53 protein-coding genes, 1 tRNA gene, 1 other RNA gene and 1 pseudogene (1 of these 56 running past the window's edge) are annotated in these 55,721 nt (G+C 71.0%); 26 read left to right on the top strand and 30 right to left on the bottom strand.

The window, feature by feature from the left end; all coding sequences use genetic code 11:
* The 6 genes in view from E4P42_RS03370 to E4P42_RS03345 are tightly spaced (at most 59 nt apart) and all read right to left on the bottom strand, a layout consistent with a single transcriptional unit that may run on beyond the window.
* Positions 1-2,945, bottom strand: partial view of a bifunctional [glutamine synthetase] adenylyltransferase/[glutamine synthetase]-adenylyl-L-tyrosine phosphorylase gene (locus E4P42_RS03370; RefSeq protein ID WP_135123015.1) — the 5' portion only. It extends 16 nt beyond the left edge of the window; the window shows 2,945 of its 2,961 coding nt (coding positions 1-2,945); its start codon is at positions 2,943-2,945; the stop codon falls past the left edge of the window.
* Positions 2,946-2,970: 25 nt separating this feature from the next.
* On the bottom strand, positions 2,971-4,311 hold the full coding sequence (gene glnA / locus E4P42_RS03365) for a type I glutamate--ammonia ligase (RefSeq protein ID WP_135123013.1): 1,341 nt from the start codon (positions 4,309-4,311) through the stop codon (positions 2,971-2,973).
* A 52-nt stretch (positions 4,312-4,363) separates the two neighbouring features.
* Positions 4,364-5,884 carry an alpha/beta hydrolase gene (locus E4P42_RS03360; protein WP_135123011.1) on the bottom strand — a complete coding sequence of 507 codons (1,521 nt, stop codon included), beginning with the start codon at positions 5,882-5,884 and terminating at the stop codon, positions 4,364-4,366.
* Positions 5,885-5,943: 59 nt separating this feature from the next.
* Entirely contained in the window at positions 5,944-6,390 is a 447-nt protein-coding gene (locus E4P42_RS03355; protein WP_245233869.1) for a GNAT family N-acetyltransferase, read from the bottom strand.
* Complete coding sequence (locus E4P42_RS03350; RefSeq protein ID WP_209305682.1) at positions 6,381-7,898, bottom strand: alpha/beta hydrolase; 1,518 nt, start codon at positions 7,896-7,898, stop codon at positions 6,381-6,383. The genes E4P42_RS03355 and E4P42_RS03350 overlap by 10 nt, the downstream gene beginning before the upstream one ends.
* 47 nt (positions 7,899-7,945) lie before the next feature.
* Complete coding sequence (locus E4P42_RS03345; RefSeq protein WP_135123005.1) at positions 7,946-9,337, bottom strand: wax ester/triacylglycerol synthase family O-acyltransferase; 1,392 nt, start codon at positions 9,335-9,337, stop codon at positions 7,946-7,948.
* Between the two features lie 159 nt (positions 9,338-9,496).
* On the opposite strand from E4P42_RS03345, the gene panB reads away from it, so the two are divergent.
* Positions 9,497-10,345 carry a 3-methyl-2-oxobutanoate hydroxymethyltransferase gene (gene panB / locus E4P42_RS03340; protein ID WP_135123003.1) on the top strand — a complete coding sequence of 283 codons (849 nt, stop codon included), beginning with the start codon at positions 9,497-9,499 and terminating at the stop codon, positions 10,343-10,345.
* On the opposite strand, the gene E4P42_RS03335 is transcribed toward panB, so the two are convergent.
* The gene (locus tag E4P42_RS03335) at positions 10,342-11,121 is read right to left on the bottom strand and encodes an enoyl-CoA hydratase/isomerase family protein (RefSeq protein ID WP_135123001.1); all 780 of its coding nucleotides are present in this window, start codon (positions 11,119-11,121) and stop codon (positions 10,342-10,344) included. The two genes, panB and E4P42_RS03335, sit on opposite strands and share 4 nt — an antisense overlap.
* Positions 11,122-11,220: 99 nt before the next feature.
* Here E4P42_RS03335 and E4P42_RS03330 point away from each other — a divergent pair, with 99 nt between their 5' ends.
* Positions 11,221-12,699, top strand: a complete 1,479-nt coding sequence (locus tag E4P42_RS03330; protein ID WP_135123425.1) for a CYTH and CHAD domain-containing protein — start codon at positions 11,221-11,223, stop codon at positions 12,697-12,699.
* A gap of 4 nt (positions 12,700-12,703) precedes the next feature.
* Here E4P42_RS03330 and rnpB read toward each other — a convergent pair.
* An RNA gene (rnpB, locus tag E4P42_RS03325) (RNase P RNA component class A) lies at positions 12,704-13,093 on the bottom strand.
* Between the two features lie 59 nt (positions 13,094-13,152).
* Between rnpB and E4P42_RS03320 the strand changes: the two genes are divergently transcribed.
* Together E4P42_RS03320 and E4P42_RS03315 are read left to right on the top strand one after the other, a co-directional pair.
* Positions 13,153-13,608, top strand: coding sequence for a helix-turn-helix domain-containing protein (locus E4P42_RS03320; protein WP_135122999.1), 456 nt, complete (start codon positions 13,153-13,155; stop codon positions 13,606-13,608).
* 10 nt (positions 13,609-13,618) lie between these two features.
* Positions 13,619-14,047: a VOC family protein gene (locus E4P42_RS03315; RefSeq protein ID WP_135122997.1), complete on the top strand. Its 429-nt coding sequence runs from the start codon at positions 13,619-13,621 to the stop codon at positions 14,045-14,047.
* Here E4P42_RS03315 and E4P42_RS03310 read toward each other — a convergent pair.
* Positions 14,044-15,336 carry an HNH endonuclease gene (locus E4P42_RS03310; protein ID WP_135122995.1) on the bottom strand — a complete coding sequence of 431 codons (1,293 nt, stop codon included), beginning with the start codon at positions 15,334-15,336 and terminating at the stop codon, positions 14,044-14,046. The genes E4P42_RS03315 and E4P42_RS03310 overlap by 4 nt on opposite strands.
* Before the next feature lie 87 nt (positions 15,337-15,423).
* On the opposite strand from E4P42_RS03310, the gene E4P42_RS03305 reads away from it, so the two are divergent.
* From E4P42_RS03305 to E4P42_RS03295, 3 genes are read left to right on the top strand one after another with little or no spacing between them, the layout of a single operon-like run.
* A complete protein-coding gene (locus tag E4P42_RS03305; RefSeq protein WP_135122993.1) occupies positions 15,424-15,990 on the top strand; it encodes a dihydrofolate reductase family protein in 567 nt (188 codons plus the stop codon).
* Positions 15,990-16,634, top strand: a complete 645-nt coding sequence (locus E4P42_RS03300; RefSeq protein ID WP_135122991.1) for a dihydrofolate reductase family protein — start codon at positions 15,990-15,992, stop codon at positions 16,632-16,634. Before E4P42_RS03305 ends, E4P42_RS03300 begins: the two co-directional genes overlap by 1 nt.
* A gap of 43 nt (positions 16,635-16,677) precedes the next feature.
* Positions 16,678-17,361, top strand: coding sequence for a 2OG-Fe(II) oxygenase (locus E4P42_RS03295; RefSeq protein WP_135122989.1), 684 nt, complete (start codon positions 16,678-16,680; stop codon positions 17,359-17,361).
* An 11-nt stretch (positions 17,362-17,372) separates the two neighbouring features.
* Here the strand turns inward: E4P42_RS03295 and E4P42_RS03290 are convergent, their stop codons facing one another.
* Complete coding sequence (locus tag E4P42_RS03290) at positions 17,373-17,999, bottom strand: bifunctional 2-polyprenyl-6-hydroxyphenol methylase/3-demethylubiquinol 3-O-methyltransferase UbiG (RefSeq protein WP_135122987.1); 627 nt, start codon at positions 17,997-17,999, stop codon at positions 17,373-17,375.
* Positions 17,992-18,936, bottom strand: coding sequence for an NAD(P)/FAD-dependent oxidoreductase (locus E4P42_RS03285; RefSeq protein WP_135122985.1), 945 nt, complete (start codon positions 18,934-18,936; stop codon positions 17,992-17,994). Before E4P42_RS03285 ends, E4P42_RS03290 begins: the two co-directional genes overlap by 8 nt.
* 46 nt (positions 18,937-18,982) lie before the next feature.
* Here E4P42_RS03285 and E4P42_RS03280 point away from each other — a divergent pair, with 46 nt between their 5' ends.
* Positions 18,983-19,564 carry a helix-turn-helix domain-containing protein gene (locus E4P42_RS03280; RefSeq protein ID WP_135122983.1) on the top strand — a complete coding sequence of 194 codons (582 nt, stop codon included), beginning with the start codon at positions 18,983-18,985 and terminating at the stop codon, positions 19,562-19,564.
* Here E4P42_RS03280 and E4P42_RS03275 read toward each other — a convergent pair whose 3' ends face one another.
* Genes E4P42_RS03275 through cobC form a run of 4 tightly spaced genes read right to left on the bottom strand, consistent with a single transcriptional unit; the run spans position 19,565 to position 23,556 of the window.
* Entirely contained in the window at positions 19,565-20,674 is a 1,110-nt protein-coding gene (locus tag E4P42_RS03275) for a bifunctional RNase H/acid phosphatase (protein WP_135122981.1), read from the bottom strand.
* Entirely contained in the window at positions 20,671-21,408 is a 738-nt protein-coding gene (locus tag E4P42_RS03270; protein ID WP_135122979.1) for a zinc ribbon domain-containing protein, read from the bottom strand. The genes E4P42_RS03275 and E4P42_RS03270 overlap by 4 nt, the downstream gene beginning before the upstream one ends.
* Positions 21,398-22,537: a Nif3-like dinuclear metal center hexameric protein gene (locus tag E4P42_RS03265; RefSeq protein ID WP_135122976.1), complete on the bottom strand. Its 1,140-nt coding sequence runs from the start codon at positions 22,535-22,537 to the stop codon at positions 21,398-21,400. Before E4P42_RS03265 ends, E4P42_RS03270 begins: the two co-directional genes overlap by 11 nt.
* Positions 22,534-23,556 (bottom strand): Rv2231c family pyridoxal phosphate-dependent protein CobC, encoded by a 1,023-nt coding sequence (cobC, locus tag E4P42_RS03260; RefSeq protein WP_135122974.1) that lies wholly within the window; start codon positions 23,554-23,556, stop codon positions 22,534-22,536. The genes E4P42_RS03265 and cobC overlap by 4 nt, the downstream gene beginning before the upstream one ends.
* Before the next feature lie 82 nt (positions 23,557-23,638).
* Between cobC and E4P42_RS03255 the strand changes: the two genes are divergently transcribed.
* Genes E4P42_RS03255 through thiD form a run of 5 tightly spaced genes read left to right on the top strand, consistent with a single transcriptional unit; the run spans position 23,639 to position 26,941 of the window.
* Positions 23,639-24,316 (top strand): HAD-IA family hydrolase, encoded by a 678-nt coding sequence (locus E4P42_RS03255; RefSeq protein ID WP_135122972.1) that lies wholly within the window; start codon positions 23,639-23,641, stop codon positions 24,314-24,316.
* Positions 24,309-24,815, top strand: coding sequence for a low molecular weight protein-tyrosine-phosphatase (locus E4P42_RS03250; protein WP_256371142.1), 507 nt, complete (start codon positions 24,309-24,311; stop codon positions 24,813-24,815). The genes E4P42_RS03255 and E4P42_RS03250 overlap by 8 nt, the downstream gene beginning before the upstream one ends.
* Positions 24,815-25,633, top strand: coding sequence for an SURF1 family protein (locus tag E4P42_RS03245; protein ID WP_135122968.1), 819 nt, complete (start codon positions 24,815-24,817; stop codon positions 25,631-25,633). Before E4P42_RS03250 ends, E4P42_RS03245 begins: the two co-directional genes overlap by 1 nt.
* 43 nt (positions 25,634-25,676) lie before the next feature.
* Positions 25,677-26,072, top strand: coding sequence for a VOC family protein (locus E4P42_RS03240; protein ID WP_135122966.1), 396 nt, complete (start codon positions 25,677-25,679; stop codon positions 26,070-26,072).
* Positions 26,073-26,095: 23 nt separating this feature from the next.
* Positions 26,096-26,941: a bifunctional hydroxymethylpyrimidine kinase/phosphomethylpyrimidine kinase gene (gene thiD / locus E4P42_RS03235; protein WP_135122964.1), complete on the top strand. Its 846-nt coding sequence runs from the start codon at positions 26,096-26,098 to the stop codon at positions 26,939-26,941.
* A 17-nt stretch (positions 26,942-26,958) separates the two neighbouring features.
* On the opposite strand, the gene E4P42_RS03230 is transcribed toward thiD, so the two are convergent.
* The 5 genes from E4P42_RS03230 to E4P42_RS03210 all read right to left on the bottom strand — a co-directional run bounded on the left by E4P42_RS03230 (position 26,959) and on the right by E4P42_RS03210 (position 29,535).
* Complete coding sequence (locus E4P42_RS03230) at positions 26,959-27,810, bottom strand: LLM class flavin-dependent oxidoreductase (protein ID WP_135123423.1); 852 nt, start codon at positions 27,808-27,810, stop codon at positions 26,959-26,961.
* A 118-nt stretch (positions 27,811-27,928) separates the two neighbouring features.
* Positions 27,929-28,000 (bottom strand) — tRNA-Val (locus E4P42_RS03225).
* Between the two features lie 45 nt (positions 28,001-28,045).
* A complete protein-coding gene (locus E4P42_RS03220; protein WP_135122962.1) occupies positions 28,046-28,510 on the bottom strand; it encodes a peroxiredoxin in 465 nt (154 codons plus the stop codon).
* A gap of 2 nt (positions 28,511-28,512) precedes the next feature.
* Positions 28,513-28,941: a DUF3052 domain-containing protein gene (locus E4P42_RS03215; RefSeq protein WP_135122960.1), complete on the bottom strand. Its 429-nt coding sequence runs from the start codon at positions 28,939-28,941 to the stop codon at positions 28,513-28,515.
* A gap of 93 nt (positions 28,942-29,034) precedes the next feature.
* Positions 29,035-29,535, bottom strand: coding sequence for a hypothetical protein (locus E4P42_RS03210; protein ID WP_135123421.1), 501 nt, complete (start codon positions 29,533-29,535; stop codon positions 29,035-29,037).
* Between the two features lie 262 nt (positions 29,536-29,797).
* Here E4P42_RS03210 and aceE point away from each other — a divergent pair, with 262 nt between their 5' ends.
* From aceE to E4P42_RS03170, 8 genes are all read left to right on the top strand, one after another.
* Positions 29,798-32,587: a pyruvate dehydrogenase (acetyl-transferring), homodimeric type gene (gene aceE / locus E4P42_RS03205; RefSeq protein WP_135122958.1), complete on the top strand. Its 2,790-nt coding sequence runs from the start codon at positions 29,798-29,800 to the stop codon at positions 32,585-32,587.
* Between the two features lie 81 nt (positions 32,588-32,668).
* Positions 32,669-33,955, top strand: coding sequence for a CdaR family transcriptional regulator (locus E4P42_RS03200; protein ID WP_135122956.1), 1,287 nt, complete (start codon positions 32,669-32,671; stop codon positions 33,953-33,955).
* A 128-nt stretch (positions 33,956-34,083) separates the two neighbouring features.
* On the top strand, positions 34,084-35,004 hold the full coding sequence (locus E4P42_RS03195; RefSeq protein WP_256371141.1) for an ACP S-malonyltransferase: 921 nt from the start codon (positions 34,084-34,086) through the stop codon (positions 35,002-35,004).
* A gap of 68 nt (positions 35,005-35,072) precedes the next feature.
* Positions 35,073-35,372 carry a meromycolate extension acyl carrier protein AcpM gene (acpM, locus tag E4P42_RS03190; RefSeq protein ID WP_135122954.1) on the top strand — a complete coding sequence of 100 codons (300 nt, stop codon included), beginning with the start codon at positions 35,073-35,075 and terminating at the stop codon, positions 35,370-35,372.
* Positions 35,369-36,619, top strand: a complete 1,251-nt coding sequence (gene kasA / locus E4P42_RS03185) for a 3-oxoacyl-ACP synthase KasA (RefSeq protein WP_135122952.1) — start codon at positions 35,369-35,371, stop codon at positions 36,617-36,619. Before acpM ends, kasA begins: the two co-directional genes overlap by 4 nt.
* A 39-nt stretch (positions 36,620-36,658) precedes the next feature.
* Entirely contained in the window at positions 36,659-37,921 is a 1,263-nt protein-coding gene (kasB, locus tag E4P42_RS03180) for a 3-oxoacyl-ACP synthase KasB (RefSeq protein ID WP_135122950.1), read from the top strand.
* A 55-nt stretch (positions 37,922-37,976) separates the two neighbouring features.
* Positions 37,977-39,398 (top strand): acyl-CoA carboxylase subunit beta, encoded by a 1,422-nt coding sequence (locus E4P42_RS03175; protein ID WP_135122948.1) that lies wholly within the window; start codon positions 37,977-37,979, stop codon positions 39,396-39,398.
* Between the two features lie 148 nt (positions 39,399-39,546).
* On the top strand, positions 39,547-39,939 hold the full coding sequence (locus tag E4P42_RS03170; RefSeq protein ID WP_135122946.1) for a heme-binding protein: 393 nt from the start codon (positions 39,547-39,549) through the stop codon (positions 39,937-39,939).
* A 15-nt stretch (positions 39,940-39,954) separates the two neighbouring features.
* Here the strand turns inward: E4P42_RS03170 and E4P42_RS03165 are convergent, their stop codons facing one another.
* Genes E4P42_RS03165 through E4P42_RS03150 form a run of 4 tightly spaced genes read right to left on the bottom strand, consistent with a single transcriptional unit; the run spans position 39,955 to position 44,787 of the window.
* Positions 39,955-40,830, bottom strand: coding sequence for a universal stress protein (locus E4P42_RS03165; protein WP_135122944.1), 876 nt, complete (start codon positions 40,828-40,830; stop codon positions 39,955-39,957).
* Positions 40,827-42,650, bottom strand: a complete 1,824-nt coding sequence (locus E4P42_RS03160; protein WP_135122942.1) for an amino acid permease — start codon at positions 42,648-42,650, stop codon at positions 40,827-40,829. Before E4P42_RS03160 ends, E4P42_RS03165 begins: the two co-directional genes overlap by 4 nt.
* A 29-nt stretch (positions 42,651-42,679) precedes the next feature.
* Entirely contained in the window at positions 42,680-44,215 is a 1,536-nt protein-coding gene (locus E4P42_RS03155) for a glycerol-3-phosphate dehydrogenase/oxidase (RefSeq protein ID WP_135122940.1), read from the bottom strand.
* Positions 44,212-44,787 carry a TetR/AcrR family transcriptional regulator gene (locus tag E4P42_RS03150; RefSeq protein ID WP_135122938.1) on the bottom strand — a complete coding sequence of 192 codons (576 nt, stop codon included), beginning with the start codon at positions 44,785-44,787 and terminating at the stop codon, positions 44,212-44,214. The genes E4P42_RS03155 and E4P42_RS03150 overlap by 4 nt, the downstream gene beginning before the upstream one ends.
* 59 nt (positions 44,788-44,846) lie before the next feature.
* Here E4P42_RS03150 and E4P42_RS03145 point away from each other — a divergent pair, with 59 nt between their 5' ends.
* Together E4P42_RS03145 and E4P42_RS03140 are read left to right on the top strand one after the other, a co-directional pair.
* Positions 44,847-46,427 carry an FAD-binding oxidoreductase gene (locus E4P42_RS03145; protein ID WP_135123417.1) on the top strand — a complete coding sequence of 527 codons (1,581 nt, stop codon included), beginning with the start codon at positions 44,847-44,849 and terminating at the stop codon, positions 46,425-46,427.
* The gene (locus tag E4P42_RS03140) at positions 46,424-47,338 is read left to right on the top strand and encodes a diacylglycerol kinase (protein WP_135122936.1); all 915 of its coding nucleotides are present in this window, start codon (positions 46,424-46,426) and stop codon (positions 47,336-47,338) included. The genes E4P42_RS03145 and E4P42_RS03140 overlap by 4 nt, the downstream gene beginning before the upstream one ends.
* Here the strand turns inward: E4P42_RS03140 and E4P42_RS03135 are convergent.
* The 4 genes from E4P42_RS03135 to E4P42_RS03120 all read right to left on the bottom strand — a co-directional run bounded on the left by E4P42_RS03135 (position 47,310) and on the right by E4P42_RS03120 (position 51,514).
* On the bottom strand, positions 47,310-47,822 hold the full coding sequence (locus tag E4P42_RS03135) for a DUF3145 domain-containing protein (RefSeq protein ID WP_135122934.1): 513 nt from the start codon (positions 47,820-47,822) through the stop codon (positions 47,310-47,312). The genes E4P42_RS03140 and E4P42_RS03135 overlap by 29 nt on opposite strands.
* Positions 47,823-47,931: 109 nt before the next feature.
* On the bottom strand, positions 47,932-48,750 hold the full coding sequence (locus E4P42_RS03130; RefSeq protein WP_135122932.1) for a serine hydrolase: 819 nt from the start codon (positions 48,748-48,750) through the stop codon (positions 47,932-47,934).
* An 11-nt stretch (positions 48,751-48,761) separates the two neighbouring features.
* Positions 48,762-49,829, bottom strand: coding sequence for a class I SAM-dependent methyltransferase (locus tag E4P42_RS03125; RefSeq protein WP_135122930.1), 1,068 nt, complete (start codon positions 49,827-49,829; stop codon positions 48,762-48,764).
* Between the two features lie 68 nt (positions 49,830-49,897).
* Complete coding sequence (locus E4P42_RS03120) at positions 49,898-51,514, bottom strand: LuxR C-terminal-related transcriptional regulator (RefSeq protein WP_135122928.1); 1,617 nt, start codon at positions 51,512-51,514, stop codon at positions 49,898-49,900.
* Between the two features lie 105 nt (positions 51,515-51,619).
* Between E4P42_RS03120 and E4P42_RS03115 the strand changes: the two genes are divergently transcribed.
* The 3 genes from E4P42_RS03115 (at position 51,620) to E4P42_RS03105 (ending at position 54,487) form a co-directional block, all read left to right on the top strand.
* Positions 51,620-52,711, top strand: coding sequence for an S-(hydroxymethyl)mycothiol dehydrogenase (locus tag E4P42_RS03115; RefSeq protein ID WP_135122926.1), 1,092 nt, complete (start codon positions 51,620-51,622; stop codon positions 52,709-52,711).
* Positions 52,708-53,328 (top strand): MBL fold metallo-hydrolase, encoded by a 621-nt coding sequence (locus E4P42_RS03110; RefSeq protein ID WP_135122924.1) that lies wholly within the window; start codon positions 52,708-52,710, stop codon positions 53,326-53,328. The genes E4P42_RS03115 and E4P42_RS03110 overlap by 4 nt, the downstream gene beginning before the upstream one ends.
* 70 nt (positions 53,329-53,398) lie before the next feature.
* Complete coding sequence (locus E4P42_RS03105) at positions 53,399-54,487, top strand: SAM-dependent methyltransferase (protein ID WP_135122922.1); 1,089 nt, start codon at positions 53,399-53,401, stop codon at positions 54,485-54,487.
* Position 54,488: 1 nt separating this feature from the next.
* On the opposite strand, the gene E4P42_RS03100 is transcribed toward E4P42_RS03105, so the two are convergent.
* On the bottom strand, positions 54,489-55,451 hold the full coding sequence (locus E4P42_RS03100; protein WP_135122920.1) for a GlxA family transcriptional regulator: 963 nt from the start codon (positions 55,449-55,451) through the stop codon (positions 54,489-54,491).
* Positions 55,452-55,525: 74 nt separating this feature from the next.
* Positions 55,526-55,721, bottom strand: a pseudogene (locus E4P42_RS03095) (molecular chaperone); the annotation flags it as partial.

Genomic DNA, 55,721 nt, shown 5'->3' with positions numbered 1-55,721 from the left:
TTGCGCACAACGGTCTTCGCCCGCCGCGTCACCCGCAGGTAGTTGTCGAGGAACTCGCCGCCGTCGTCGCTGCTCCACCCCGCGGCGACGGCGACCGCGTTGAGCTGGCGGCCCGGGCCGGGCAGCTGGTCGGTGGGCTTGCCGCGCACCAGCACCAGCGCGTTGCGGGCGCGCGTGGCGGTGAGCCAGGCCTGGCGCAGCAGGTCGACGTCGCCCTCGGCGATCAGCTCGGCGGCGCCGATCGCGTTGAGTGCCTCCAGCGTCGAGGTGGTGTGCAGCGCGGGCACCCTGTGCGCGTAGCGCAGCTGCATCAGCTGGACGGTCCACTCGATGTCGGCCAGCCCGCCGCGGCCGAGCTTGGTGTGGGTGTTCGGATCGGCGCCGCGCGGCAACCGCTCGGCGTCCACCCTGGCCTTGATCCGGCGGATCTCCTGCACCGCGGCGGCGGAAACCCCGCCCGCCGGGTAGCGCGTGCGGTCGGCCATGAGCAGGAACCGTTCGCCGAGTTCCAGGTCGCCGGCCACCCGGTGTGCGCGCAGCAGCGCCTGCACCTCCCACGGCTGGGCCCACTGCGCGTAGTACGCCTCATAGGACGCCAGCGTGCGCACCAGCGGGCCGCTGCGGCCCTCCGGGCGCAGCCCGGTGTCGACCTCCAGCGGCGGGTCGGCGCTCGGCGTGCCGAGCAGTGCCCGGACCCGTTCGGCGATGCCGACCGCCCAGCGCACCGCGGCGGATTCGTCGGCGCCGTTGCAGGCTTCGCACACGAACATGACATCGGCGTCGGACCCGTAGCCGAGTTCGCGCCCGCCGAGACGGCCCATGCCGATCACCGCGATCCGCGCCGGCTGGCCGCCGTCGGGGGTGTTGGCCCGCATCACCGCGTCCAGCGCGGCCTGCAGCACCGCCACCCACACCGACGTCAGCCCCGCACAGACGTCGGGCACCTCGAGCATGCCGAGCAGATCCGCCGACGCGATGCGGGCCAGTTCACGGCGGCGCAGCGTGCGGGCGGCGGCGATGGCGCGGACCGGGTCGGCGTAGCGGCCCGACGAGGCGACGAGGGCGCGACAGATCGTCTCGGGGTCGGTGTCGAGCAGTTTGGGGCCCTGCGGTCCGTCGGCGTAGAGCTGGATCACCTCGGGTGCGCGCATCAGTAGGTCGGGCACGAACGCCGACGTGCCCAGCACCCGCATCAGCCGTTTGGCGACGGCGCCCTCGTCGCGCAGCGTGCCCAGGTACCACCGCTGGTCCCCCAGCGCCTCGCTGATACGGCGGTAGGCCAGCAGGCCGGCGTCGGGGTCGGGGGTGTCGGACAGCCAGTCCAGCAGCGTCGGCAGCAGCACCTGCTGCACCCGGCCGCGGCGGCCGCCCTGACCGGTCAGCGCGGCCAGATGCGTGAGCGCGCTCTGCGGCCCCTCGTAGCCCAGCGCGGCGAGCTGCCGTTCGGCGGCCTCGGTGCTCATCCCGGCGATACCGACGGTCGGCTGGCCGACCGATTCCAGCAGCGGCTGGTAGAAGAGCTTGGCGTGCAGCCGCGACACCCGCATGTTCTGCCGTTTGAGTTCCTCGCGCAGCACGCCCAGCGCGTCGTGCTGACCGTCGGGCCGCACGTGTGCGGCGCGCGCCAGCCAGCGCATCGCCTCGTCGTCGTCGGCCTCGGGCAGCATGTGGGTGCGTTTGAGCCGCTGCAGCTGCAGCCGGTGCTCAAGCAGCCGCAGGAACTCGTACGACGCGGTCATGTTGGCGGCGTCATCGCGGCCGACGTAGCCGCCGGCCCCGAGCGCGGCCAGCGCCTCGACGGTCGAGGCGACATGCAGTGAGGTGTCGTTGCGGCCGTGCACGAGTTGCAGTAACTGGACGGCGAATTCGACGTCGCGCAGGCCGCCGGTGCCGAGTTTGAGCTCACGGGCCCGCACCCCGGCGGGGACCAGTTCGACGACGCGGCGCCGCATCGCCTGCACCTCGGTCACGAAATCCTCACGCTCGCAAGCCTTCCAGACCATCGGCATGAGCGCGTCGAGGTATTCGCCACCCAGTTCGGCATCACCGGCCGCCGGCCGCGCCTTCATCAGCGCCTGAAACTCCCAGGTCTTGGCCCAGCGCTGGTAGTAGGCGACGTGGGAGTCCAGCGTGCGGACCAGCTGACCGTGTTTGCCCTCGGGCCGCAGCGCGGCGTCCACCTCGAAGAACGCGTCGGCGGCGAACCGCATCATCTCGCCGGCCACCCGGGTGGCGGTGGCATCGGCGGGTTCTGCGACGAAGATGACGTCGACATCGCTGACGTAGTTGAGCTCGCGGGCCCCGCACTTGCCCATCGCGATGACGGCGATCCTGGGCCGGTCGCCGTCGCCGCACACCGAGCGCATCGCGACGCGCAGCGCCCCCTCCAGCGCGGCGTCGGCCAGGTCGGACAGGTGCTGACCGACCGTGGGGAACGGCAGCACCGGCTCGTTCTCCACCGTCGGGGCGACGTCGAGCGCGGCCAGCACCAGCATCCGGTCCCGGTAGCGGGTGCGCATCGGCGCCATGACTCCGCGGGCGTCCGCGGCGGATTCGGCGAGGGCGACGAACTCGTCGCGCAGCGCCCCGGCGCTCGGCAATTCGACCCGGCCGGCCAGCAACCGCCACGTCTCGGGATGGGCGACCATGTGGTCGCCCAGCGCGACAGATGAACCGAGGACGGCGAACAGCCGCCCTCGCAACGCGGTGTCGGTCAGCAGCGAACGGTCGAGGTCGCCCCAGCCGTCGCCGAGCGCCTCGGCCAGCCGCACCATGGTGTGCAGGGCGGTGTCGGCGTCGGGCGCCCGGGACAGCGACCACAGCAGTTCGACGTGGCGGTCGGTGGTCCAGCCCAGCCGGTCGAGGTGGGCGGGCGCCTGCTGGTCGACCAGCCCGAGCCGGCCCACACTGGGCAGCTTGGGGCGCTCGGTCGCGGGTTTTGCCACGGTCCGACGGTATCGCGCGGCTCGGCTACAGCGACAGGTAGGCCTTGAGCTCGAACGGAGTGACGTTGCTGCGGTAGGTCTCCCACTCGGCGCGCTTGTTACGCAGGAAGTAGTCGAACACGTGCTCGCCGAGGGCTTCGGCGACCAGTTCGGAGTTCTCCATCTCCGCGAGTGCGGCGCCGAGGCTGCCCGGCAGCTCCTTATAGCCCATCGCCCGGCGCTCCTCGGGCGTCAGGCTCCACACGTTGTCCTCGGCCTGCGGGCCCAGCACGTAACCCTTCTCGACGCCGCGCAGGCCGGCGGCCAGCAGCACGGCGAAGGTCAGATACGGGTTGCAGGCCGAATCGGGGCTGCGCACCTCGACGCGGCGCGAGGAGGCCTTGCGTGGCGTGTACATCGGCACCCGCACCAGCGCCGAGCGGTTGGCCGCACCCCAGGACGCGGCAGTGGGTGCCTCGCCGCCGTGGACCAGTCGCTTGTAGGAGTTCACCCACTGGTTGGTGACGGCGCTGATCTCGTTGGCGTGCTCGAGGATTCCGGCGATGAACGACTTCGCGACGTCGGAGAGCTGCAGCGGGTCGTCGGGGCTGTGGAATGCGTTGGTGTCGCCCTCGAACAGGCTCATGTGCGTGTGCATGGCCGAGCCCGGGTGTTCGGCGAATGGTTTGGGCATGAACGACGCCCGGACCCCGTCGCCGAGCGCGACCTCCTTGACGACGTAGCGGAACGTCATCACGTTGTCGGCCATCGAGAGCGCGTCGGCGTAGCGCAGGTCGATCTCCTGCTGGCCGGGGGCGCCCTCGTGGTGGCTGAACTCGACCGAGATGCCCATCTGCTCCAGCGCGTCGATGGCGTGGCGGCGGAAGTTCGGCGCCGAATCGTGTACGGCCTGGTCGAAATAGCCGCCGTTGTCCGCGGGCACCGGCGGGGTGCCGTCGTCGGGTCCGGGCTTGAGCAGGAAGAACTCGATCTCGGGGTGGACGTAGCAGGAGAAGCCCAAATCGGATGCCTTGGCCAGCTGACGGCGCAGCACATGGCGCGAGTCCGCCCACGACGGGGATCCGTCGGGCATCGTGATGTCGCAGAACATGCGGGCCGAGTGGTGCTTCTTGGAGCTGTCGGCCCACGGCAGCACCTGGAAGGTGGAGGGATCGGGCCGGGCCACCATGTCGGCCTCCGAGACGCGGGCGAAGCCTTCGATCGCGGATCCGTCGAAGCCGATGCCCTCCTCGAACGCGCCCTCGAGTTCAGCGGGCGCGATCGCGACGGACTTGAGGTACCCGAGGACGTCCGTGAACCACAGCCGGACGAAGCGGATGTCGCGTTCTTCCAGCGTACGGAGCACGAATTCCTTCTGGCGATCCATGACCGCAGCGTAGGTTCCAGCTGTTAATTCTGTGTTACGTCGCTGCTAGCACCTAGCACGACAACCCGTTGGGCGGAACCACCCCGCCGGCCAGGAAGCCCACCACGGCGGTGTCCACGCACGCGTCGCCGTTGAACACCACGGTGTGCTGCTTGCCGTTGAACGTGATCAGCGAGGCGCCCATCTGCCGCGCCAGCGCGACGCCGGCCTCGTATGGCGTCGCCGGGTCGCCGGTGGTCGACACCACCACCACCTTGCCCGGTCCGGGTCCGGTGGCGGGCCGCGGCGCCGACGTCGGCGGCACCGGCCAGAACGCGCAGATGTCGCGCGGGGCGAACCCGGTGAAGGCGCCGTAGGACAGGAACGGTGCGACCTCGCGGATGCGCCGGTCGGCATCGGCCCACACCGCCGGATCGGTCGGGTACGGCGCGTCGACGCAGCGGATCGCGGTGAACGCGTCCTGCCGGTTGCCGTAGTGCCCGTTGGCGTCACGGCGCTGGTACTCGTCGGCCAGGGCCAACAGGTCGCCGGCGTCGGTGCCGCGCGCGAGCCCGAGCAGACCGCTGGTCAGGTAGGTCCAGTAGCGCGGGCTGTACAGCGCGTTGCCGGTCCCGGTGTTGGCGTCCTGATAGCTCAGCCCGCGCGGGTCGGAGGTGGGGGCCGGGCGGGCCACCAGCGGGTCGACCAACTGGTGGAAACGGGCAACGAACTGGGTGGGATCGGTGCCCAGCGGACACCCGGCCGACCGCGCGCAGTCGGTGGCGTAGGCGTCGAAGGCCCGCTGGAAACCCGCCATCTGGGAGATGTTCTCGGCGATCGGGTCCAGGCTGGGGTCGATCGCACCGTCGAGGACCATCGCCCGCACCCGGTCGGGGTACTGCTCGGCATAGGCCGCACCCAGTTCGGTGCCGTAGGAGAAGCCGAGGTAGTTGATCTGCTCCTCGCCGAGCGCGGCGCGCACCAGATCCATGTCGCGGGCGGCGTTCGCGGTGCCGACGCCGGCGAGGAAGTCCGCCCCCATCCGGTCGAGGCACTGCTGGGCCAGCTGCCGGTAGAGGCCTTCGATGTGCGCGACGCCGGCCGGGCTGTAGTCGGCCATCGGTTCCCGCCGCCAGGCGTCGAACTCGGCGTCGGTACGGCAGCGCAGCTGCGGGGTGGAGTGCCCGACGCCGCGCGGGTCGATGCCCACCAGGTCGAAGCGGCGGCCGATCTCGGTGCCGGCCAGCGCGGCGCCCATGCCCGCGACGGTGTTGACCGCCGACGCGCCCGGACCGCCCGGGTTCACCACCAGCACGCCGATCCGGTCGCCGCCGGCCGGCACCCGGATGACGGCGAGCTGGGCCTGCGCGCCGGCGGGCTGGTCGTAGTTCACCGGCACCGCGACGGTGCCGCACTGTGCGGTGGGAATCCGGCTGGTGTCGCTGAGGAATTGTTGACAGCTCCCCCACGCCGGCGGCGGGACCGCTCCGGTCGCGGGCGCTGCGCCGGCCTGGGCGGCAATGGCGCCCGAGACGGCGACCAACGCCAGCGCAGCCGCCATCGCCCGCCGCCCTACCCGCCACATGGCCAACATGGTCGCACGGGGTACGGCAGCGCGGCTGCGCTCGGGGGCAAACGGTGACCGGGCTGTGATCAGGCGTCGAGTTCGTAGGTCAGCCACGTCGACTTCTCGGCCCCGATCCCGTCGTAAAGTCGTTGAGCCACCGTGTTGTCCGGCGCGGTCTCCCACACCAGCTTCGCCGCGCCGCGCTCGGCGCACAGCGCGCGGCAGTGCGCGATCAGTGCCCGCCCGGTGCCGCCACCGCGGACGTCCGGCACGACGTAGAGATCGTTGAGCACACCGACCCGGGCCGCGTAGAGCGTCTGCCACGTCCAGTAGACGGTGGCGAATCCGACGGGGGTGTCGCCGTCGCGGGCGATCAGCTGCAGCCCCTCGCCCGGGTTGTCGAGCAGCGCGCGGATCAGCGCGCGCAGCGCGTCATCGGTCGGATCCACCCGGTAGAAGTCGCAGTAGGCCCGAAGCAGCGGCAGCAGCACGTCGACGTCGGCGGAGGTGACCGCCGAAATGCTCAGCGGCATCGGGTGTCCGGCGGCGGCACGGTCACGTCGATCAGGTACGTCGCGGCGATGTCGTCGACGCACGCGTTGCCCTGGAACACCACCGTGTGCTGGGTGCCCTCGAAGGTGACCAACGTGCCGCCGAGCTGGCGGGCCAGGTCCACACCGGCCTGATACGGCGTGGCGGGATCGTTGGTGGTGGACACGACCAGGATCGGCGGCAGGCCCTCGACCGAGATCTCGTGTGGCTCACTGGTCGGCGGCACCGGCCAGAACGCGCACGTACTCAACGGCGCGTGGCCGGTGAACTCGCCGTAGCTCATGAACGGCGCGACCTCACGCAGTTTGCGGTCCTGTTCGACGATCTTGTCGCGGTCGGTCACCGCGGGCCGGTCCACACAATTGACCGCGACGCGGGCGTCGGTCGAATTGTTGTAGTGGCCCTGGGCGTCTCGGCGCATGTAGAGGTCGGCCAGCGCCAGCATGGTGTCGCCCCGGCCGGCCTTCAGCTCGGTCAGGCCCTGGGTGAGGTAGCGCCACAGGCTCGGCGAGTACAGCGTCTGGATGGTCCCGACGATCGCGTCGCTGTAGCTCAGCCCGCGCGGGTCGTCGGTCTCGGCCGGCTCGTCCACCAGCGGGTCGACCAGGCTCTGGTAGACCTCGACGGCCTTGGCGGGATCGGTGCCCAGCGGGCAGTCGGGCTCCTTGGCGCAGTCGGCGGCGTAGTCGTTGAACGCGGTCTGGAAGGCGGCGGCCTGACGGATGTCGGCCTGCAGCGGGTCGGCGTTCGGGTCGACGGCGCCGTCGAGGATCATCGCGCGGATCTTGTCCGGGAAGTTCTCGGCGTAGGTGGCGCCGATCCGGGTGCCGTAGGAGTAGCCCAGGTAGGTCAGCTTCTCGTCACCGAGCGCTTCGCGGATCGAGTCGAGGTCCCTGGCCACGTTAACGGTGCCGACGTTGGCCAGGAACTCCTCACCGGTCTTGTCGACGCAGCGCTCGATGAACTCCTTGGTCTCGTTCTCGATGTACTCGACACCCTCGGGGGTGTAGTCCACCTGGGGGTCGGCGCGCAGCCGGTCGTTGTCCGCATCCGAGTTGCACCACACCGCGGGGGTCGAGGACGCGACCCCGCGCGGATCGAACCCGACGATGTCGAAGCGCTGCCGGACCGACTGCGGGATGGTCGAGAGCATCGACGCGGCCGCCTCGACACCCGACTCCCCCGGCCCACCCGGGTTGATGACCAGCGAGCCGATCCTGTCGCCGGTCGCCCGGAACCGGATCATCGCCAGCCGGGCCACGTCGCCGTCGGGCTCCTCGTAGTCGACCGGCACCGACAGCAAACCGCATTCCGCGCCGGCGGGGATCCGCGACTCGTCGGTCGGTCCGGCCGGCTGACACGGCGCCCACTGCACCGGCGTGCCGGGGCGGGGCACCGCGACCACCGCGCGACCGTCGACCACATTGCTGCACCCCGCGACAAGCGGCAGTGTGAACGCGGCCGCAACGATCCCGATCCCGAACCTCATGGCACCACATGCTGCCATGACCCCGCGTCGGCGCAGGCAAGCGGCGGTTACCGCGTCGCGTCGAGCAGTTCCTCGAGCGCGGGCGCGAAGTCGTCGGCCAGGTCCCACAGATCCGGCAACAGCTCGGGACACGACACGATGCCGACGTCCAATTTGCCGTTGAGCGACATCACCGTGATGTTCAGTCCCGCGCCGTGGAAGATCGGGCCGATCGGGTACATCGCCTTCACCTCGTTGCCGAGGTAGTACAGCGGCACCTGCGGGCCCGGCACATTCGACACCACGAGGTTGAGCACCGGACGCGCACCCGACAGCCGGCTGGCGGCGTACACCCGCATGGCGGTGCCGAACACCGCGGGCGCGGCGAACTGCGTCCAGTCCTGCAGCAGGGTGGCCCCGATCGCCGAACTGTGCTGCTTGGCCACCGAATTCGCGTCGGCGATGGCCTTGATCCGCTCCACCGGGTCCTCGATGTGGGTCTCCAGGCGCGAGAACATGCCCGAGACCTGGTTGCGCCCCGGCCGGTCGGAGCGGTCGTGCACCGACACCGGCACCATCGCGATCAGCGTGCCGTCGGGCAGCTGGCCGCGGTCGGCCAGGAACTTGCGCAACACGCCGGACACCAGCGCCATCACCACGTCGTTGAGTTTGACGCCGAAGTGGTTCTTCACCTTCTTGACGTCGTCGAGTTCGAGTTGGGCGAACGCGATGTTGCGGTGGCTGGAGACGTTGGCGTTGAACGGCGTCTGCGGCGCCGCGAACGGGGCGGCCATGGTCAGCCCGGAGCGGATGCGCTTGACCGTGTCGTAGACCGAGTTCAACGTGATCGGCACCGCGTTGACGAGTTTGAGCGGCCGGGTGGCGAACTTGACCGCACCGCTCACCGCGATCTCCAGCTGATTGCCGCCGCCGACGCCCTCGACCGGTTCGGGGTCGGGCGCGTCGGGTTCGGTGCTGCACAGCTGCGACATCAGGCTGGCGCCGGTGACACCGTCGACGGCGGCGTGATGCACCTTGGTCAGCACCACCAGCGTCCCGCCCTCGCGGGCGTCGGTGCCGTCGATGCCCTCGATGACCCACTTCTCCCACAGCGGGCGGGTGCGGTCCAGCGGCAGCGACGCGATGTGGCCGAGGATCTCGGCCAGCTCCCGGCGCCCGCCCGGGGCGGGCAGGCCGATGCGGTGCAGGTGCCGGTCGACGTCGAAGTCCTTGTCCTCCACCCACACCGGATGGTCCAGGTTGAACCGGCTGTCGGCGAGTTTCTCGCGAAACTGCGGCATGGACTCGATGCGCCGGGACAGCGCATCGCGCAACTTGTCGAAGGTGTAGCCGCCGGGCATCGAGGACGTGTCGAGCTCCAGGATCGAGCACACGTGCAAGAGTTGCTGCGCGGTCTCGAGGTAGAGGAAGCTGGCGTCGAGCCCGCTGAGCCGTTGCATGGGCGCCAGCGTATGTGCCAGGGCTGCCGATGTGAGCAAATCCACTCAACACGCCGTTCACTCGCGTGTGCCGGGGTGGCAGACTTGGTGGCGTCCGACGAACCCGGGGACCCCGCACGGGGCCACGAGGATCGAACCGACCACCCTCGAGGGACGACGATGTCTGAGCAGACTGTCTACGGCGCTGCGCGCGACGAGTCCGCCGCCAAGCCGCGCATCAAGGTTCGCACCACCCACCTGCAGAAGTGGAAGGCCGAAGGCCACAAGTGGGCGATGCTGACCGCCTACGACTACTCCACCGCCCGCGTATTCGACGACGCCGGTATCCCGGTGCTGCTGGTCGGCGACTCCGCCGCCAACGTCGTCTACGGCTACGACACCACGGTGCCGGTCACGATCGACGAACTCATCCCGCTGGTGCGGGGTGTGGTGCGCGGTGCGCCGCACGCACTGGTGGTGGCCGACCTGCCGTTCGGCAGCTACGAGGAGGGCCCCCGCCAGGCCCTCGCCACGGCCACCCGCTTCCTCAAGGAGACCGGTGCGCACGCGGTCAAGCTGGAGGGCGGTGAGCGGGTCGCCGAGCAGATCGCGACGCTGTCGGCGGCCGGCATCCCGGTCATGGCGCACATCGGGTTCACCCCGCAGAGCGTCAACGGTCTGGGCGGCTTCAAGGTCCAGGGCCGCGGCGACGCCGCCGACCAGACCATCGCCGATGCGATCGCCGTCTCCGAGGCCGGCGCGTTCGCGGTGGTCATGGAGATGGTGCCGGCCGAGCTGGCCACCCAGATCACCGGCAAGCTGACCATCCCCACCGTCGGCATCGGCGCGGGACCCAACTGCGACGGTCAGGTGCTGGTGTGGCAGGACATGGCCGGCATGACCAGTGGCAAGACCGCGAGGTTCGTCAAGCGCTTCGGTGACGTGGGTGCCGAATTGCGCCGTGCCGCAACGCTGTACGCCGACGAGGTGGCGGCCGGGTCGTTCCCGGCCGAGGAGCACAGCTTCTAGGCGAAGTCCGGGCGCCGCTTGGCCAGGAACGCGTCGACGCCTTCGCGGCCGTCGGGCGAGTCGGCGCGGCGGGCGATGGTCCGGCCTTCGAGTTCCATCTGGTCTTCGAGGCCGTTGCGCAGCGATTCCAGGAGCAGCGCCTTGACGGCGCCGTGCGAGGTCGCCGAGCCGCCGGCCAGCCTCTCGGCCAGCGCCCCGGCGCGGTCGGCGAGGTCGGCGTCGGGCACCACCTCGGTGATCAACCCCCACTGCACCGCCTCGGCGGCGGTCAACGTCCGGTTGGTCAGCATGAGCTCCTGGGCCCGGCGCATCCCCACCAGTCGGGGCAGGTGGTACGACGAGCTGCCGTCGGGGCTGAGCCCGACCCGGGTATAGGCCATGGTGAACGACGCCGACTCGGCGGCGAGCACCAGATCGCCGGTGATCGCCAGGCTGAACCCCGCGCCCGCCGCGGCGCCGTTGACGGCGGTGATCAGCACGGCGTCCATGCGGGCGAACGTCGAGATCGCCCGGTGCAGGTCGTCGGCGACGCCCTTGATGAAGCGGCCCCGGCTCGGCGCGGCCGCGAAGGCCTTCAAATCGCCGCCGGCACAGAAGAACCGGCCGGATCCGGTGAGCACCACGACTTTCGTCGCCGGGGTGTCGCAACGCGCGGCGACGTCGGCCAGTTCGGCGGTCATGGCGTCGTTCATGCCGTTCGCCGCGTCCGGACGGTCCAGCGTGATCCGCGCAACGGGGCCCGACTGGTCGAACGCAATGGTGTCGTAGTCGCTCACACCGGGAACTGTAGCGATGCGCCGCCGCGGGGCGTTCACCTTCGTATGGCACCCTGAGGCCCCCGGTTAACAGCACGTGGACGACAAGTGAAGGACGAGATGGCCAGCAAGAAGCCGAAGACCGCGCGGTACACCGAAGTGGAGCGCAAGTTCGAGGTGGTCGGCTCGACGGTGTCACCGTCGTTCGACGGCTTGTCCGCGGTGGCCCGGGTGGACCGGCTGCCCGTACAGCAACTCGACGCGGTGTACTTCGACACGCCGGGACGCGATCTCGCCGCCCACCGGATCACGCTGCGGCGGCGCACCGGCGGCACCGACGCCGGCTGGCATCTCAAACTGCCCGCCGGGCCGGCCGCCCGCACCGAGGTGCGTGCACCGCTCGAGGGTGAGGACGTCCCCGAGGATCTGCGCGACATCGTGCTGGCGATCGTGCGCGATCGGACGCTGGCGCCGGTCGCCCGGATCAGCACCACCCGCACGGTCGACATGCTGTACGGCCCGGAGGGGCAGCCGGTGGCGGAGTTCTGCGACGACCAGGTGACCGCGTCGGCGGTGGGCGGTGACGAACAACAGTGGCGCGAGTGGGAACTCGAGCTGACCGAGCACGCGACCGACGGCGCCGCGCTGCTCGACCGGTTGTCGAACCGGCTGATCGACGCCGGGGCCGGCCCGGCCGGGCACGGGTCGAAGCTGGCCAGGGTCCTCGACACGGGCGGCGACGACACCGAGGCGGCCACCACCTCGGATCCGCTGCACCGCGCGGTCGCCGAACAGGTCGACCAGTTGCTGGTGTGGGACCGCGCCGTGCGCGCCGACGTGTGGGACTCCGTGCATCAGATGCGGGTGACCACACGCAAGATCCGCAGCCTGCTGCAGTCGGCGGAGGGCGCCTTCGGCATCTCCGACGACGCCTGGGTGCTCGACGAACTGCGTCAGCTCGCCGCGGTGCTCGGCGTGGCCCGCGACGCCGAGGTGCTCGCCGAGCGCTACGAGAAGTCGCTCGACGCCTTGGCGCCGGAACTGGTGCGCGGCCCGGTGCGCGAGCGGCTGGTCAAGGGGGCGCAGCGGCGCTACGCCTCCGGACTGCGCCGGTCGCTGATCGCGATGCGCTCGCAGCGGTACTTCCGGCTGCTCGACGCGCTCGACGGCCTGGTGTCGACCGAGCCGGCCGCGCCCGCGGACGGGGCCGAGCCGGCACAGCTGAGCATTGCGGGCGCCTACAAGAAGATCCGCAAACAGGCCAAGCGGGCGGCCGAGGCCGCCGAACACGACCACGACGAGGCCCTGCACAAGATCCGCAAGGGCGCCAAACGGCTGCGCTACACCGCGGCGGCGACCGGTGCCGGCACGGTGTCGGAAAAGGCCAAGGTCATCCAGACGCTGCTGGGCGACCACCAGGACAGCGTCGTCAGCCGCGCCCACCTGGCCGAGCAGGCCACCGCGGCGCACGCCGCCGGCGAGGACACCTTCACCTACGGGCTGCTCTACCGGATCGAGGACGAGGTGGCGCGGGCCGCCGAGGAGCAGATCGACGACGCGCTGCGCGCCCTTGACAAGGCGGTGCGCAAGGCGACCTGATGGGCGGACGAGCTGGCCTGTAAGCCGGATTCTGTTCCGCGTCGCCATTGCTGGCGGCGCGGCGGCGACCATCCATCTGGACACTCCGTTGCCGGGTGCCTCGAGCGGCCTACCCGCAGGCTCGGGCGAGCAGCCCTCGGACGCCTGCGCGACCGCACCAGGTGCGGTCCACTTGGCCTTGCTTCGGGTGGGGTTTGCCGAGCCACCCCGGTCACCCGGGGTGCTGGTGCGCTCTTACCGCACCGTTTCACCCTTACCACCGTCGCCGGTGGCGGTCTGTTTTCTGTGGCACTGTCCCGCGAGTCACCTCGGATTGCCGTTAGCAATCACCCTGCTCTGTGAAGTCCGGACTTTCCTCGAACCGTTTCCGGTCCGCGGCCGCCCGGCCAACTCGTCCGCGTCACACAAGGTAGCGCTTCCCGCACCGGTTGCGCGACCGTCATACTCACAGGCATGGCCCAGGTGCCGCCGGCCCGCTATCTGCAGCGCGCCCGCGACCTCGTCGACGCCCGTTACGCCGAGGCGCTGACCGTCGACGACCTCGCCCGGGCGGCCGGGTTGTCGCGGTCGCACTTCAGCCGGGCGTTCACCCGGGCCTTCGGTGAATCGCCGCGCGAGTACCTGCAGACGCGGCGCCTGGAGCGGGCGGCGGCGCTGCTGCGCTACACCGACCGTTCGGTGGCCGACATCTGCGCGATGGTCGGCCTGCAGAGCGTCGGCTCGTTCACCACCAGCTTCGCCCGGGTCTACGGGCTGCCGCCGGCCGCCTACCGCGCCAGCCTGCCGCCCGCCGCGGTGTACGCGCGGATCCCGGGGTGCGTGCTCAAACGCGACACCCGTCCCCCGTCGGACAGCCGCGTCCCCAAGACAGCACGCCGGGAGAAGACGGGCGGGCACGGCCGGTCGTAGCGTCGTGGACATGAGAATCGCCAGTGTTCACCTGTGGGTTCACGATCAGCAGACCGCCCTGGACTTCTGGACTCAGAAAGTGGGAATGGAAGTGCGCCAAGATGTCTCGATGCCCGACGTCAACGGGATCTTCCGCTGGCTGACGGTCGGGCCGCCGGGACAGGACGACGTGTCGATCGTCCTGATGGCGGTGCCGGGCGCCCCCGTCATGGACGACGCCACCCGACGCGAGGTGCTCGACCTCACCGCGAAGGGTTTCGCCGGGACGGTCTTCCTCACCACCGACGACTGCCAACGCTCGTACGAGGAGCTGTCGGCGCGCGGGGTGGAGTTCACCGAGGCGCCCCACCAGATGCCGTACGGCATCGACTCCGGCTTCCGTGACCCGTCCGGCAACAGCGTGCGCCTCACGCAGCTCGCCGAGCAGCCCGTCGGTTAGGCTGCTCGGCAACCGAACCCGTCGGCGTCCACGGGAATGTGCGCGTGGATTTCGACCACCGTGATCGGGCGGGTGCCGGGCAGCGGCGTCGCGGTGGACCGGTACTGCGCACCGGTGGGCGTGACGAAATCGGCGACGTGCCCAGCGGCGGTGTCCCCCGCGGTGACCTGCCAGCCGGCCGCTTCCTTGGCGTAGTTGCAGCGCTCGCACGTACCGCACCCGTTGGCGGCGCTGGTCGGGCCGTCGCGCCGGCTGGGATGGGCGTGGTCGGTGTGCCGGACCGGCGCGTCGCAGTAGGGCGTGCGGCAGGTCTGGTCGCGCGTGGCAATGAAAGAGGCCAGCCCCTTGGGGAACCGGCGCGACCGCGACTCCATCGCGACGAGTGCGCCGGACCCCGGCCTGCGGTAGAGCCGGCGCAGTGTCGCGCGCGTGCGGGCGTCGGTGGCGGCGGCGGCGACCATCTGCCGGGCGATGGCCGCCGGCACGGGGCCGTAGCCGGTCAGATCGGCGGGCGCGTCATCGGCCGCGAACGCGGTCCGGTCGGTCATCACGAGGTTGACCGCGACCGGCACCGGCACGTCGGCGGGCCGGCCGGTGACCCGCTCGACGAGCGTGTCGGCCATGACCTGGTTGCGGGACCGGCCGTCGAAGGTGGTGTCGGCGGCGCGCTTGAGCGCCGCATACACCGCGACGCCTTGCGCGACCGGGAGTAGCGCGGTCACGTAGGTCATGGTGTCGGGTGCCGGACGGATGGTCACCGTCCGGTCGGTGACGGCGCGGGCCGCACGGTCGACGACTGCGCGCGGGTCGAGCCGGTAGGCGATCGCCTTGGCTGCGGCGCTGATGCGCTTGTCGCCCATGCCGGCCAGCCCCCGGGGATCGCGGCACAACTCGGCGTCCAGGGTGCGGCGGTCGTCGACGCTCAGGCACGCCGACTCGCGCACGATCAGCGTGGCCCGCCACTCGGACAGCTGCCCGCTCTCCAGCGCGGCCATGGTGTGCGGCATCTCGAACACCAGAGCCTTGGCGAAGCCGAGGTGGCGCCCGCCCCGGTTGGGTGACTCCGCACGCGCCAGCGCCACCTCTGAGGCCAGCCCACGGCCCCGCTTGGCCGCCGGTACCCCGGCCGCCGCCTCATCCGCGCGGCGGATCGTGTCGAGCCACGCCGCCGCCCGCGCCTGCCCGGCAGCGGCGGCCGCCTTGACCCGCTCGAGCTCGGCGATCCGCGCGACCAGCGCCGCTTCCCCGGCACGCGGGTCGACCTCGGTCAACGCGGTCAAATCGAACATGTGTTCGACAGTACCACACTCCACGGACTCTGCCACCTCCCGTGTGGTGCCGCGATGAGTTCTACGCGCCGGTGCAGTCTGATGTGCATGGGCAGACTCATCTATGGCTTCAACGTGTCGGTGGACGGGTACATCGCGGACGCGCAGGGCAACATCGACTGGAGCGATCCGAGCGACGAATTGCACCGGTACTGGAACGACTTCGAGCGGGACACCGCCCTGTCGATCTACGGCCGGCGGCTCTACGACCTGATGTCCGCGTACTGGCCGACCGCCGACCAGGCCCCGGACGCCACCCCGACGATCGTCGACTTCGCCCACATCTGGCGTGACATGCCCAAGGTCGTCTTCTCGCGCACCTTGGACTCCGTCGACTGGAACTCCCGTCTGGAACGCGGCAACCCTGTCGAGGTGGTGAGGAAGCTGAAAGCCGAAACCGACGGCCAGCTGGAGGTGGCCGGTGCGACGCTGGCCGCACCGATCGTGCAGGCCGGGCTGGTGGATGAGTACCGGATCGTGATCGCGCCCACCGCCGTGGGCGGCGGCGTCCCGTTCTTCCCGACCCTGCCGTCGTGGATCTCGCTGCGGCTGCTGGAGAACCGCACCTTCCCGGGCGGCACGGTCCTGCTGCGCTACGAGGCGGAACGCGACTGATGGCACAGCTGCTCAAGGTTCAGAACTTCGCCGTCTCGCAGGACGGATTCGGCGCCGGGGAGAATCAAAGCCTTGACCGCCCCTTCGGGCATGCCGACCCCCAGCAGATGTTCGCCTGGGCCGGTGCCACCGCGAGCTGGCCGAATCGCACGGACCCCGGCGGCAGCCGCGGCCTCGACGACTACCTCACCCGGGACTTCTCCCACAACATCGGTGCCGAGATCATGGGCGCCCACAAATTCAGCCCCCACCGGGGGCCGTGGCGCGACCTCGACTGGCAGGGCTGGTGGGGCGACGAACCCCCCTTCCACACCCCGGTGTTCGTCATGACGCACCACCTACGGCCGTCGTTCACCCTGTCCGACACCACGTTCCACTTCGTCGACGACGAACCGGCCGCGGTGCTGGCGCAGGCCCGCGAGGCCGCGCGAGGTAAGGACGTCCGGCTCGGCGGCGGAGCCACCATCATCCGGTCGTTCCTCGCCGCCGATCTCGTCGACACCCTGCACGTCGCGGTGTGCGACGTGCGGCTCGGATCCGGGGTGCGGCTGTGGGAGTCCCCCGAGGAACTCGATGACCGGTTCCACCACGACGTCGTGCCCAGCCCGAGCGGCGTGACACATCACCTGTTCTGGCGGCGCTGATCCGGCGATCTCACGTTCCCGGCCGTGGCAGCGTCTACCGGGTATGACCGACTGGGCCGCGATCGCGGACGAACTCGACGAGGTCGGCGGGGCACTGCTGCCGCGGCTGCTGACCGCCCGGCAGTGCGCGGGGTTGCGCGAGCTCTATCCCGACGACGCACGGTTCCGCGCCACCATCGACATGGCCCGCTACCGCTTCGGGTCGGGCGAGTACCGGTACCTCGCGCGGCCCTACCCCGACGCCGTCGAGGATCTCCAGCAGCAGCTGTACCCGCACCTGCTGCCCATCGCCCGCGACTGGGCCGAGCGGCTCGGCCGGCCCGCGCCCTGGCCCGAGACGCTCGACGAGTGGCGGGCGATGTGCCACGCCGCCGGTCAGACCCGCTCGACGGCCATCCTGCTGCGGTACGGCGCAGGCGACTGGAACGCCCTGCACCGCGACCTGTACGGCGAGCTGGTCTTCCCGCTGCAGGTGGTGATCAACCTCAGCGATCCGGGCCGCGACCACACCGGTGGCGAGTTCCTGCTTGTCGAACAGCGTCCGCGGGCCCAGTCGCGCGGCACCGCGGTGTCGCTGCCGCAGGGCCACGGTTTCGTGTTCACCACCCGCGACCGCCCGGTCCGCTCGGCGCGCGGCTGGTCGGCCGCACCGGTCCGCCACGGCGTGTCCCGGCTGCGGTCCGGGCAGCGGTTCACGCTGGGGCTGGTCTTCCACGACGCAGCTTGAGCACCGGCCCCCTAGTCGGCCGGCCGCCGCCGCAGCACCATGACGTTGTCGAGCAGCGTGCCGGTCTGACCGTCCGGACCGGTCGCCGTGCGTCCCACCGATTCGGCCCGCTGCGTGAGCCACTGCGCCGGATCGGGATCGAGGGCCGCCAGCACCTCCTGCACCGACGGGAAGACGTGGAGGTGACCGTTTTTCGGCGCCCACGGCGGCGCCCCGCCGTGGTCGACGATCACCAGCAGGCCGTCCGGGGCGATGACGTCGGAGGCCCGGCGCAGCACCCCGGTGCGATCCATGTCCACCGGCGAGTGGAAGAACTGCGCGGACACCAGATCGAACGGGCCGGCCGGGAAATCGACGTCCAGATCGTGGCGCTGGAAGTCGATGCGATCGGCCACCCCCGCCGCGCGGGCGTCCTCGGCCGCCCGCTGCAGTGCGGTCGCCGAGATGTCCACGGCCACCACTTCCCAACCGTGTCCGGCCAGCCAGATGGCGTCGCCGCCCTCACCGCAGCCGAGATCGAGCGCGCGGCCCGGTCGCAGCGGCCCGGCGATCTCGGCCAGTCGCGCGTTGACCCGCCCGCTCCACACCCGGTCTCTGGCGCCGTAGTGCTGCTCCCAGAAGTCCACCGCCTCAGACATGGACCTCCTCCTTCCACGGCGGGACCGGCAGTCCGTGGTCCTCGCCGAGCAGCGTCTGCACCGCGGACGCGCCGGCCTTCGACCCGGCCGCGATCGCGGCGGCCACCTGCGGCATCTGTACCGTCACGTCACCGGCCGCCAGCACCCCGCGCACCGAGGTGCGGCCGAAGTCGTCGACCCACACCGCCTCGCCCGACATCGGGTTGGCCTGATCGAAGCGCACGCCCAGCCGCTGCGCCAACGGCGAACGCTGCGCCATCGCCGGGGCGGCCATCAGTCCGCGCCGCGGCAGCGCGGAGCCGTCGGAGAACTCGACGACCACTGCGCCGTCGTCCCCACGGACCCGGGCCACGGGTCGCTCGTCGATGCGAATGCCCGCCGCCGTCAACAGATCTCGACCTTCGGCCAGATCGTCGTTTCCGTCGGTCAGCACCACGATGTCGTCGGTCCATCCGCGCAGCATCAGCCCGGCGTGCACCGCACGGGCGCCCGCCAGCACGGCCAGCGGCGCGTCGCGCATCTCCCAGCCGTGGCAGAACGGGCAGTGGAACACCGATGAGCCCCACAGTTCGGCCAGGCCCGGCACCTGCGGCAGCCGGTAGTCCATGCCGGTGGCCAGCAGGATCAACCGCGTCATCTCGGTGCTGCCGTCGGCCAGCCCCACCGTGCACAGGTCCCCGCGCCGTGCGTCGACGACGGCGCCGGAGCGCACCTGCACGTGCGGGAACTCCGCCAGCTCGCGGCGTCCCAGCGCGTACAGATCGGCGGGCGGGCGGCCGTTGTGCCCCAGCAGTCCACCGATCCCGTGCGCCACCGCGTTACTCGGCGCACCGGCGTCCACGACCAGCGTGCGCCGTCGCGCCCGGCCCAGCACCAGCGCGGCACTCAGGCCGGCGGCGCCCCCGCCGACCACCACGCAATCCCATACGTTGTCCATGCCTCGAGGTTGCCGCGGCAGGCACGAGATGCCAAGCTGGGTTGCCATGCAGGCAAATGAGACATCCGAGGACGGCGTCGATCAGCGGGTCCGCAAGCGGCTGCGCGAGCTACGCAAACAACGTGGAATGACCCTCGAGGAGGTGGCGGGCCGGTCGGCCATCGACGTGTCGACGCTGAGCCGGCTGGAATCCGGGAAACGGCGGCTGGCCCTGGACCACCTGCCCCGGCTGGCCACCGCACTGTCGGTCACCACGGACGATCTGCTGCGCACGCCGGAGGCGGAGGACCCGCGGGTGCGCAGCAGCTCCCAGACCCGCCACGGTGTGACGTACTGGCCGCTGACCCGGCACACCTCGGCCAGTGGGCTGCACGCATGGAAGATCCGGGTCAGTGCGCGCCGGCGCAAACCTCCCGAGGAGCTACCGGTGCACGAGGGCCAGGACTGGATGTACGTGCTGTCGGGTCAACTGCGGCTCATGCTCGGCGACCGCGACTTCATCGTGGGACCCGGTGAGGCCGTGGAGTTCTCGACGTGGACGCCGCACTGGTTCGGGGCGGTCGACGGTCCCGTCGAGGCCATCGTGATCTTCGGGCCGCACGGCGAACGCCTGCACCTGCACGCCTGATCACAGGTAGGCGGTCTGGTTGACCAACCGCACCGACGATCCGCCGTCGGGGTAGAACTCGGCGATGCTGAGCGAGGCGAGATCCAGGTGCAGGCGGTAGAGGATGCCCTCACCGGCGTCGAGCGCCATGCGCAGCATCGTCTTGATCGGCGTCACGTGCGAGACCACCAGCACCGTCGCCGCACCGTGTTCGGCGATGATCCGGTTGCGCGCCCGCCGGACGCGGTGGGCCACCACGTCGAAGCTCTCCCCGCCCGGCGGCTCGACGCTGGTGTCGCGCAGCCACCGGCCGTGCAGATCCGGATCCTGTTCGGAGGCTTCGCTGAACGTCAGCCCCTCCCACGCGCCGAAGTCGGTCTCGATGAGGTCGTCGTCCACCGTCACGTCGAGCCCCAGCGCCTTCGCCGCAGCCGCCGCCGTGTCATGCGCCCGCTGCAGCGGCGAGCTGATGACGGCGTCTATCCCGCCGCGCTCGGCCAGGTACGCCGCGGCGGCGTCGGCCTGCCTGCGACCCAGCTCGGTCAGCGCCGGGTTGCCCCGTCCCGAATAGCGCCGCTGCACCGACAGTTCGGTCTGGCCGTGGCGCAGCAGCAGCAGCCGGGTCGGCGCCCCGCGCGCACCGGTCCACCCGGGCGGCGATGAGGGCGTGGTGGTCGACCCTTGCCGCTGCGGGTCGGGATCCGTTACCCGTGCGGGGGTCTCGACGCCGGCCGCGGCGTCCATGGCCTCGTTGGCCAGCCGGTCGGCGTGCGCGTTGCGGGCCCGCGGAATCCACGAGTAGGTCACCCGGTCGAACCGGCCGGCCAGGTCCTGCGCCTGCTGGTACAGCGGGGCCAGGTCGGGGTGTTTGACCCGCCACCGGCCCGACATCTGCTCGACGACCAGCTTGCTGTCCATCGACACGGCCACCTCGGTGGCGCCCACCCTCGCCGCCTCCTCGAGCCCGGCGATCAGGCCGCGGTATTCGGCGACGTTGTTGGTGGCCCGCCCGATCGCCTGCTTGGCCTCCGCCAGCAGCGATTCCCGGTCCGACGACCACACCACCGCGCCGTAGCCGGCGGGCCCGGGATTGCCGCGGGATCCGCCGTCGGCTTCGACGACGACCTTCACCGGGTCAGTCCCGCCACCCGGATCAGGATCGCGCCGCACTCCGGGCAGCGCAGCACCTCGTCGTCGGCGGCGGCCGAGATCCGCGCCAGCTCACCACGATCGATCTCCAGCCGGCAGGCACCGCACCGGCGCCCCTGCAGCTGCCCGGCCCCTGGACCGCCGCGGGCGCGCTGACGCTCGTAGAGCGTGACCAGCTCGGGGGGCAGCGAGGCCACCAGTTCCGCACGGCGGGCGGCGCTCTCCTCGCGAGAGCGGTCGAGTTCGGCGACCGCGTCGGTCATCGTCTGCTGCGCGGCCGTCAACTGCGCCTGCAGTTCGTCGATGCGGCCCAGCGCTTCGTCGCGCTGACCCTGCAGCTCCTCGCGACGTTCCATCACCGCCAGCAGCTGGTCCTCCAGGTCGGCCTGGCGGCGCTGCAGCGTCTCCAGTTCGTGCTGCAGTTCGGCGATCTGCTTGGCCGCCACCGTACCGCCGTCGATCAGCGCGCGGTCGCGGTCCTCGCGCTGGCGGACGCCGTCGATCTCGGATTCGAGTTTGGTGATCTGCGCGTCGAGGTCCTCGACCGCGAGCCCCACGACCGCCAGCCGGTCGTTCGCCGCGCCGTGCTCGGCGCGCAGCCGGTCGAACTCCTGCTGTTCGGGCATGTTCTTGACCCGGTGGTCGACGCGCGCCAGCCCGGCGTCCACCTCGGCCAGCTTCAGCAGCGAACCTTGCTGCCAGACATCAGCTTTCATGGTCTCCCCTCTCGTCGGCGAGGTTCCAGGGATCGGTGCGCCGCGCACAGACCGTCACGGGTAACGCATCGCCGAAGTGTGTCCGCAGCAGGGCGGCGGCCTGTTCGCACCACGGGAACTCGCTGGCCCAGTGCGCCACATCGACCAGCGCGACCGGCGACGCCCGCAGGTGCTCGTCGGCGGGATGGTGCCGCAGGTCGGCGGTGACATAGGCCTGCACCCCGGCGCGCGCCACGGTGCCCAGCAGCGAGTCTCCCGCTCCCCCGCACACGGCGACCCGCGACACCATGGCCGCCGGATCACCCGCGGCGCGCACCCCCCAGGTCGTCGCCGGCAGCGCGGAGTTGACGCGGGCGATGAACGCGGACAACGGTTCCGGTGCGGGCAGCGACCCGATCCGACCGATCCCGACATCGCCCGGGATGGGCGCGATGCTGAAGATGTCGAACGCCGGCTCCTCGTACGGGTGGGCGGTGCGCACGGCCGTCAGGATGTCGCGGCGCAGCCGCGCAGGCGCGATGATCTCCACGCGGTCCTCGGCCACCCGTTCGACCGAACCGACGCTGCCGATCGCCGGCGAGGCGCCCTCGTGCGGCAGGAACTGCCCGGTGCCCGCCACACTCCAGCTGCAGTGCGAATAGTCGCCGATGTGCCCACCGCCGGCGGCGAACACCGCCTCACGCAGCGCGTCGGCGTCCCCGCTGGGCACGTAGACCACCCACTTGTCCAGGTCATCATCGGTCGACACCGGGGACAGCACCTGCTCGACCCGCAGCCCGAGCGCGTCGGCCAGTGCGTCGGACACCCCCGGCGCCGCCGAGTCGGCGTTGGTGTGCGCGGTGAACAGGGCTCGGCCGCCGCGGATCAGCGAATGCACCAGTGCACCCTTCGGGGTGCTGGCCGCCACGGTGTCGACCCCGCGCAGCAGCAGCGGGTGGTGGGCCAGCAGCAGGCCCCGTTCGGGCACCTCGGCGACGACGTCGGCGGTCGCGTCGACGGCGACGGTGACCGACTCGACGGGTTCGTCGGGGTCACCGCACACCAGGCCGACCGAATCCCAGTTCTCGGCCAGAGCCGGCGGGTAGGCGTCGTCGAGCACGTCGATCACCTCGGACAGCCGCACACTCATCGCAGCGCCTCCGTCAGCGCGTCGACCAGCACCGGCCACTCCGCACGCACCGCCGCCCGCAGGTAGGAACCGTCCAGACCGACGAACGTGTCACAGCGCCGCACCGCGATCCCGCTCTCCGCCAGACGCTTTCGCACCAGCTCCGCATCGGGCACCGAGAACAGCACGAACGGCGCGGCGCCCGGAACACAGTCCAGTCCGAGCCCGGTCAGGCCGGCCACCATGTCGGCGCGCACACCCGCCAGCCGCCGCGCGCCCGCCTCGGCCTCGGCCACCGCCGCCGGCGCACTGCACGCCGCCAGCGCCTCCAACTGCAGGGTGCCCAGCGGCCAGTGCGCGCGGCCGGCGGTCAGCCGCCGCAGCACCTCCGGCGCGCCGAGCGCGTAACCGACCCGCAGCCCGGCCAGCGCCCACGTCTTGGTGAGGCTGCGCAGCACCAGCACGTCCGGCAGCGCTTCGCCCGCCAGCGACGCCGGCTCCCCCGCGACCGCGTCGGCGAACGCCTCGTCGACCACGAGCGTGCGGCCCGGCCGGCGCAGCGCCAGCAGGTCCTCGCGGGCGTGCAGCACCGCGGTCGGATTGGTGGGGTTGCCGACCACCACCAGGTCGGCCTCGTCGGGCACCGCGGCCCCGGCCAACCCGAACGGCGCGTCGAGCACCACATGGGTCACCGGCACGTCCGCGGCGGCGAACACCGCATCGGGCTCGGTGAACGACGGCGCGATCAGCGCGACGCGGCGCGGCCGCAGCGCAGGCAGCAGCGCAAAACCCTCGGCCCCGCCGGCCAGCAGCGCCACCTCGTCCTCGCGGCGACCGTGCCGGCCCGCGACGGCACGCACCGCGGCCTGTTCGTCGGTGCGCGACGGATAGTGGCCGAGGTCGGCCAACCGCCCCGACAGCCGCTCGATCAACCACGGCGGCGGGGTGGCCGCGCGCACGTTGACGGCGAAGTCGAGCATGCCGGGCAGCGCGGCCTGATCGCCGTGGTAGCGGGCAGCCTGCGGCGCGGAACGTGACACAGCACGACAGTAGTGCGCGGCGCGGCACGGTCGGCGAAACGACCCCGCGAACGCCGCGCGCAGGGTCGGGGACAATGGAGCCGTGACCGACACGCTGGACCGTTCGACCCTGACCCGCCCGCAGCTCGTGCTGTTCGACCTCGACGGCACGCTGACCGATTCGGCGCAGGGCATCGTCGCGAGCTTCCGGCACGCGCTCGGGGAGGTCGGCGTCCCTGTCCCCGACGGCGACCTGGCCAGCCGCATCGTCGGTCCGCCGATGCACCACACCCTGCGTTCGCTGGGCCTCGGCGAGCGCGCCGACGCCGCGATCGCCGCCTACCGCGCCGACTACACCACCCGCGGATGGTCGATGAACCGCACGTTCGACGGCATCCCGGCGCTGCTGGCCGATCTGCAGGCGGCCGGGGTGCGGCTGGCGGTCGCCACGTCCAAGGCCGAGCCGACGGCGCAGCGCATCCTGGCGCACTTCGGGCTCGACGGCTACTTCGAGGTGATCGCCGGCGCCAGCGTCGACGGCGTGCGCGCGACCAAGGCCGACGTCGTCGCCTACGCGCTCGAGCGGCTGCGGCCGCTGCCCGATCGCGTGGTGATGGTCGGTGACCGGTGGCACGACGTCGAGGGCGCCGCCGAGCACGGTATCGACACGGTGGTCGTCGGCTGGGGATATGGCCGCGCCGACTTCACCGAGCCGACGCCGGTGGCGGCGCTGGCGCACGTGGAGACGGTGGCCGACCTGCGCGAGGTGCTCGGTGTCTGACTCGACGGATCCGCGGCTGCACGTGACGTTCGTCTGTTCGGGCAACATCTGCCGCTCGCCGATGGCGGAGAAGATGTTCGCCCACCAGATCGCCGAGCGCGGACTGACCGGCGCGGTGCGGGTGAGCAGCGCCGGCACCGGCGGATGGCACGCCGGGGACCCGGCCGATCCGCGGGCGGTGCACGTCCTGCGCGCCCACGGCTACCCCAGCATCCATCGCGCCGCCGCCGTCGACGACGGGCATCTCACGGCCGACCTGGTGGTGGCGCTGGGCCGCAACCACGTCCGGATGCTGACCGATCTCGGGGTGCCGCCGGAGCGGCTGCGGATGCTGCGGTCGTTCGACCCGCGCTCGGGTGCGCACGCCCTCGACGTCGAGGACCCCTACTACGGCACCCAGGACGACTTCGAGGACGTCTTCACCGTCATCGAGGCGGCGCTGCCAGGCCTGCACGCCTGGGTCGACGACCAGCTCGCGGCACGGGGACTGGCGAGCTGATGCGGCGCTGGGCCTTCCTGCTGCGGCCGGCCTGGCTGGCGCTGTTCGTCGTCGTCCTCGCCTTCGCCTATCTGTGCTTCACCGTGCTGGCGCCGTGGCAGCTCGGCAAGAACACCACGACCTCCCGGGAGAACGCCCAGATCTCCCGGTCCCTGACCGCCGCGCCCGTGCCGGTCACCTCCGTTCTGCCGCAACAGGATTCGGTCGCCCCCGATGAGCAGTGGCAGCGGGTCACCGCGACCGGGAGGTACCTGCCCGACGCCCAGGTGCTGGCCCGGCTTCGGGTGATCGACGGTGACCCGGCATACGAGGTGCTGGTCCCGTTCGCGGTCGACGGCGGCCCCACGGTGCTGGTCAACCGCGGCTATGTCACCCCCGAACGCGGATCGGAGGTGCCCCCGATCGCCGCGGCGCCGACGCAGACCGTGACGATCACCGCGCGCCTGCGCGACGCCGAGCCGGTGCCGCCCGGTAAGCAGCCGTTCCGCGAGGCCGGTCACCAGCAGGTGTACGCGATCAATCCCGGGCAGATCTCCCAGCTCACCGGCGTGCCGCTGACCGGGTCGTACCTGCAGCTGGTCGAGGACCAGCCGGGCGGGCTGGGCGTGATCTCGCTGCCCCATCTCGACGCCGGCCCGTTCCTGTCCTACGGCATCCAGTGGATCGCGTTCGGGATCATCGCCCCGATCGGGCTCGGCTACTTCATCTACGCCGAGGTGCGCCAGCGCCGACGCGACAAGGCCGCCGCCGATGCGCAGGCGCAGGCGCCGCAGACCCCGCAGGACAAACTGGCCGATCGCTACGGCCGCCGGCGCTGAAGTGCTCTACTGAGGGGAGTCCCAGCCCCCGACGGAGGTCCTCATGGCCATCAACGGACTCAATCACGTAGCCGTCACCGTGCGCGACCTCGACGTCAGCGGACCCTGGTACCGCGCGCTGTTCGAGACCGAACCGGTCCTCGACGAACACACCGACGCAGGTTTCCACCATCTGGTGTGGGCGTTCGGGGACGGCACCCTGTTCGGGATCCACCAGCACGACCGGCCCGCCTCAGACGGTGAGTTCACGGAGTTCCAGCCCGGACTCGACCATGTCAGCTTCGGCTGCGCCGACCGCGCCGAGCTGCAGACGTGGGCGCGTCGGCTCGACGAGTTGGGTATCACGCACGGCGGTGTGGTCGACGCGCCGTACGGGTCGGGGTTGAGCTTCCGCGACCCCGACGGGGTTGCACTGGAGTTCTTCGCCCCGCCGGGATGAGGGCACTTGACACAATCGAGCTCATGGCCGACGCTCACGACCTTCCCCTGACCGCACCGGGCCAGACCCCGCGCCGCGTCATGACCATCGCCGGATCAGACTCCGGCGGCAGCGCCGGCCTGCAGGCCGACATGCGCGCCTTCGCGATGTTGGGCGTCCATGGGACCGCGGCACTGACCGCCGTCACGGTCCAGAACTCGCTGGGCGTCCGGGGTTTCCACGAAGTTCCGGTCGACGTCGTGGCGGGGCAGATCAGCGCGGTGGTCTCCGACATCGGCGTCGACGCGGCCAAGACCGGCATGCTCGCGTCCGGGGAGATCATCAGAACCGTCGTGAAGACCTGGAGGTCCGAGGGACTCGACGGTGTCGTCCCGCTGGTGGTCGATCCGGTGTGTGCGTCACATGTCGGCGAGCCACTTCTTCACCCCAGTGCGCTCGACACCATGCGCGACGACCTGATTCCGATGGCTTCGCTGGTGACACCGAACCTCGACGAGGTGCGGCTCCTCGTCGGCATCGATGTGGTCGACGGCGACAGTCAACTCGACGCGGCCCGGGCCCTGCACGCGCTGGGGCCGCGCTGGGTTCTCGTGAAGGGCGGCCATCTGCGCACCTCGCAGACCAGCTCCGATCTGCTTTTCGACGGCTCCGATGTGCATACGTTCACCGCGGAACGGGTGGACACCCGCCACGATCACGGCGCCGGCGACACGCTTGCCGCGGCGATCACCGCCGCGCTGGCGCACGGGTACGCGGTTCCCGACGCGGTCCGTTTCGCCAAGCTCTGGGTCACCGAGTGCATCCGCGCGGCATATCCACTGGGCCGGGGCCACGGCCCGGTCAACGGCATGGCGAGGTTGTCGCGCTGAACTCAGCCTTCTTCGGGCTACCGGACCAGGGGCGCCACCTGCTCGCCGAGAAACCGGACGAAGTCCTCGACGCGGGCGTCCAGCGGTGGTTGCAGAACCACGGTGTCGGTACCGGCGTCGACCCATCTGCGCACCGAGGTGGCGATGTCCGCGGCCCCACCGCTGGCGTGGACATCCGTGGCGGGGTCGAGGTTCCAGCGCTCGAGCTCGCGGTTGATCTGATGTGCAGCGCCGTCGCCCTCGGCGCAGAGCACGTAGGTCACGATCGAGTGCCGCCGGTGGGCAGCGATGTGAGTGATCGCATCGCGTACCTGATCCGGTGTCGTGCCCTGGGTCAGAATCGTGCCATCGGACAACTCGCCGCTCAGCGCCAACGTCTTGGGGCCGACGGCGGCGGTGAGGAGTTCGACTGAGCCTGCCGGCGGCCAGTCGAGGGTGACGTCTTCCAGACTGACGTACCTGCCGTGGAAGGTGACCGTTTCACCGCGCAGCAGGGCGGTCAGGCAGGCGACGTACTCACGCAGGAGCGTCATCGGCGAGCGCACCTTGGCGCCCACCTGCTCCATCCAGTTCTGCACACCGTGACCGACACCGGTGCGCACACGGCCCGGAAACGCTCTGTGTAAGGTCGCGAGCTCCATCGCAGTCAGCGCGACATTGCGCAACGGCGCCGGAAGTACGCCGACTCCCACAGTCAGCCGCTCACTGTTCGCCAGCGCGATCGCGGCCGCGGAGACGCCGCCGGCAAGGAAGCAGTCCTCCCACAGCCACAGTTCGTCGAGGCCCGCGGCGTCGGCGGCGCGCGCGGTGGCGGCGATCCGTTCAGGCGCGAATTGCGGCAGGTACACGCATCCGAGGCGTACAGGCATGGTGCTCACGGGTCCATCCGGTCAGTGTCGGGGTGTGGAAAGGCCTGCCTGACAACGCAAACTCCACCGGGGGTCGCCGCGACTCGCGTCGCCGGCCCCTGCGCTGCAGATCCGTGAGTGGGCGTGGACGGTATCGAACCGCCGACCGCTGGTGTGTAAAACCAGAGCTCTACCACTGAGCTACACGCCCCCGCGGGGGCAGGCTACCCGGCGACGACGGGCAGCGGAAATCGCCTCAGGCCGCGGACAGGGCGGCCAGGGCGTCGCGCCACACCGCCTGATCGCGCGGCTCGCCCGGCTGCTTCATCTCGGCGAACCGGATGACGCCCGCCCGGTCGATGACGAACGTGCCGCGGTTGGGGAAGCCGGCGTCGGCGTTGAACACCCCGTAGGCCTGCGCGACGGCGCCGTGCGGCCAGAAGTCCGACAGCAGCGGGAACGTGAACCCGCTCTGGGTGGCCCAGACCTTGTGGGTGGGCGGCGGGCCGACCGAGACGGCCAGCGTCGCGGTGTCGTCGTTGACGTAGCGCGGCAGGTGGTCGCGGATCTCGTCGAGCTCGCCCTGACAGATGCCGGTGAAGGCCAACGGATAGAACACCAGCACCACGTTCTTCGCCCCACGGAAGGCGCTGAGCGTGACGGTCCGGCCGTTCTGGTCCTTGAGGGTGAAGTCCGGTGCCTGGGTCCCGGGCTCGAGCACCGCTACGACCTTCTCCCCGCCGCCTTCGACTTCGGCTGCACCAGCCGGCTGGCGATCCAGTCGCCCAGGTTGGCCGACGACGTCTGCATCAGCCCCGCCGTGGGCGCCGATTCGGCGACCTCGGCCGGCTGGACGTGGCCGGGCTTCCCGGTCTTGGGGGTCACCACCCAGATCACGCCGTCCTCGGCGAGAGGGGTGATGGCGTCCATCAGCCGGTCGACCAGGTCGCCGTCGTCGTCGCGCCACCACAGCAGCACCACATCGACCACCTCGTCGGCGTCCTCGTCGAGCAGCTCACTGCCGCACGCGTCCTCGATGTCGGCGCGGATGTCGTCGTCGACGTCCTCGTCCCAACCCAGCTCCTGCACGATCTGATCGTTTTCGATGCCCAGTCGTTGGGCGTACTTCGGGGCGTCCGCCGCCGCCACCACCGTCGGTCCTCCTTCTGCCTGCCCTGCTGCCGGTACTCGAAGCCCTATCGTCGCACGCGGCCTCCGGACACGGGTGCCCGCTGCCGCGGTTCGTCAATATGACGCGTCACACAGGTTCAACGCCACCTCTCTGGACCTGTTGAGGTTCTCCACCGTGGCGTTGAACTCGTCGGGCCCGGCGTCGCGCGCGATCGCGCCCGCGACGTCGCGCGCCGCACCCGCCCAGGCGCCCAGCGCGTCGCGCAGTTCCGGCGACAGCACATCGCTGATCCCGCTGCTGACCAGGTCGGCGCTGATGTTGAGCGCATCGATCGCCGGACCGGCCCGGCCCGCCACATCCGGCGCCTCCTCGTTGAAGGCGTCGACGTAGGCGTTGACGGCGTTGATCGCGTCGACGCTGGAGCTGCTGAGGTCCTCACACGAGGTGTGGATCGCGGCCGTGGTCAGCGACTGCTGGCGCTCCGATTCGCGTGCGCTGGACTGGGCGATCGACTCCTGGACCGACGACGACACCGACGCCCGGTACCGGGGCGCCTCCGCGCTGTCCACCCGGGCGGTGCCCTGCGTCACCGAGGTGCAGCCGACGATCACCATGGCGCCGACGGCGAGGTAGCCGAGCACCAGCGCGACCCCCCGCAGCCGCCGCACACCGATCAGCACGGTCTGCAGACGTTACCGGTATCCACCCCGCCTCGCGGGTTCATTGCGGCCACCGGCGCGTGCCGCGGGAGCGCTGTTCACCCCCACCGGTGCGACGGCGCCGCGGAGAGGGAAGGATAGAGGTCACCGCGTACGCGGGGAGCCACAAACCCCCCGCCTTCGCGGCGCATTGATACCGCCTAACAAGGAGCGGAAGTTGACCACCGAGTTCGTGCGCCAGGACCTGGCCCAAAACTCCTCCACCGCAGCCGACCACGACCGGGTTCGGGTGATCCGTGAGGGTGTCGCGTCGTACCTGCCCGACATCGACCCCGAAGAGACCGGCGAGTGGCTGGAATCGTTCGACGCGTTGCTGGAGCGGTCGGGCCCGGCCCGGGCGCGCTACCTGATGCTGCGGCTGCTGGAACGCTCCGGCGAGCAGCGCGTCGCGATCCCCGCGCTGACCTCCACCGACTACGTCAACACCATCCCGACCGAGCTCGAGCCGTGGTTCCCCGGCGACGAGGACGTCGAGCGCCGCTACCGCGCGTGGATCCGCTGGAACGCGGCGATCATGGTGCACCGCGCGCAGCGCCCCGGTGTGGGCGTCGGCGGGCACATCTCCACCTACGCGTCCTCGGCGGCGCTCTACGAGGTCGGCTTCAACCACTTCTTCCGCGGTAAGAGCCATCCCGGCGGCGGCGACCAGGTGTTCATCCAGGGTCACGCCTCCCCCGGCATCTATGCCCGCGCCTTCCTCGAGGGCCGCCTCACCTCCGAGCAGATGGACGGCTTCCGCCAGGAGCACAGCCACCCCGGCGGCGGCCTCCCGTCGTACCCGCACCCGCGGCTGATGCCGGACTTCTGGGAGTTCCCGACGGTGTCGATGGGCATCGGCCCGATGAACGCGATCTACCAGGCCCGGTTCAACCACTACCTCGCCGACCGCGGCATCAAGGACACCTCCGACCAACATGTGTGGGCGTTCCTCGGCGACGGTGAGATGGACGAGCCGGAGAGCCGCGGCCTGATCCAGGTGGCCGCCAACGAAGCGCTGGACAATCTGACGTTCGTGGTCAACTGCAACCTGCAGCGCCTCGACGGACCGGTGCGCGGCAACGGCAAGATCATCCAGGAGCTGGAGTCGTTCTTCCGCGGCGCGGGCTGGAACGTCATCAAGGTGGTGTGGGGCCGCGAGTGGGATGCCCTGCTGCAAGCCGACCGCGACGGCGCCCTGGTCAACCTGATGAACACCACCCCGGACGGGGACTACCAGACCTACAAGGCCAACGACGGCGGCTACGTCCGCGACCACTTCTTCGGCCGCGACCCGCGCACCAAGGCGCTGGTGGAGAAGATGTCGGACAGCGAGATCTGGAACCTCAAGCGCGGCGGCCACGACTACCGCAAGGTCTACGCCGCCTACCGCGCGGCGATGGAGCACAAGGGTCAGCCGACGGTCATCCTGGCCAAGACCATCAAGGGCTACACGCTCGGTAAGCACTTCGAGGGCCGCAACGCCACCCACCAGATGAAAAAGCTTGCGCTGCAGGATCTGAAGGACTTCCGCGACGCTCAGCGCATCCCGATCAGCGACGAGCAGCTCGAGCAGAACCCCTACCTGCCGCCGTACTACCACCCGGGCCCCGAAGCGCCGGAGATCCGCTACATGCTCGACCGGCGCCGCGCGCTGGGTGGATTCCTGCCCGAGCGGCGCACCAAGTCCAAGGCGCTCACGCTGCCGGGCCGCGACGCCTACAAGGCGCTGAAGAAGGGCTCGGGCAAGCAGGAGGTCGCCACCACGATGGCGACGGTCCGCACGTTCAAGGAGCTGTTGCGCGACAAGAACATCGGGCACCGGATCGTGCCGATCATCCCCGACGAGGCGCGCACGTTCGGCATGGACTCGTGGTTCCCGAACCTCAAGATCTACAACCGCAACGGGCAGCTGTACACCTCTGTGGACGCCGAGCTGATGCTGGCCTACAAGGAGAGCGAAGTCGGCCAGATCCTGCACGAGGGCATCAACGAGGCCGGCTCCACCGCATCGTTCACCGCGGTGGGAACGTCGTACTCCACGCACAACGAGCCGATGATCCCGCTCTACATCTTCTATTCGATGTTCGGGTTCCAGCGCACCGGCGACTTCCTGTGGGCCGCCGCCGACCAGATGGCCCGCGGTTTCGTGCTCGGCGCGACCGCCGGGCGCACCACGCTGGTCGGTGAGGGGCTGCAGCACGCCGACGGGCATTCGCTGCTGCTGGCCGCGACCAACCCGGCGGTGGTGGCCTACGACCCGGCGTTCGCCTACGAGATCGCCTACATCATCGAATCCGGCCTGGCTCGCATGTACGGGGAGAACCCGGAGAACGTCTACTTCTACATGACGATCTACAACGAGCCCTACAAGCAGCCGGCCGAACCGGAGAACCTCGACGTCGAGGGTCTGCTGCGCGGGATGTACCTCTACCAGCCTGCGCCGGAGGGCAAGTCGCACCGGGCCCAGATCCTGGTCTCCGGTGTCGGCATGCCGTCGGCACTGCGGGCGGCCGAACTGCTCGCCGACGAGTGGGACGTGGCCGCCGACGTGTGGTCGGTGACCAGCTGGGGTGAACTCAACCGCGACGGTGTGGAGATCGAGAAGCAGCGACTGCGCCACCCGGACCAGCCGGCGGGCACGCCGTACGTCACGCAGGCGCTGGCCGACGCGCCCGGCCCGGTGGTGGCCGTCTCGGACTGGATGCGCGCGGTACCCGAGCAGATCCGGCCGTGGGTGCCCGGCACCTACATCACGCTGGGCACCGACGGCTTCGGGTTCTCCGACACCCGTCCGGCTGCCCGCCGCTACTACAACACCGACGGCGAGTCGGTGGCGGTCGCGGTGCTCGAGGGCCTGGCCCGCGACGGCAACATCGACATCTCGGTGGCCGTCGAGGCCGCCAAGCGCTACGAGATCGACGATGTGATGGCGGCGCCGGAGCAGACCTCGGATCCCGGCGTGGCCTGATCCGAGCCGAGCGGGCCCCAACGGGCCCGCTCGGTGGGCTCCTTGGAGGAACCCACCAGATCGGAGGCGTAGCTTTTAGATATGCCCGACAACCGGTACGTGCCGCCCGCGTCGACGGTCGAGGTGCTGCAGACAGTGCCGGACTCCGTGCTGCGGCGGCTCAAGCAGTTCTCCGGGCAGCTGGCCACCCAGGCGGTGCGCGTCATGGAGGAACGGCTGCCGTTCTTCGCCGGGCTCGAGGCGTCGCAGCGGGCCAGCGTGCAGCTCGTCGTGCAGGCCGCGGTGGTCAACTTCGTGGAATGGATGCGCGACCCGCGCAGCGACGTCAGCTACACCGCGCAGGCCTTCGAGGTGGTGCCCCAGGACCTGCGGCGGCGCATCGCGCTGCGCCAGTCGGTGGAGATGGTGCGGATCACCATGGAGTTCTTCGAGGAGGTGGTGCCGCTGCTGGCCCGCTCGGAGGACCAGTTGACGGCGCTGACCGCGGGCATCCTGCGCTACAGCCGGGACCTGGCGTTCGCGGCCGCCACCGCCTACGCCGATCAGGCCGAGGCGCGCGGCGCCTGGGACACCCGCATGGAGGCCAACCTCATCGACGCCGTCGTGCGCGGCGACATCGGGCCGGAACTGCAGTCGCAGGCCGCCGCGCTGAACTGGGACGCGACCGCGCCTGCCACGGTCATCGTCGGGCTGCCCCACCCGGACCGCATGGATCTGGCGTCCGACGACGTGCGCGACGTGGTGAACCGCAACAACCGGGCGGCGCTGTCCGATGTGCACGGCACCTGGCTGGTCGCCATCGTCTCGGGCCCGCTGTCGGTGACCGACCGGTTCCTCACCGAACTGGTCAGCGTGTTCGCCGACGGTCCGGTGGTGCTCGGACCGACCGCACCGACGCTGGCCGCCGCCCACCGCAGCGCCACGGAGGCGATCGCGGGCATGAACGCGGTGGCCGGGTGGAGCCTCGCGCCGCGCCCGGTGTCGGCGCGCGAGCTGCTGCCCGAGCGGGCGCTGCTCGGTGACACCACGGCCATCGCCGCGCTCGATTCCGAGGTGATGCGGCCGCTGAGCGACGCGGGCCCGGCACTGACCGAGACCCTCGACGCCTATTTGGACTCCGGCGGGGCCATCGAGGCGTGCGCACGCAAACTGTTCGTTCATCCAAACACCGTCCGCTACCGGCTCAAACGCATCGCCGACTTCACCGGCCGCGATCCCACCCTGCCGCGCGACGCGTACGTGCTCCGGGTGGCCGTGACGGTGGGACGGCTCAACAGCAAGGCCAACCTGCCAGGTCCGGTAGCCCGGCCGTCCCCGCCGGCCGGCCCGGCGCGTGCGGCCGTCCCGGCACCACCGCGTCAGCTGTAACAGATTGCGGCCAGGTGTCGATGCTGTCGCATCACATGCTCTTTTGTGGACTGTCTACAAAAACATAAGACAAGGTTCATAATCTCTTACACGGCGCGAAGTCGTCTTCACAGTGTTCTCTTAGAGACGTGCCTCAAGGACTCATTGCGCTGCTCGCGCCCGGACAGGGTTCGCAGACGCCGGGCATGCTCGAGCCGTGGCTCGAACTCCCCGGCGCGGCCGACCGCCTGGCCGCCTGGTCGGAGATCAGCGGCCTTGACCTCGTCCGGCTCGGCACCACCGCGACGGCCGAGGAGATCACCGACACCGCGGTGACCCAGCCGCTGGTCGTCGCCGCCACGCTGCTCGCCCACGACGAACTGACCCGCCGTGAGCTGCTGGCCGGACGGGACACCGTCGTGGCCGGCCACTCCGTCGGTGAGATCGCCGCCTACGCGATCGCCGGCGTCATCACCTCGGACGACGCGATCAAGCTGGCCGCCACCCGCGGCGCCGAGATGGCCAAGGCCTGCGCGGTCGAGCCCACCGGCATGGCCGCCGTGCTCGGCGGCGACGAGGCCGAGGTACTGGCCCGCCTCGAGGCGCTGGACCTGGTGCCGGCCAACCGCAACGCCGCCGGCCAGATCGTCGCCGCCGGTGCGGTGTCCGCACTCGACAAGCTCGCCGAGGATCCGCCGGCCAAGGCGCGGGTCCGTAAGCTGGCGACCGCCGGGGCGTTCCACACCCGGTACATGGCCTCGGCCCTGGACGGGTACGCCGCCGCGGCCAACGCGGTGACCCCGGCCGAGCCGACCGCCACGCTGCTCAGCAACGCCGACGGGCAGCCGGTCTCGTCGGGCGCCGACGCCATGGAGAAGCTGGTGGCCCAGCTGACCCGGCCGGTGCGCTGGGATCTGTGCACCGCGACCATGCGGGAGCGCCAGGTGGCCGCCCTCGTCGAGTTCCCGCCGGCCGGCACGCTGGTCGGCATCGCCAAGCGGGAGCTGAAGGGCACGCCGACGCACGCCGTCAAAGCCCCCGCGGACCTGGACGGACTCGCGTCGCTCTAGTCCGCCCGGATCCACACCACATCGATCGTCACATCAACGAAGTAACAACCGAGATAGAAGGAGCCATCGTGCCCGCCACTCAGGAAGAAATCATCGCCGGTCTCGCCGAGATCATCGAAGAGGTCACCGGTATCGAGCCGTCCGAGGTCACCCCGGAGAAGAGCTTCGTCGACGACCTGGACATCGACTCGCTGTCGATGGTCGAGATCGCCGTGCAGACCGAGGACAAGTACGGCGTGAAGATCCCCGACGAGGACCTCGCGGGCCTGCGCACCGTCGGTGACGTCGTCGCCTACATCCAGAAGCTCGAGGAAGAGAACCCCGAGGCCGCGGCTGCGCTGCGCGAGAAGTTTGCGACCGACCAGTGACCCGACCTTCCACTGCTAACGGCGGTTTCCCCAACGTCGTCGTGACCGCCGTCACGGCGACCACGTCGATCGCGGCGGACATCGAGAGCACGTGGAAGGGCCTGCTCGCCGGCGAGAGCGGTATCCGCGTCCTCGAGGACGAGTTCGTCACCAAGTGGGACCTCCCGGTCCGCATCGGTGGTCACCTCGTCGACGCGATCGACGACCACATGACCCGGCTGGACATGCGGCGTATGTCGTACGTCCAGCGCATGGCCAAGTTCCTCGGTGGCCAGCTGTGGGAGACCGCGGGTACGCCCGAGGTCGACCCGGACCGCTTCGCGGTCGTGGTCGGTACCGGTCTCGGCGGCGGCGAGAAGATCGTCGAGACGTACGACGCGATGAATGAGGGCGGCCCCCGCAAGGTGTCGCCGCTGGCCGTGCAGATGATCATGCCCAACGGCGCGGCCGCGGTGATCGGTCTGCAGCTCGGCGCCCGCGCCGGGGTCATCACCCCGGTGTCGGCCTGCTCGTCGGGTTCGGAGGCCATCGCCCACGGCTGGCGTCAGATCGTCATGGGTGACGCCGACATCGCCGTGGTCGGCGGTGTCGAGGGCGGTATCGAGGCGCTGCCGATCGCGGCGTTCTCGATGATGCGGGCCATGTCGACCCGCAACGACAACCCGGAAGGGGCGTCGCGGCCGTTCGACAAGAACCGCGACGGTTTCGTGTTCGGCGAGGCGGGCGCGCTCATGGTCATCGAGACCGAGGAGCACGCCCTGGCCCGCGGCGCCAAGCCGCTGGCCCGCCTGATGGGCGCGGGCATCACCTCCGACGCGTTCCACATGGTCGCCCCGGCGGCCGACGGACTGCGCGCCGGTCAGGCGATGAAGCGGGCGATGGAGACCGCGGGGCTCGACCCCAAGGACATCAACCACGTCAACGCCCACGCCACGGCCACCCCGATCGGCGACACCGCGGAGGCCAACGCCATCCGCGTCGCCGGTGTGGAGCACGCCGCGGTGTACGCGCCGAAGTCGGCGCTCGGCCACTCCATCGGTGCGGTCGGTGCGCTCGAGTCGATCCTGACGGTGCTGGCGCTGCGCGACGGCGTCATCCCGCCGACCCTCAACTACGAGACGCCCGATCCCGAGATCGATCTCGATGTCGTTGCAGGCGAGCCACGGTACGGCGACTTCCAGTACGCCATCAACAACTCGTTCGGATTCGGTGGCCACAATGTGGCCCTGGCCTTCGGTCGTTACTGACATCCGACCGGGCAGCGGGAAAGAAAGTACGGAGCAGTAATGGCGGGGTCAGCAAGGCTCTCGACAGGGAACGGTTTCCCCAACGTGGTCGTCACCGGCGTTGCCATGACGACTGCGTTGGCCACCGACGCCGAGACCACCTGGCAGCGTCTGCTCGACGGGCAGAGCGGCATCCGCCGTCTGGAGGATCCGTTCGTCGAGGAGTACGACCTGCCGGTCCGCATCGGCGGCCATCTGCTGGAGGACTTCGACGGTGAGCTGACGCGGGTCGAACTGCGCCGGTTGTCGTACCTGCAGAAGATGTCGACCGTGTTGTCGCGCCGGGTCTGGGAGAACGCCGGGAACCCGGAGGTCGACCCCCGCCGGCTGATGGTGTCGATCGGCACCGGCATGGGCTCCACCGAGGAGCTCGTGTTCAGCTACGACGGTATGCGGCAGAAGGGCCTGCGGGCCGTCTCTCCGCTCGCCGTGCAGATGTACATGCCCAACGCGGCGGCTGCCGCGGTGGGTCTGGAGCGCAAGGCCCGGGCCGGGGTCATCACCCCGGTCTCGGCCTGCGCCTCCGGTTCCGAGGGCATCGCCCAGGCCTGGCGCAACATCGTGCTGGGTGAGGCCGACATGGCGATCTGCGGCGGTGTCGAGACCAGGATCGAGGCGGTGCCGATCGCCGGCTTCGCCCAGATGCGCATCGTGCTGTCCACCACCAACGACGATCCGGCCGGCGCGTGCCGCCCGTTCGACAAGGACCGCAACGGCTTCGTGTTCGGCGAGGCCGGTGCGCTGATGATCATCGAGACCGAGGAGCACGCCAAGGCGCGCGGCGCGACGATCCTGGCCCGCATCATGGGCGCCAGCGTCACCTCGGACGGCTACCACATCGTGGCGCCCGACCCCAACGGCGAACAGGCCGGCTGGGCGATGACGCGCGCGATTCAACTCGCCGGGCTGCAGCCCAGCGACATCGACCACGTGAACGCGCACGCCACCGGCACCAGTGTCGGTGACGTCGCCGAGGGTAAGGCGATCAACAACGCCATGGGCGGGCACAAGCCCGCCGTGTACGCGCCGAAGGGCGCGCTGGGACATTCGGTCGGCGCCGTGGGCGCGGTCGAATCGATCCTGACGGTGCTGGCGCTGCGCAACGGCGTCATCCCGCCCACCCTCAACCTCAAGAACCTGGATCCGGAGATCGACCTCGACGTCGTCGCAGGCTCTCCGCGGCCCGGAAACTACCAGTACGCCATCAACAATTCGTTCGGATTCGGTGGGCACAACGTCGCGCTCGCCTTCGGGAAGTACTGACAACCCCCACTTCTCGAAGGTCAGCCGACATCGGAACGGGCATAGGAGGAATTGGATGACGATCATGGCCCCCGAGGCTGTCGGCGAGACGCTCGACCCCCGCGACCCGCTGTTGCGCCTGCGCACATTCTTCGACGACGGCAGCGTCGAGCTGCTGCACGAGCGGGACCGCTCGGGTGTGCTGGCCGCGGCCGGCACCGTCAACGGTGTGCGCACCGTGGCCTTCTGCACCGACGGCACCGTGATGGGCGGCGCCATGGGCATCGAAGGCTGCCGCCACATCGTGAACGCCTATGACACCGCCATCGAGGAGCAGAGCCCGATCGTGGGGATCTGGCACTCCGGCGGCGCCCGGCTCGCCGAAGGCGTCAAGGCGCTGCACGCCGTCGGCCTGGTCTTCGAGGCCATGATCCGCGCGTCCGGTTACATCCCGCAGATCTCGGTGGTCGTCGGCTTCGCCGCCGGCGGCGCGGCCTACGGCCCGGCGCTGACCGACGTGATCGTCATGGCCCCCGACAGCAAGGTCTTCGTCACCGGCCCCGACGTGGTGCGCAGCGTCACCGGCGAGGACGTCGACATGGTGTCGCTCGGCGGCCCCGAGGCCCACCACAAGAAGTCGGGCGTGTGCCACATCGTCGCCGACGACGAGCTCGACGCCTACGAGCGCGGCCGCCGCCTGGTCGGCCTGTTCTGCCAGCAGGGCCATTTCGACCGCACCAAGGCCGAGGCCGGTGACACCGACCTGACCGCGCTGCTGCCCGACTCGGCCCGCCGCGCCTACGACGTGCACCCGCTGGTCAACGCGCTGCTCGATGAGGGGACCCCGTTCGAGGAGTTCCAGGCCAAGTGGGCGCCGTCGATGGTGGTCGGCCTGGGCCGGCTGGCCGGGCGCTCCGTCGGTGTGCTGGCCAACAACCCGCTGCGCCTCGGTGGCTGCCTGAACTCCGAGAGTGCGGAGAAGGCGGCGCGGTTCGTGCGGCTGTGCGACGCGTTCGGCATCCCGCTCGTGGTCGTGGTCGACGTCCCCGGCTACCTGCCCGGTGTGGACCAGGAGTGGGGCGGCGTGGTGCGCCGCGGCGCCAAGCTGCTGCACGCGTTCGGTGAAGCCACCGTTCCGCGGGTCACGCTGGTCACCCGCAAGATCTACGGCGGCGCGTACATCGCGATGAACTCGCGGTCGCTGGGCGCCACCAAGGTGTTCGCGTGGCCCGACGCCGAGGTCGCCGTGATGGGCGCCAAGGCCGCGGTCGGCATCCTGCACAAGAAGAAGCTGGCCGCCGCCGCGCCGGAGGAGCGCGAGGCGCTGCACGAGCAGCTGGCCGCCGAGCACGAGAAGATCGCCGGCGGAGTGGATTCGGCCATCGAGATCGGCGTGGTGGACGAGAAGATCGACCCCTCGCACACCCGCAGCAAGGTCACCCAGGCCCTGGCCGAGGCGCCCGCCCGCCGCGGTCGCCACAAGAACATCCCGCTGTAAGCCGCACAGCGCAGAACACTTCAGAAGTCCCCGGCACGCCGTCCGCGTGCCGGGGATTTCTGCGTCTGCCCAGCACGCGCGCTCGTTGCGCGTAACGTGGCCGGTGGTGTCGGGGAGTGGATCACCGCCAACATCAAGGGGTTTTCGAATGTTCACATCTGGCATTGCCGCGCGTCGCGGACTGGGCGGCGCTGTAGTGACCGGCGCCCTGCTGGGGCTCGCCTCCGCCACCATCGCCCTGCCGACGGCCGCCGCGCAGCCGCAGTGCACCGCAGCGGGATTGAGCAGCACACTGGGTTCCGTCTCCGCCCAGACCGGCCAGTACCTCAGCAGCCATCCCGGCGCGAACGACGTCATCACCAACGCCGGCGCGCAGGGTGCAGGCGGTGAGGCCGCGATCCGGAACTACTTCGTCGCGCATCCCCAGGAGTGGGCGGATCTGCAACGGATCGCGCAGCCGCTGCGCGCGCTGCGGCAGCAGTGCCAGGTCGACGTGGCACCGGCCGACATCGCGCGGTTGTACGACGCGATGGCGTCATAGGCCGTCGGGCCCGGGTCAGCGCCTGGGCACGATCATCACCGGAACGGGACTGTGCCGCAGGATCTTCGCGGCGGCCGAACCGAGGAAGACCTGCGCTGTCGGGCCGGCCGCACCCGAACCCAGCAGCAGCAGGTCGCCCGGCTCCCACGCGACGTCCTCGACGGCTCCGCGCCAGTCGTGCGACACCCCCACCACGATCTCCACGTCGGCGGCGACGGACACGCGGACGTCGTCGAGCTGCCGGGCGACCTCGTCGGCGGTGCGCCGCGACCACTGCTCGACGACCAGGCGCTCCGCCGACGGTTCGATGGACCCGCTGAACACCGCGACCGGGCGTACCGAGAACGACGCGATCCGCAGCCGGACCGACCACCGCTCGGCGAGCTCGGCCGCGGTCTCGATCACCCGGCCCAGATCGGCGTGGCCACCGTAGGCAACGGTCAGCCGGCCGATCGGGTGCCGGCTCGGCGGGTAACTGCGCGGGGCGATCGCCACCGGCACCGCCGCGGTGTGCACCATCCGGTCGGTCACGCTGCCCAGCGCCACCCGGCCCAACAGACCCGAGGAGGACGAGCCGACCACCACGGCCTCGGCGCGGTGATGGGCGGCCAGTTCGGTCAGGCCGGCGGGCACCGACGTCGCCCGGTGCACCACCACCGACACCTCGACGTCGCCGGCGAGCCCGCCGACCACCCGCTCGAGCGATGTCCGCGCCGCAGCGGTCACGTAGTCGAGGTATTCGTCCTCGACCGGGTCGCCGCGCGGCGGCCACGGCCGCTCGACGACCGCTGCCGCGATGACCGGGGTGCGCGCGGACCGGGCCAGTTCGGCGGCCAGGTGCAACGGTGCGCTCCCCTGCCGGCTCGCGCTGAACCCGGCGACGATGGTCATGGCGCGGCCTGCGCGGCCCCGACCGGGGTGGCCACGACGTGGGTCACCGGGACCTTGTGCTGGGCGCGGGCCCGGTCCACGACGTCGAACCGGTGCCACACCGAGTGCTCGGGCGGCAGCGTCGAGATGACGATCTGGTCGGGGTCGAACTCGCTGACCGCGGTGCTCAGCGCCCGCAGCGGCCGCTGGTCCCCGAGCCGGCCGTCGGCGTGGAAGTTCCCGGAGCGCAACGCGTTCAGCGTGTTCTCCAACCGGGCTGTCGCGGCCTTCTGCGTGGCGTCGGCGACGTCGAGCGGCCCGTGGGTGGCGGCCGCCCCGGTCTCGATGGGGCTCGCCGGCACCACGACGAAGTAGCGGGTGTCCTGGTCGGCGCCGATGCGGCGCAGTTCGTCGAGCAGTTCGGTCGAGTCGACGGTCTGGTTGGCCAGCACCAGCACCCGGTGCGGAGTGCCGGTGGCGCTGACGCCCTCTGGGGTCGGCCGGCGTTTGACGAACCACTTGTTCGCGGCGAACAGCACCAGCACCACACCCCACGACACCAGGCTCAGCACCAGCTGCGAGCGCAGACTCGAGTCGAGGAACATCTGCACCAGGATCGCGAAGATCGCCAGCGCGGTGAGGATCGACAGCACGGGGAACAGCCACATCTTCACGCGCAGTTCGGAATCAGGGGTGCGCCTGCGCAAGATGATCTGGGAGACCGCGATCAGCAGGTAGACGAACAGGATGACCGCGCCGCTGGAGTTGAGCAGGAACGCGAAGATCGTCTCCTCGGCGACCGCGGCGGCGATCACGCACAGGAAGCCGACCACCGAGGACGCCAGGATCGCGATCGCCGGCACCCCGCGCCGGGTCACCCGGACCAGTGACGGGGGGGCCTCACGGCGCGCGGCCAGCACGAACAGCATCCGGGACGCGGTGTACATGCCGGAGTTGAGGCAGCTCAGCACCGCGGTGAGCACCACCGCGTTCATGATGTGGTCGGCGTACGGGATGCCCATCTCGGTGAACGCCGCGACGAACGGCGACGCCGCGAGCCCCTCGTTGTTCCACGGCAGGATGGTCACCACCAGCAGCACCGACCCGACGTAGAAGAGCAGGATGCGCACGATCACCGAGTTGGCGGCCTTGGCCACCGCCCGTTCGGGATCCGATGATTCGGCCGCGGCGATGGTGGCGATCTCCGCGCCGACCATCGAGAAGATGACGGTCACGATGCCGACCGTGATGACCGAGAAGCCCATCGGCATGAACCCGCCGTTGTCGACCAGGTTCGAGAAGTCGGCCGACTTGCCGGGCCACAGTCCCAGGACGTAGCACGCGCCGATGGCGATGAACGCCAGGATCGCCGCGACCTTGATGCCGGCGAACCAGAACTCGAACTCGCCGTAGGACTTCACCGAGAACAGGTTGGTCGCGGTCATCAGCACCATGAAGATCAGCGCGCACAGCCACAGCGGGATGTCGATCCAGTACTGCACGATCTTCGCCCCGGCGATCGCCTCGAATCCGACGACGATGACCCAGAAGTACCAGTACAGCCAGCCGACCGAGAAGCCCGCCCAGTCGCCGAGCGCGTCGCGCGAGTAGTCGGCGAACGATCCCGTCGAGGGTTTGGCCACCGCCATCTCGGCGAGCATGCGCATCACCATGATGATGAGGACGCCGCTCATCGCGTAGGTGAGGAATGCGCCGGGTCCGGTGTCGCCGATGACGACTCCGGAGCCGACGAACAAGCCGGCGCCGATCACGCCGCCGATCGCGATCATCCGCAGTTGGCGCTGGTTGAGCGCCTTTTTGAGGGTGGGTGCTGCACTCATCCGGATGGACTACCCGATTGTGATCTCTGTCACTCCACCAGGGCGGCCATGATTTCCCGTGCGGCGGGCAACGCCCGGTCGCGGTCGGCCGCCACCAGCCCGATGCGGGTGCGGCGGTCCAGGACGTCGTCGGCGCTCAGCGCGCCCTCGTGGGTGACGGCGTACTCGAATTCGGCGCGGATGACGTCCATTCCGTCGGCCACCGGGTCGGTGGGCCGCGGGCAGCGCGCCGCGGCGAGCACGTGGGACGCCTCGGCGCCGAAGCGGGCGACCAGTGACGGCGGCAGCGGCGCCGGCGGCGGTCCGGCCCACACCGGGTTGGCCGGCGCGCCGACCAGCGGCAGGTCCCGGGTGCGGCACGGGCCCGCGGTCAGCCCGCGCACCGCGACGGCGCGGTCGAGCACGTCTTCGGCCATGTAGCGGTATTCGGTGAGTTTGCCGCCGATGACGCTGAGGACGCCCGACGGGGATTCGGTGACCGCGTGGTCGCGCGAGATGTCGGCGGTGCGGCCGGCGCCGGTGTCGATCAGCGGGCGCAGGCCGGCGTAGGCGCCGCGGACGTCGCCGGGGGTGAGGCGGGTGGCCAGCGCGGTGTTCACGGTGTCGAGCAGGAACGTGATCTCGGCGGGCGACGGTTGCGGTTCGTCGGGGATCGGCCCGGGGGCGTCCTCATCGGTCAACCCGAGGTAGACCCGGCCCAGCTGTTCGGGCATCGCGAACACGAAGCGGTTGAGTTCGCCGGGAATCGGGATGGTCAGCGCCGCAGCGGGGTTGCCGAACGCGGCGGCGTCGAACACCAGATGCGTTCCCCGCGACGGGCGCAGGCGCAGCGACGGGTCGACGTCGCCGGCCCACACACCGGCCGCGTTGATCACCGCGCGGGCCGACACGTCGAACGATTCGCCGGTGCGCTGGTCGGTGAGCCGGGCCGAGGTCGCCGTCGCGGCCGACGCGCTCACCCGGGTGAGGATGCGGGCGCCGTGCTGGGCGGCGGTGCGGGCGACGGCGGTGACCAGCCGGGCGTCGTCGATCAGCTGACCGTCGTAGGCCAGATACCCCCCGGCCAACCCGTCGCGCCGGACGGCGGGAACCAGCTCGGCGGCCCGCGCGGCACCGACCCGTCCGGAGCGCGGCAGCGTCGCGCCCGGGGTGCCGGCCAGCCGGCGCAGCCCGTCCCCGGCCAGGAAGCCGGCGCGCACCAGCGTGCGGGCGGGCCTGCCCATCTCGGGGAGCAGCGGCACCAGCTGGGGCATCGCCGAGACGAGGTGAGGTGCGTTGCGGGTCATCAGGATTCCGCGTTCGGTGGCACTGCGGCGGGCGATGCCGACGTTGCCGCTGGCGAGATAGCGCAGCCCGCCGTGCACCAGCTTCGAACTCCACCGGCTGGTGCCGAAGGCCAGATCGTGCTTCTCCACCAGCGCCACGGTCAGACCGCGGGTCGCGGCGTCGAGCGCGATGCCGGCCCCGGTGATGCCACCGCCGATCACCAGCACGTCGAGCGGGGCGCCGTCGGCGAGCGCGGTCAGTTCGGCGGCGCGGCGGCCGGCGTGCAGGGCGGCCCTCACGGTCGCAGGTACCCGTCGAGCGAACGGCGCAGCTCCACCGACAGGGTGTTGGCGTCGAGCAACGGAGCGACCATCTGCGCGGACTGGATGGTGGACTGGGTGATCAGCAGGCACATGGCCGCGAGCTGGCGCGGTTCGCCGGCGCGCACGCTGCCGTCGTCCTGGGCGACTTCGATCTCCTCGGCCAGGGCGTCGATGAGGATCTGCTGGCTGGTGCCCAGCCGCCGGCTGATGTAGACCATCGCGAATTCCGGGGCGCTGTGGATCACCGATCCGACGATCTCGTCGGTGCGCAGTCGCTCCCCCACCTGCACGATGCGGTCGACCAGCGCTGCCCTGCCGCCCCCGGCGCTCGGCACGTCGTCGAGCACGCCGGTGATGCGGGCGGTCAGCAGCGCGGCGAGCACCGCGTCGGTGTCCCGCCAGCGGCGGTAGATCGTGGGCCGGCTGACCCGGGCCCGGCGGGCGATCTCGGCCAGCGTCACGCGGCCGACCCCGTAGGTGACCACGCAGGCCGCAGCGGCGTCGAGGATCCGCTCCTCGACCGACCGGTCATTACGGATTGACAGCATGTGTAATACTGTAACGCATGTCCGCTTCGAGTGAGCACTCCACCGCCCTGCTGCCGCCGATGAAGTGGGACGCCTGGGGCGATCCGGCCGCCGCGAAACCGCTGTCGGACGGCATCCGATCCCTGCTCGAGCAGGCGCTCGGTGTCGGTGAGGGGATGACACCGAGCCTCGCGCTGGAGGAGGTGGCCGTCTGCCCGTCGGCGCTGGCCGACGCCGACCGCGCGGCGCTGGCGGGGATCGTCGGGGCGGAGTACTGCCGGACCGACGACGTCGGCCGGCTGTTGCACGCCGGCGGGAAATCGACTCCGGATCTGCTGCGCCGCCGCGACCGCCGCCCACAGGACGCCCCGGACGCCGTGCTGCTGCCCGGCGACGAGGATCAGGTCGCCGCGATCCTCGCGCACTGCAGTGCCCAGCGGATCGCGGTGGTGCCGTTCGGCGGCGGCACCAGCGTGGTCGGCGGGCTCGACCCCGTCCGCGGTGAGTTCTCCGCGGTGGTGTCGCTTGACCTGCGCCGGTTCGACCGGTTGCACCGGCTCGACGAGGAGTCCGGCGAGGCGGAGTTCGGCGCCGGGGTCACCGGACCGGAGGCCGAGCGACTGCTCGGCGAACGCGGGTTCTCGCTCGGGCACTTCCCGCAGAGTTTCTGCTTCGCCACCATCGGCGGGTTCGCCGCGACCCGGTCCTCGGGTCAGGACTCCGCCGGGTACGGGCGCTTCGATGACATGGTGCGCGGCCTGCGGGCCGTCACCCCGGCCGGCGTCCTCGATCTCGGCCGGGCGCCCGCGTCGGCCGCCGGCCCCGATCTGCGGCAGCTGATCGTCGGCTCAGAGGGGGTGTTCGGCGTCATCACCCGGGTCCGGGTGCGCGTGCACCGGGTGCCGGAAGCCACCCGATACGAGGCCTGGTCGTTCCCCGACTTCGCCACCGGCGCGGCGGCGCTGCGCGCCGTCACCCAGACCGGCACCGGCCCGACCGTGATCCGGCTGTCCGACGAGGCCGAAACCGGCGTCAATCTGGCCACCACCGAGAGCATCGGCGAACAGCGCATCACCGGGGGCTGCCTGGCGGTCACCGTGTTCGAGGGCACGCCCGCGCACGCCGAGAGCCGCCACGCCGAAACCCGCGCGGTCCTCACCGCACACGGCGGCACGTCGCTGGGCGAGGAGCCCGCACGGGCGTGGGAGCACGGCCGGTTCGGGGCGCCGTACCTGCGCGACGCGCTGCTGTCGGCCGGTGCGCTGTGCGAAACGCTCGAGACGGCCACCACCTGGTCGAACGTCGCGGCGCTCAAGGCCGCCGTCACCGAGGCGCTCACCACCGCGCTCGGCCGGTCCGGCACTCCCGCGCTGGTGCTGTGCCACATCTCGCACGTCTACCCCACCGGCGCCTCGCTGTACTTCACCGTCGTCGCCGGGCAGCGCGGCAACCCGATCGAGCAGTGGCGCGCGGCGAAGGCCGCCGCCTCGGAGGCGATGATGCGCGCCGGCGGCACCATCACCCACCACCACGCCGTCGGCGCGGATCACCGGCCGTGGATGGTCGAGGAGGTCGGCGAGCTGGGCGTGGAGATCCTGCGCGCGGTGAAGGCCCGCCTCGACCCGGCCGGAATCCTCAACCCGGGCAAGCTCATTCCATGATCGGCCGGGTCACCATGCTGACCAACCCGGCGTCCGGGCACGGCAGCGCCCCGCACGCCGCCGAACGCGCGGTCGCCCAACTGCACCGGCGCGCGGTGGACGTCGTCGCGATCGCCGGCACCGACGCCGACCATGCGCGCCGGCTGGTCGAGGGTGCGCTCGAGCGCGGGATGGACGCGCTGGTGGTGGTCGGCGGCGACGGCATCATCTCGCTGGCGCTGCAGGTGCTCGCCGGCACCGACATCCCGCTGGGCATCATCCCGGCGGGCACCGGCAACGACCACGCCCGCGCCTTCGGCATCCCGGCGCGCGACCCCGAAGCGGCGGCCGACGTGGTGGTCGACGGCGTCGCCGACACGGTCGACCTCGGCCGGATCCGCGGGGCGGACGGCACCGACCGGTGGTTCGGCACGGTGATGGCGGCGGGCTTCGACTCGCTGGTCACCGACCGCACCAACAGGATGACCTGGCCGCACGGGCGCATGCGCTACAACCTCGCGATGGTCGCCGAGCTCTCCAAACTCCGGTTGTTGCCGTTCCGGCTGAGCTTCGACGGCGAGGTGGTCGAGACCGAGCTGACGCTGGCCGCGTTCGGCAACACCCGCAGTTACGGCGGCGGCATGCTGATCTGCCCGGACGCCGATCCGACCGACGGGCTCCTCGACGCCACCATGGTGGCGTCGGCATCGCGCAGCAGACTGATCCGGCTGTTTCCGACGGTGTTCAAGGGCACCCACGTTCACCTCGACGAGGTCCGCACCGCGCGGGCGCGCACGATCACTGTCGACTCACCCGGCATCAACGCATACGCCGACGGCGAATACGTCTGTCCGCTGCCGGTCGAGGTGTCCGCGGTGCCGGACGCCTTGCGCGTCCTCAGACCTATCCGACTCCGCGGGACAGCCAGCTGACCTCCGCGCCCGCGCCGCCGTCGCGGTAGGGCTCGAGCGCCTCGTCCCAGGCGGTGCCCAGAACGGTGTCGAGTTCGGCGGCCAGCACGTCGGCGCCCGAGGCCATCAGCGCGCGCAGCCGCATCTCCCCGACCATGATGTCGCCGTTGGCGCCCATGGCGCCGCTCCACAGCCCGAGCTGCGGGGTGTGGCACCAGCGGTGGCCGTCCACTCCAGGGCTGGGATCCTCGGTCACCTCGAAGCGCAGCACCGACCACGAGCGCAACGCATTGGCCAACTGGGCGCCGGTACCGACCGGCCCCACCCAGTTGGTGACGGCCCGCAGCTGCCCGGGCATGGCGGGCTGCGGGGTCCACTTCAAGTTGGCGCGCGCCGACAGGGTCGACGACAACGCCCACTCGACATGTGGGCACACCGCCGCGGGTGAGGCGTGCACGTACACCACGCCTGTCGTCGCGTCGGCGAACTGGTTCGACGCACGCATCTGCTGCTCCTTCGGCTCCACGAGGGACGTCTTCCCCAACGGCCTGCGAGAATCCGAAATTACAGCTGTGTCGTGCGTGTCTATTGTGCCTTGTGAGGCGGGTGTTGCGCTAGTGTGCCGCGAATTCTCTCAGGACTCCATCAGAGACGGCGGGCCACACGTCATACGCCCAGTCGCCGAAATCCCGGTCGGTCAGCACGACGAGCGCCACGCCGGCCTGCGGATCGGCCCACAGGAAGGTCCCCGACTGGCCGAAGTGCCCGAAGGTGCGCGGGGAGTTGGCCGCGCCCGTCCAGTGCGGCGACTTGCGGCCGCGGATCTCGAAACCCAGCCCCCAATCGTTGGGCCGCTGCACGCCGAAACCGGGTAGCACCCCGTCGACGCCCGGGAACTGCGCGCTGGTCGCGTCGTCGTGCATCGGCTGGGAGACCAGCCGCGGCGTCAACAGGTCGGCGGCGAACGCGCTCAAGTCGGCCACCGTGGAGTACGCGCCGTAGCCGGCCGCCTCCGTTCCGCCGTCGAGCGTGCTGTCGGACATGCCGAGCGGCTCGAACACCGCCTCGCCGAGGTACCGGCCGAAGTCGATGCCCGAGGCCTCCTGCAGCGTCTCGGCCAGCACGGTGAAGCCGTAGTTGGAGTACACCCGCCGCTCACCCGGTGAGGCCATCGTGTCGGCCGAGTGCATCGAGTAGCCGGCGGTGTGCGCAAGCAGGTGGCGCACCGTGGACCCCGGCGGGCCCGCCTCGGTGTCCAGGTCGACGGCGCCCTCCTCGACCGCGATCTGCGCGGCACGGGCGACCAGCGGTTTGGTCACCGACGCGAGCCGGAACCGGTGGGTGGTGTCGCCGTGGTCGGCGAGGATACCGGCCGGCCCGACCACCGCCGCGGCGGCGGTGCGGACCGGCCAGTCTGCGATCTGTGCCAGCACGCGACGGAATGTTACTTCCGGCAGATGTAGTAGAAGTTCAACGGATCGGTGTCGATCTCGCGGACGTCCACCTCGGTGAAGCCGGCATCGGCCAGCATCGAGGTGGCCAACTGCCTGCCCCAGCAGGTACCCAGCCCGGCGCCGTCGAGGCCCAGCGACACGCTCATGCAGTGCATCGTCGACACGGTGTACAGGTACGCCGCCATCGGCACGCCGACGTTGTCCTCGAGCCGGCTGGACGCCTTGATGTCGACCATCAGCAGCACCCCGCCGGGCCGCAGCGCACGGTGGATGTTGGCCAGGACCTGCGCGGGCTGGGCCTGATCGTGGATCGCGTCGAACACCGTGATCACGTCGTAGGCGTCGGTGACGTCCAGCGCGGCGACATCCTGTGCGATGAACGACGCGTTGGTCAGGCCGAGGCGGTGCGCCTCGGTGCGCGCGGCGTGCAGGCCCTCCTCGGAGAAGTCGATGCCGGTGAACCGGCTGGCCGGGAAGGCCTGGGCCATCACGTTGATGGCATGCCCACTGCCACAGCCGATGTCGGCGACGTCGGCGCCGGCGGTCAAGCGGGCGGGCAGGCCCTCGGCCATCGGCAGGATGGTGTCGACCAGCGAGGCGTCGAACACCTCGCCGCTCTCCTCGGCCATCAGCGTGTGGAAGCGCGGGTAGGCGCTGTAGGGCAGGCCGCCACCGGTGCGGAAGCACTGCACGATCTTCTGTTCCACCTCACCGAGCAGCGGGATGAACTGGGCGACCCGGGCCAGGTTGTCCGGACCGGCCGCGCGGGTGAGGACGGCGGCGTGCGCGGGCGGCAGCGCGTAAGTCTGGGTCGCTGCGTCGTACTCGACGACGCCCGCGGTCGCGATACCGCCGAGCCACTCCCGCACGTAGCGTTCGTTGAGCCCGGCGGCGTCGGCGATTTGGGTGCTGGTCGCCGACGGGAGGCCGGCCATGGTGTCGAACAGACCGGTCTGATGGCCGATCGAGAGCAGGATCGCCACGCTCGCGCTGTCGATCGCCGCGACGATGCGCCCGGCGAATTCCTCGGTGGCAGTGGTGTCGTCAATGGTGGTCATGCCCGGAAACCTAACCGGGCGAAGGGGTCCGGCGGATGCGGTGAATGATGTATTTCCCCGCGCGGCGTCTACACGATGTTGTGCTGATGGGCCCACGCGACCGCGGCGGTGCGGGAGGACACCTGCAGTTTGATGTAGATGTTGGCCAGATGCCGGCCGACCGTCTTCTCACTGATGAACAACTGCTCGGCGAGTTGACGGTTGCTGGCGCCGCCGGCGGCGATCCGGCGCAGGATGTCGGTCTCCCGTCTGGTCAGGCCGCCGGGGGCGGGGTTGCCGCACACCGCCGACGACTCGATGCCCAGTTGGGCGTAGATGCTCTCGGCGGTCGCCGCGTCCGCGGCGGCGGTCGCCTCGTCGCCGAGGGCCCGGTGCGCCAGGGCCATCCACTCGTACACCTCGGCCGTCTCCAACCGTGACTGCTGGGTGCGATACTCGCGCAGCGCCGTACCGAGCCGCTCCAGCGCCTCGGCGTACTGCCCGCGCTGGACGCACAGCGCCCCGCGGGCGTGCGCTGCCCATGCCCGGAAACCCGGCGTCCCGAACACCGCGGCACCCTCCTCGAGTTCGCGGCAGTGTTGCTCGGCCTCGTCGAACTGTGACCGGGCGAGCGCGAGCTCGACGGCGGCGCGCAGCAACCGCATCCGGTCGAGCCGCCCCTCACCGGCGAGCGCCACCCGCAGGTCGGTCCACGCCGCCTGACTCTGCCCCTGCCGGCAGCGCAGCAGCGCCTCACCCGGTTGCGGTTCCACCCCGAGGGCGCGGGCCCTGGCGTACGCGGCGAAGGCGCCGTCGGCGTCGCCACGCCGCCGGCGCACCTCGCCGAGCTGATAGAAGCCCTCGCCGGCCGCCCAGGAGTTCACGCTCTCCAGCGCCTGGCTGGCCGCGGCCAGCTGGTCCTCGAGGCTTCCGTAGTCGTCGGTGGCGGCGCGCACCTGCAGCCGGTGCACATCGCACACCCCGCCGTAGGTGTCGGAACCGGCCAGCGCGCACCACCGCTCCATCGACCGCACCCAGGCCCGCATCCTCGGCAGGTCGGCCACCTTGTGGCACACGGTCAGCACGATGCAGTAGATGTCACCCGCCCAGTCGATCGGCACGTCGTCGGCCAGCAGCGGCAGCATCACCTCGTCGAGCAGGCCGCCGGCGTCGGCCATCCGCCCGGCGTACACGGCGTCGATGGCCTCGGCGACCATCGCCAGCGCGGTGAGTGCGGGCACGTCGAACCGCGCGCTGGCCGCCCGTAGCTCAGCGACCCGCGCCGCGACCGCCTCGAAGTCGTTGGACAGCACCGCGAAGATCACGTCGAGGTAGGTCAGGTAGCCCTGCGCCGGGCTGTCGGGCGCGCCCTCCAGCAGCCGGCGCGCCCGGTTCATCCAGCCGGCGGCGATGTTCAGGTCGCCGCGGGTCAGCCAGGTGAGGGCGACGTCGATCGCCTTCATCGCCGCGGCGTCGGGGTCGGTGCGCACCAACTGGCTGAACACCCGCTCGGCGACGCGGACCGCCTCCTTCGCCTCCCCGATCCGCCAGGCCGCCACCGACAGCGCGTCGAGGTCGTCGACGCTCAGCGGTGCCACCGCGCTGGCGCGCACGAAGCCGGAGTAGGAGCCGTGCCAGTCGCGGCGGGCGTGGGCGGCGCGGGCGGCGAGCAGCACCTCGGTGTGGGCGTCTGTGAGCGCGGTCATGTCGTTCGGTCCCTCCCTGGAATGGACCCGTTGCCGAGCATTTTCGCCCGCTGCGGCGGCTGCGGCCAGCGTTCCGACAATCCGGCGAGGCATTAGGGTTCAGGCATGAGTCAGACAGTGCGCGGTGTGATTTCTCGAACCAAGCAACAGCCCGTCGAGGTGGTGGAGATCGTGATCCCGGATCCGGGCCCGGGTGAGGTGGTGGTCGAGGTGATCGCGTGCGGGGTGTGTCACACCGACCTGACGTATCGCGAGGGCGGGATCAACGACGAGTTCCCGTTCCTGTTGGGCCATGAGGCCGCCGGCACCGTGGAGGCGGTCGGCGAGGGTGTGGTCAACGTCGCCCCGGGGGATTTCGTGATCCTGAACTGGCGGGCGGTGTGCGGGCAGTGCCGGGCGTGTAAGCGGGGCCGACCGCATCTGTGTTTCGACACCCACAACGCCGCGCAGAAGATGACGCTGACCGACGGCACCGAACTGACCCCCGCGCTGGGCATCGGCGCCTTCGCCGACAAGACCCTGGTCCACGAGGGCCAGTGCACGAAGGTCGACGCGGGCGCCGACCCCGCGGTCGCCGGCCTGCTGGGCTGTGGAGTGATGGCCGGGATCGGGGCGGCCATCAACACCGGCGCGGTGAATCGTGATGACACGGTCGCGGTGATCGGCTGCGGCGGGGTCGGCGATGCCGCGATCGCCGGGGCCGCGCTGGTCGGGGCGCGCAGGATCATCGCCGTCGACACCGACGACACCAAACTGCAGTGGGCGCGGGAGTTCGGCGCCACCGACACCATCAACGCCCGCACCGTCGATGACGTCGTCACCGCGATTCAGGACCTCACCGACGGGTTCGGCACCGATGTGGTCATCGACGCCGTCGGGCGCCCCGAGACCTGGAAGCAGGCCTTCTACGCCCGGGATCTCGCCGGCACCGTGGTGCTGGTCGGTGTCCCGACCCCCGACATGCGCCTGGAGATGCCGCTGATCGACTTCTTCTCCCGCGGCGGGGCGCTCAAATCGTCCTGGTACGGCGACTGCCTGCCCGAACGTGACTTCCCCACCCTGATCAGCCTCTACCTGCAGGGCCGGCTGCCGCTGGAGAAGTTCGTCTCCGAACGCATCGGCCTCGACGCCATCGAAGACGCCTTCCACAAGATGCACGCCGGTGAGGTGCTGCGCTCGGTGGTGGTGTTCAAGTGAGCATCGAACGGGTGGTCACCCACGGCACCTTCGAACTCGACGGCGGCAGTTGGGAAGTCGACAACAACATCTGGGTCGTCGGCGACGACTCGGAGGTGATCGTCTTCGACGCCGCCCACGACGCCGCACCGATCGTGATGGCGGTCGGCGGCCGCAACGTGGTGGCGGTGATCTGCACGCACGGCCACAACGACCACGTGACGGTGGCGCCGGAACTCGGCGCCGCGCTGGACGCACCGGTGCTGCTGCACCCCGCCGACGACGTGCTGTGGCAGATGACGCACCCCGACAAGACCTTCCGGGCGGTCGAGGACGGCGCGACGCTGCGCGCAGGCAGCGTGGAGTTGCGGGCGCTGCACACGCCCGGCCACTCCCCCGGGTCGGTGTGCTGGTACGCCCCGGACCTGGGCGCGGTGTTCTCCGGCGACACGCTGTTCCAGGGCGGCCCGGGCGCGACGGGCCGCTCGTACTCGGACTTCCCGACCATCCTCGAGTCGATCTCCGGGCGGCTCGGCACGCTGCCCGGCGAGACGGTCGTCTACACCGGCCACGGCGACACCACCACCGTCGGCGACGAGATCGTCCACTATGACGATTGGGTGGCCAGAGGCCACTAGGTTTCCCGCGCGCGACCATCCTCCGGCGGTTACCGTCGGAGGTGGGTCGTCGCGACGAAGGGTCCCGATCGTGCGTGAGTCCAGTGTGGTGGTCCGCCCGGAGCCACCGGACAGCGGTTCGTACACCGCCAATTCGCGGTTGCGTGCGGCCGGCCTGCGTCCGGCCATCGCGCTGTTCGAGGACGCCGCGCGGCGGGTGCCGCTGCCCCGGCCGCCGCAGCCGATCGTGATCGCGGATTACGGCGCCGCCACCGGGCACAATTCGCTGCTGCCGATCTGCGCGGCGCTCACCGTGGTACGAGCTCGCACCACCGCCGAGCATTCGGTGCTGGTGACCCACACCGATGTGCCCGACAACGACTTCACCGCGATGTTCCGCACGCTGACCGAGGATCCGGACTCCTACCTGCAGAAGGACAACGCATCGTTCGCCTCGGCGGTCGGGCGCTCGTTCTACTCCCAGATCCTGCCGTCCAACAGCGTCAACCTGGGCTGGTCGTCGTGGGCGGTGCAGTGGCTGAGCCACGTACCCGCACCCGTCCCCGACCACGTGCACGTGTCCGGCACCGCCGACGAGGCCGTCCGCGCCGCCTACGCCCGCCAGGCCGCGCACGACTGGCACGAGTTCATCGCCTTCCGCGGACGGGAACTGTGCCCGGGCGGGAGGTTGGTGGTGATGACGATGGCGGTCGCCGACGACGGGGAGACCGGCTTCCGGCCGCTGCTGGCGGCGCTGATGGACGCCCTGGACGAGCTCACCGGCAGCGGTTTGGTCCGCGACGACGAGCGGCAGCGGATGACCATCCCCACCGTCGGCCGCCGCGGTGCGGACTTCCTGGCGCCCTTCGCGCCGTCGGGCCGGTTCGAACGGCTCGAGATCGAGCACCTCGAGGTCTTCGACGGCGAGGACCGCTTCCACGACCAGTACCGGAAAGACAAGGACGCGAACGCGTTCGGTGCCCAGTGGGCCGGGTTCGCCCGCGCCGCGGTGTTCCCCACCCTGCTTGCCGCGCTGACCTGCGGACCGGCCGATCCGCGCGCCGGCGAGATCGCCGACCGGCTCGAAGCCGGTATCGGCGCCCGGCTGGGCGCCGCACCGGAACCGACGCGTCTGCCGCTGGCACACGTGGTGCTGCACAAGCGCCCGAAGCCGCGGTGAGTCAGCCGGCGGCGCGGTCGCGAAACGTGTTGCGGTAGTTAACCGGTGGCACACCGGTCAATCGGCGGAACTGTTCGCGGAAATTCGCCGGCGAGCTGAACCCGACCTCCCGGCCGATCCGTTCGACGCCGTAGGACGTCGTCTCCAGCAGCTGCTGGGCGTGGCGGACCCGCACCCCGGTCAACCACTGCATCGGGGTCTGCCCCGTCTCGGCCTGGAACCGGCGGTTGAGGGTTCGCACGCTCAGCGCGGCGTAGCGGGCGATGTCGGCGAGCGTGAGATCCCGGTGGGCTTCCTGTTCGATCCACGCCAGCACGTCATCGAGTTCGGTCCGCTCCGCCAGCCGGCGGGCGCCGGCGCGGTTGCGCACGATGAACTGGGCCTGGCCGCCGCTGCGGTGCAGCGGCGCCACCGCCATCCGGGCCGCGTCCGCGGCCACGGCCGCACCGTGATCGCTCGCCACCATGTGCAGGCACAGGTCCAGCCCCGCCGACGCGCCGGCCGACGTGAGGATCTGCCCCTCGTCGACATAGAGCACGTCGGGGTCGAGGTGCACCGCCGGGAAGGCCGCCCGGAACGCGTCGGCGGCCAGCCAGTGCGTGGTGGCCCGCCGGCCGTCGAGCAGACCGGCCGCGGCCAGGGTGAAGGCGCCCGTGCAGATGGAGGCGACGCGGACGCCGGCCGCGTACGCCCCGCGCAGGACATCGAGCACGCCGTCCGGTGGGGGCAGCACGATGTCGTCGCGGCCCGGCACCACGACGGTGTCCGCGCCGGCCAGCGCGTCGAGCCCGAGGTCGGTCCCGATGCGCAGCGGGCCGGCGGTCACCTCGGGCGCCGTGCCGCACACCCGCACCTCGTAACCCCGTGCGCCACCGGCCAATCGGACCCGACCGAACACCTCGACAGCAGTGGCGAGGTCGAAGGCGATGGTGTCCGGCAGCGCCAGCACCGCGACGGTGTGCATGGACGCACCGTAGCAGCGCGGTGGCAAATAACTGCTCTATCGCCAGGATATTGCCAACAACCGCGCGGCGTTGGTCAGGTGCCGAGCCCCGGTGGGGCGGGGACGAACGGCAGCCCCGGGATGGTCGGGTACGGCAGCGTGGGGATCACCGGCGGCGGCGGCGCCTCGCTGGTGGGTGGCGGCGCTTCGCTGGTGGGCGGCGGTGGCGGTGGCGCCTCGCTGGTCGGCGGCGGTGGGGGCGGCGGCGCCTCGCTGGTCGGCGGCGGTGGC

This window comes from Mycobacterium sp. PS03-16, from assembly GCF_004570325.1.
Lineage (GTDB): Bacteria > Actinomycetota > Actinomycetes > Mycobacteriales > Mycobacteriaceae > Mycobacterium.
This window is presented reverse-complemented; position numbering and strand designations above follow the sequence as displayed.

Bases quoted from the DNA above. Each gene is read 5' to 3' on its own strand.
- kasB (WP_135122950.1), top strand. From the start codon at position 36,659: ATGGCGGGGTCAGCAAGGCTCTCGACAGGGAACGGTTTCCCCAACGTG.
- E4P42_RS03210 (WP_135123421.1), bottom strand. From the start codon at position 29,535: ATGGTGATCGTCGGCTGCACCTCGGTGACGCAGGGCACCGCCCGGGTG.
- E4P42_RS03310 (WP_135122995.1), bottom strand. From the start codon at position 15,336: ATGTTCGATTTGACCGCGTTGACCGAGGTCGACCCGCGTGCCGGGGAA.
- E4P42_RS03230 (WP_135123423.1), bottom strand. From the start codon at position 27,810: ATGCCTGTACGCCTCGGATGCGTGTACCTGCCGCAATTCGCGCCTGAA.
- E4P42_RS03140 (WP_135122936.1), top strand. From the start codon at position 46,424: ATGATCGGCCGGGTCACCATGCTGACCAACCCGGCGTCCGGGCACGGC.
- E4P42_RS03360 (WP_135123011.1), bottom strand. From the start codon at position 5,884: ATGTTGGCCATGTGGCGGGTAGGGCGGCGGGCGATGGCGGCTGCGCTG.
- E4P42_RS03315 (WP_135122997.1), top strand. From the start codon at position 13,619: ATGAGAATCGCCAGTGTTCACCTGTGGGTTCACGATCAGCAGACCGCC.
- E4P42_RS03300 (WP_135122991.1), top strand. From the start codon at position 15,990: ATGGCACAGCTGCTCAAGGTTCAGAACTTCGCCGTCTCGCAGGACGGA.
- E4P42_RS03270 (WP_135122979.1), bottom strand. From the start codon at position 21,408: ATGAAAGCTGATGTCTGGCAGCAAGGTTCGCTGCTGAAGCTGGCCGAG.
- E4P42_RS03330 (WP_135123425.1), top strand. From the start codon at position 11,221: ATGGCCAGCAAGAAGCCGAAGACCGCGCGGTACACCGAAGTGGAGCGC.
- E4P42_RS03125 (WP_135122930.1), bottom strand. From the start codon at position 49,829: ATGACCACCATTGACGACACCACTGCCACCGAGGAATTCGCCGGGCGC.
- E4P42_RS03285 (WP_135122985.1), bottom strand. From the start codon at position 18,936: ATGGACAACGTATGGGATTGCGTGGTGGTCGGCGGGGGCGCCGCCGGC.
- E4P42_RS03305 (WP_135122993.1), top strand. From the start codon at position 15,424: ATGGGCAGACTCATCTATGGCTTCAACGTGTCGGTGGACGGGTACATC.
- panB (WP_135123003.1), top strand. From the start codon at position 9,497: ATGTCTGAGCAGACTGTCTACGGCGCTGCGCGCGACGAGTCCGCCGCC.
- E4P42_RS03290 (WP_135122987.1), bottom strand. From the start codon at position 17,999: ATGTCTGAGGCGGTGGACTTCTGGGAGCAGCACTACGGCGCCAGAGAC.
- E4P42_RS03160 (WP_135122942.1), bottom strand. From the start codon at position 42,650: ATGAGTGCAGCACCCACCCTCAAAAAGGCGCTCAACCAGCGCCAACTG.
- E4P42_RS03345 (WP_135123005.1), bottom strand. From the start codon at position 9,337: ATGCAACGGCTCAGCGGGCTCGACGCCAGCTTCCTCTACCTCGAGACC.
- E4P42_RS03295 (WP_135122989.1), top strand. From the start codon at position 16,678: ATGACCGACTGGGCCGCGATCGCGGACGAACTCGACGAGGTCGGCGGG.
- E4P42_RS03120 (WP_135122928.1), bottom strand. From the start codon at position 51,514: ATGACCGCGCTCACAGACGCCCACACCGAGGTGCTGCTCGCCGCCCGC.
- E4P42_RS03200 (WP_135122956.1), top strand. From the start codon at position 32,669: ATGCCCGACAACCGGTACGTGCCGCCCGCGTCGACGGTCGAGGTGCTG.
- E4P42_RS03165 (WP_135122944.1), bottom strand. From the start codon at position 40,830: ATGACCATCGTCGCCGGGTTCAGCGCGAGCCGGCAGGGGAGCGCACCG.
- E4P42_RS03175 (WP_135122948.1), top strand. From the start codon at position 37,977: ATGACGATCATGGCCCCCGAGGCTGTCGGCGAGACGCTCGACCCCCGC.
- E4P42_RS03240 (WP_135122966.1), top strand. From the start codon at position 25,677: ATGGCCATCAACGGACTCAATCACGTAGCCGTCACCGTGCGCGACCTC.
- E4P42_RS03115 (WP_135122926.1), top strand. From the start codon at position 51,620: ATGAGTCAGACAGTGCGCGGTGTGATTTCTCGAACCAAGCAACAGCCC.
- E4P42_RS03280 (WP_135122983.1), top strand. From the start codon at position 18,983: ATGCAGGCAAATGAGACATCCGAGGACGGCGTCGATCAGCGGGTCCGC.
- thiD (WP_135122964.1), top strand. From the start codon at position 26,096: ATGGCCGACGCTCACGACCTTCCCCTGACCGCACCGGGCCAGACCCCG.
- E4P42_RS03150 (WP_135122938.1), bottom strand. From the start codon at position 44,787: ATGCTGTCAATCCGTAATGACCGGTCGGTCGAGGAGCGGATCCTCGAC.
- E4P42_RS03320 (WP_135122999.1), top strand. From the start codon at position 13,153: ATGGCCCAGGTGCCGCCGGCCCGCTATCTGCAGCGCGCCCGCGACCTC.
- E4P42_RS03145 (WP_135123417.1), top strand. From the start codon at position 44,847: ATGAAGTGGGACGCCTGGGGCGATCCGGCCGCCGCGAAACCGCTGTCG.
- glnA (WP_135123013.1), bottom strand. From the start codon at position 4,311: ATGGATCGCCAGAAGGAATTCGTGCTCCGTACGCTGGAAGAACGCGAC.
- E4P42_RS03100 (WP_135122920.1), bottom strand. From the start codon at position 55,451: ATGCACACCGTCGCGGTGCTGGCGCTGCCGGACACCATCGCCTTCGAC.
- E4P42_RS03135 (WP_135122934.1), bottom strand. From the start codon at position 47,822: ATGCGTGCGTCGAACCAGTTCGCCGACGCGACGACAGGCGTGGTGTAC.
- E4P42_RS03265 (WP_135122976.1), bottom strand. From the start codon at position 22,537: ATGAGTGTGCGGCTGTCCGAGGTGATCGACGTGCTCGACGACGCCTAC.
- E4P42_RS03170 (WP_135122946.1), top strand. From the start codon at position 39,547: ATGTTCACATCTGGCATTGCCGCGCGTCGCGGACTGGGCGGCGCTGTA.
- E4P42_RS03245 (WP_135122968.1), top strand. From the start codon at position 24,815: ATGCGGCGCTGGGCCTTCCTGCTGCGGCCGGCCTGGCTGGCGCTGTTC.
- E4P42_RS03350 (WP_209305682.1), bottom strand. From the start codon at position 7,898: ATGAGGTTCGGGATCGGGATCGTTGCGGCCGCGTTCACACTGCCGCTT.
- E4P42_RS03355 (WP_245233869.1), bottom strand. From the start codon at position 6,390: ATGCCGCTGAGCATTTCGGCGGTCACCTCCGCCGACGTCGACGTGCTG.